Annotated in this window: 51 protein-coding genes, 1 tRNA gene, 2 pseudogenes and 1 CRISPR repeat array (1 of these 55 only partly in view); of the genes and pseudogenes, 31 read left to right on the top strand and 23 right to left on the bottom strand. The window is 65.2% G+C overall.

The genetic code is table 11. The annotated features are described in order from the left end of the window. Positions 1–537 carry the 5' portion of a 3'-5' exonuclease gene (locus C664_RS05270; RefSeq protein ID WP_038011023.1) on the bottom strand. It extends 75 nt beyond the left edge of the window, so the window shows 537 of its 612 coding nt (coding positions 1–537); its start codon is at positions 535–537; its stop codon lies beyond the left edge, outside the window. Between the two features lie 266 nt (positions 538–803). Here C664_RS05270 and cas3 point away from each other — a divergent pair, with 266 nt between their 5' ends. Next, positions 804–3,401: a CRISPR-associated helicase Cas3' gene (gene cas3 / locus C664_RS05265; protein WP_198291478.1), complete on the top strand. Its 2,598-nt coding sequence runs from the start codon at positions 804–806 to the stop codon at positions 3,399–3,401. Here the strand turns inward: cas3 and istB (C664_RS05260) are convergent. Further along, complete coding sequence (gene istB, locus C664_RS05260) at positions 3,384–4,181, bottom strand: IS21-like element ISAZo16 family helper ATPase IstB (protein ID WP_004254443.1); 798 nt, start codon at positions 4,179–4,181, stop codon at positions 3,384–3,386. The genes cas3 and istB (C664_RS05260) overlap by 18 nt on opposite strands. Continuing rightward, positions 4,178–5,674, bottom strand: coding sequence for an IS21 family transposase (gene istA / locus C664_RS05255; RefSeq protein ID WP_038011022.1), 1,497 nt, complete (start codon positions 5,672–5,674; stop codon positions 4,178–4,180). The genes istB (C664_RS05260) and istA (C664_RS05255) overlap by 4 nt, the downstream gene beginning before the upstream one ends. Before the next feature lie 111 nt (positions 5,675–5,785). Here istA (C664_RS05255) and C664_RS20600 point away from each other — a divergent pair, with 111 nt between their 5' ends. From C664_RS20600 to C664_RS05190, 14 genes are all read left to right on the top strand, one after another. Continuing rightward, positions 5,786–5,932, top strand: coding sequence for a hypothetical protein (locus C664_RS20600; RefSeq protein WP_004254435.1), 147 nt, complete (start codon positions 5,786–5,788; stop codon positions 5,930–5,932). Positions 5,933–5,945: 13 nt separating this feature from the next. Next, entirely contained in the window at positions 5,946–7,502 is a 1,557-nt protein-coding gene (gene casA / locus C664_RS05250; protein WP_004254431.1) for a type I-E CRISPR-associated protein Cse1/CasA, read from the top strand. Continuing rightward, entirely contained in the window at positions 7,499–8,044 is a 546-nt protein-coding gene (casB, locus tag C664_RS05245; RefSeq protein WP_004254426.1) for a type I-E CRISPR-associated protein Cse2/CasB, read from the top strand. The genes casA and casB overlap by 4 nt, the downstream gene beginning before the upstream one ends. Then, positions 8,041–9,198: a type I-E CRISPR-associated protein Cas7/Cse4/CasC gene (cas7e, locus tag C664_RS05240; RefSeq protein WP_004254422.1), complete on the top strand. Its 1,158-nt coding sequence runs from the start codon at positions 8,041–8,043 to the stop codon at positions 9,196–9,198. The genes casB and cas7e overlap by 4 nt, the downstream gene beginning before the upstream one ends. Before the next feature lie 3 nt (positions 9,199–9,201). Further along, on the top strand, positions 9,202–9,870 hold the full coding sequence (gene cas5e / locus C664_RS05235) for a type I-E CRISPR-associated protein Cas5/CasD (protein WP_004254419.1): 669 nt from the start codon (positions 9,202–9,204) through the stop codon (positions 9,868–9,870). Further along, complete coding sequence (cas6e, locus tag C664_RS05230) at positions 9,845–10,477, top strand: type I-E CRISPR-associated protein Cas6/Cse3/CasE (protein WP_004254415.1); 633 nt, start codon at positions 9,845–9,847, stop codon at positions 10,475–10,477. Before cas5e ends, cas6e begins: the two co-directional genes overlap by 26 nt. 2 nt (positions 10,478–10,479) lie before the next feature. After that, complete coding sequence (cas1e, locus tag C664_RS05225; protein WP_004254411.1) at positions 10,480–11,406, top strand: type I-E CRISPR-associated endonuclease Cas1e; 927 nt, start codon at positions 10,480–10,482, stop codon at positions 11,404–11,406. Beyond that, positions 11,387–11,683: a type I-E CRISPR-associated endoribonuclease Cas2e gene (cas2e, locus tag C664_RS05220; protein ID WP_002924816.1), complete on the top strand. Its 297-nt coding sequence runs from the start codon at positions 11,387–11,389 to the stop codon at positions 11,681–11,683. Before cas1e ends, cas2e begins: the two co-directional genes overlap by 20 nt. A gap of 90 nt (positions 11,684–11,773) precedes the next feature. Continuing rightward, positions 11,774–14,550: a CRISPR direct-repeat array (repeat unit 29 nt; unit sequence GTGTTCCCCACGCCCGTGGGGATGAACCG). Between the two features lie 136 nt (positions 14,551–14,686). Further along, complete coding sequence (gene istA / locus C664_RS05215) at positions 14,687–15,907, top strand: IS21 family transposase (RefSeq protein ID WP_038011020.1); 1,221 nt, start codon at positions 14,687–14,689, stop codon at positions 15,905–15,907. Continuing rightward, positions 15,907–16,695, top strand: coding sequence for an IS21-like element helper ATPase IstB (gene istB / locus C664_RS05210; RefSeq protein ID WP_004254403.1), 789 nt, complete (start codon positions 15,907–15,909; stop codon positions 16,693–16,695). The genes istA (C664_RS05215) and istB (C664_RS05210) overlap by 1 nt, the downstream gene beginning before the upstream one ends. Positions 16,696–16,923: 228 nt before the next feature. Then, positions 16,924–18,030 (top strand): phage integrase N-terminal domain-containing protein, encoded by a 1,107-nt coding sequence (locus tag C664_RS05205; RefSeq protein ID WP_004254400.1) that lies wholly within the window; start codon positions 16,924–16,926, stop codon positions 18,028–18,030. 188 nt (positions 18,031–18,218) lie between these two features. Then, positions 18,219–18,686 carry a hypothetical protein gene (locus tag C664_RS05200; RefSeq protein ID WP_004254396.1) on the top strand — a complete coding sequence of 156 codons (468 nt, stop codon included), beginning with the start codon at positions 18,219–18,221 and terminating at the stop codon, positions 18,684–18,686. A gap of 170 nt (positions 18,687–18,856) precedes the next feature. Then, complete coding sequence (locus C664_RS05195; protein WP_004254391.1) at positions 18,857–19,804, top strand: recombination-associated protein RdgC; 948 nt, start codon at positions 18,857–18,859, stop codon at positions 19,802–19,804. Between the two features lie 252 nt (positions 19,805–20,056). After that, positions 20,057–20,524, top strand: a complete 468-nt coding sequence (locus C664_RS05190; RefSeq protein WP_157353976.1) for a zinc-finger-containing protein — start codon at positions 20,057–20,059, stop codon at positions 20,522–20,524. Positions 20,525–20,621: 97 nt separating this feature from the next. On the opposite strand, the gene C664_RS05185 is transcribed toward C664_RS05190, so the two are convergent. Beyond that, positions 20,622–21,827: a Fic family protein gene (locus C664_RS05185; RefSeq protein ID WP_004254386.1), complete on the bottom strand. Its 1,206-nt coding sequence runs from the start codon at positions 21,825–21,827 to the stop codon at positions 20,622–20,624. A 263-nt stretch (positions 21,828–22,090) separates the two neighbouring features. Between C664_RS05185 and C664_RS05180 the strand changes: the two genes are divergently transcribed. The 6 genes and pseudogenes from C664_RS05180 to C664_RS05155 all read left to right on the top strand — a co-directional run. After that, complete coding sequence (locus C664_RS05180) at positions 22,091–22,690, top strand: hypothetical protein (protein WP_004254384.1); 600 nt, start codon at positions 22,091–22,093, stop codon at positions 22,688–22,690. 54 nt (positions 22,691–22,744) lie between these two features. Continuing rightward, on the top strand, positions 22,745–23,053 hold the full coding sequence (locus C664_RS05175; protein ID WP_004254369.1) for a hypothetical protein: 309 nt from the start codon (positions 22,745–22,747) through the stop codon (positions 23,051–23,053). 194 nt (positions 23,054–23,247) lie between these two features. Next, entirely contained in the window at positions 23,248–23,910 is a 663-nt protein-coding gene (locus C664_RS05170) for a hypothetical protein (RefSeq protein WP_004254366.1), read from the top strand. A 13-nt stretch (positions 23,911–23,923) separates the two neighbouring features. Next, complete coding sequence (locus C664_RS05165) at positions 23,924–24,604, top strand: hypothetical protein (RefSeq protein ID WP_004254362.1); 681 nt, start codon at positions 23,924–23,926, stop codon at positions 24,602–24,604. Positions 24,605–24,876: 272 nt separating this feature from the next. After that, entirely contained in the window at positions 24,877–25,263 is a 387-nt protein-coding gene (locus C664_RS05160) for an ArsR/SmtB family transcription factor (protein ID WP_004254360.1), read from the top strand. Positions 25,264–25,657: 394 nt separating this feature from the next. After that, positions 25,658–25,972 (top strand): annotated as a pseudogene (locus C664_RS05155) (IS3 family transposase); the annotation flags it as partial. Here the strand turns inward: C664_RS05155 and C664_RS05150 are convergent. Together C664_RS05150 and C664_RS21235 are read right to left on the bottom strand one after the other, a co-directional pair. Then, positions 25,969–26,913 (bottom strand): ParB/RepB/Spo0J family partition protein, encoded by a 945-nt coding sequence (locus tag C664_RS05150; RefSeq protein ID WP_232435070.1) that lies wholly within the window; start codon positions 26,911–26,913, stop codon positions 25,969–25,971. The pseudogene C664_RS05155 and the gene C664_RS05150 overlap by 4 nt on opposite strands. A 290-nt stretch (positions 26,914–27,203) precedes the next feature. Further along, positions 27,204–27,521: a helix-turn-helix domain-containing protein gene (locus C664_RS21235; protein ID WP_083483051.1), complete on the bottom strand. Its 318-nt coding sequence runs from the start codon at positions 27,519–27,521 to the stop codon at positions 27,204–27,206. A gap of 388 nt (positions 27,522–27,909) precedes the next feature. Here C664_RS21235 and C664_RS05145 point away from each other — a divergent pair, with 388 nt between their 5' ends. The 3 genes and pseudogenes from C664_RS05145 (at position 27,910) to C664_RS05130 (ending at position 31,462) form a co-directional block, all read left to right on the top strand. Further along, complete coding sequence (locus tag C664_RS05145) at positions 27,910–29,232, top strand: IS1182 family transposase (protein WP_004251208.1); 1,323 nt, start codon at positions 27,910–27,912, stop codon at positions 29,230–29,232. 434 nt (positions 29,233–29,666) lie between these two features. Beyond that, positions 29,667–30,848: pseudogene (locus C664_RS05135) on the top strand (IS3 family transposase). Positions 30,849–31,111: 263 nt separating this feature from the next. Further along, positions 31,112–31,462, top strand: coding sequence for a hypothetical protein (locus C664_RS05130; RefSeq protein WP_004254339.1), 351 nt, complete (start codon positions 31,112–31,114; stop codon positions 31,460–31,462). A gap of 426 nt (positions 31,463–31,888) precedes the next feature. Here C664_RS05130 and C664_RS05125 read toward each other — a convergent pair. Beyond that, positions 31,889–31,981 (bottom strand) — tRNA-Ser (locus tag C664_RS05125). Between the two features lie 537 nt (positions 31,982–32,518). On the opposite strand from C664_RS05125, the gene C664_RS05120 reads away from it, so the two are divergent. After that, positions 32,519–32,812 carry a helix-turn-helix domain-containing protein gene (locus C664_RS05120; protein ID WP_004254336.1) on the top strand — a complete coding sequence of 98 codons (294 nt, stop codon included), beginning with the start codon at positions 32,519–32,521 and terminating at the stop codon, positions 32,810–32,812. A 19-nt stretch (positions 32,813–32,831) separates the two neighbouring features. Here C664_RS05120 and C664_RS05115 read toward each other — a convergent pair whose 3' ends face one another. Then, positions 32,832–33,704, bottom strand: a complete 873-nt coding sequence (locus tag C664_RS05115; protein ID WP_004254332.1) for a radical SAM protein — start codon at positions 33,702–33,704, stop codon at positions 32,832–32,834. A gap of 86 nt (positions 33,705–33,790) precedes the next feature. Between C664_RS05115 and queD the strand changes: the two genes are divergently transcribed. Then, a complete protein-coding gene (queD, locus tag C664_RS05110) occupies positions 33,791–34,234 on the top strand; it encodes a 6-carboxytetrahydropterin synthase QueD (RefSeq protein WP_004254318.1) in 444 nt (147 codons plus the stop codon). Between the two features lie 40 nt (positions 34,235–34,274). Here queD and C664_RS05105 read toward each other — a convergent pair whose 3' ends face one another. The 3 genes from C664_RS05105 to C664_RS05095 form a co-directional block, all read right to left on the bottom strand. Next, complete coding sequence (locus C664_RS05105; protein WP_004254316.1) at positions 34,275–34,907, bottom strand: trimeric intracellular cation channel family protein; 633 nt, start codon at positions 34,905–34,907, stop codon at positions 34,275–34,277. Positions 34,908–35,055: 148 nt separating this feature from the next. Further along, complete coding sequence (locus C664_RS05100; RefSeq protein ID WP_004254312.1) at positions 35,056–36,213, bottom strand: M20 aminoacylase family protein; 1,158 nt, start codon at positions 36,211–36,213, stop codon at positions 35,056–35,058. A 137-nt stretch (positions 36,214–36,350) separates the two neighbouring features. Next, positions 36,351–37,823, bottom strand: a complete 1,473-nt coding sequence (locus C664_RS05095; RefSeq protein ID WP_004254309.1) for an MFS transporter — start codon at positions 37,821–37,823, stop codon at positions 36,351–36,353. Positions 37,824–38,023: 200 nt separating this feature from the next. Between C664_RS05095 and C664_RS05090 the strand changes: the two genes are divergently transcribed. Continuing rightward, positions 38,024–38,914: a LysR substrate-binding domain-containing protein gene (locus C664_RS05090; protein WP_038011011.1), complete on the top strand. Its 891-nt coding sequence runs from the start codon at positions 38,024–38,026 to the stop codon at positions 38,912–38,914. Positions 38,915–38,948: 34 nt separating this feature from the next. Here C664_RS05090 and C664_RS05085 read toward each other — a convergent pair whose 3' ends face one another. The 6 genes from C664_RS05085 to C664_RS05060 form a co-directional block, all read right to left on the bottom strand. Next, complete coding sequence (locus tag C664_RS05085; RefSeq protein ID WP_004254304.1) at positions 38,949–40,118, bottom strand: DesA family fatty acid desaturase; 1,170 nt, start codon at positions 40,116–40,118, stop codon at positions 38,949–38,951. Positions 40,119–40,301: 183 nt separating this feature from the next. Further along, positions 40,302–40,895 carry a phospholipase D family nuclease gene (locus C664_RS05080; RefSeq protein WP_157353970.1) on the bottom strand — a complete coding sequence of 198 codons (594 nt, stop codon included), beginning with the start codon at positions 40,893–40,895 and terminating at the stop codon, positions 40,302–40,304. Next, positions 40,888–42,189, bottom strand: coding sequence for an RsmB/NOP family class I SAM-dependent RNA methyltransferase (locus C664_RS05075; protein ID WP_004254298.1), 1,302 nt, complete (start codon positions 42,187–42,189; stop codon positions 40,888–40,890). Before C664_RS05075 ends, C664_RS05080 begins: the two co-directional genes overlap by 8 nt. A gap of 7 nt (positions 42,190–42,196) precedes the next feature. Then, positions 42,197–43,399, bottom strand: a complete 1,203-nt coding sequence (locus C664_RS05070; protein ID WP_004254295.1) for a DUF3108 domain-containing protein — start codon at positions 43,397–43,399, stop codon at positions 42,197–42,199. Between the two features lie 12 nt (positions 43,400–43,411). Then, complete coding sequence (purN, locus tag C664_RS05065; RefSeq protein ID WP_004254293.1) at positions 43,412–44,053, bottom strand: phosphoribosylglycinamide formyltransferase; 642 nt, start codon at positions 44,051–44,053, stop codon at positions 43,412–43,414. Between the two features lie 32 nt (positions 44,054–44,085). Continuing rightward, positions 44,086–44,847 carry a hypothetical protein gene (locus C664_RS05060; RefSeq protein ID WP_004254289.1) on the bottom strand — a complete coding sequence of 254 codons (762 nt, stop codon included), beginning with the start codon at positions 44,845–44,847 and terminating at the stop codon, positions 44,086–44,088. Between the two features lie 102 nt (positions 44,848–44,949). On the opposite strand from C664_RS05060, the gene mutL reads away from it, so the two are divergent. Then, positions 44,950–46,797, top strand: a complete 1,848-nt coding sequence (gene mutL, locus C664_RS05055; RefSeq protein WP_004254287.1) for a DNA mismatch repair endonuclease MutL — start codon at positions 44,950–44,952, stop codon at positions 46,795–46,797. A gap of 19 nt (positions 46,798–46,816) precedes the next feature. Here mutL and C664_RS05050 read toward each other — a convergent pair whose 3' ends face one another. Then, positions 46,817–47,395 carry a YqaA family protein gene (locus C664_RS05050; protein WP_004254283.1) on the bottom strand — a complete coding sequence of 193 codons (579 nt, stop codon included), beginning with the start codon at positions 47,393–47,395 and terminating at the stop codon, positions 46,817–46,819. A gap of 190 nt (positions 47,396–47,585) precedes the next feature. Between C664_RS05050 and C664_RS05045 the strand changes: the two genes are divergently transcribed. Then, positions 47,586–49,322 (top strand): sensor domain-containing diguanylate cyclase, encoded by a 1,737-nt coding sequence (locus C664_RS05045; protein WP_004254278.1) that lies wholly within the window; start codon positions 47,586–47,588, stop codon positions 49,320–49,322. Between the two features lie 60 nt (positions 49,323–49,382). Here the strand turns inward: C664_RS05045 and C664_RS05040 are convergent, their stop codons facing one another. Then, positions 49,383–50,219 carry a DNA ligase gene (locus C664_RS05040; protein WP_004254273.1) on the bottom strand — a complete coding sequence of 279 codons (837 nt, stop codon included), beginning with the start codon at positions 50,217–50,219 and terminating at the stop codon, positions 49,383–49,385. Between the two features lie 170 nt (positions 50,220–50,389). Here C664_RS05040 and miaA point away from each other — a divergent pair, with 170 nt between their 5' ends. Beyond that, positions 50,390–51,367 (top strand): tRNA (adenosine(37)-N6)-dimethylallyltransferase MiaA, encoded by a 978-nt coding sequence (gene miaA, locus C664_RS05035; protein WP_004254269.1) that lies wholly within the window; start codon positions 50,390–50,392, stop codon positions 51,365–51,367. Between the two features lie 41 nt (positions 51,368–51,408). Then, entirely contained in the window at positions 51,409–51,954 is a 546-nt protein-coding gene (locus tag C664_RS05030; protein ID WP_004254267.1) for a DUF1415 domain-containing protein, read from the top strand. A 17-nt stretch (positions 51,955–51,971) separates the two neighbouring features. On the opposite strand, the gene C664_RS05025 is transcribed toward C664_RS05030, so the two are convergent. From C664_RS05025 to C664_RS05010, 4 genes are all read right to left on the bottom strand, one after another. Further along, positions 51,972–55,049, bottom strand: a complete 3,078-nt coding sequence (locus C664_RS05025; protein WP_004254265.1) for an efflux RND transporter permease subunit — start codon at positions 55,047–55,049, stop codon at positions 51,972–51,974. 46 nt (positions 55,050–55,095) lie between these two features. Further along, the gene (locus tag C664_RS05020; protein WP_038011005.1) at positions 55,096–56,220 is read right to left on the bottom strand and encodes an efflux RND transporter periplasmic adaptor subunit; all 1,125 of its coding nucleotides are present in this window, start codon (positions 56,218–56,220) and stop codon (positions 55,096–55,098) included. A 148-nt stretch (positions 56,221–56,368) separates the two neighbouring features. Continuing rightward, entirely contained in the window at positions 56,369–56,878 is a 510-nt protein-coding gene (locus C664_RS05015) for a GDYXXLXY domain-containing protein (RefSeq protein ID WP_004254260.1), read from the bottom strand. Continuing rightward, a partial coding sequence (locus tag C664_RS05010; protein ID WP_004254256.1) for a DUF4401 domain-containing protein occupies positions 56,875–57,369 on the bottom strand: 495 nt, incomplete at its 5' end. The genes C664_RS05010 and C664_RS05015, both read right to left, overlap by 4 nt.

Raw genomic sequence — 57,369 nt, 5'->3', positions numbered from 1 at the left:
AACCGACACCCTCGGCACCTGATGCCGAAGTCGCAGCTCATCCTCGAGCCGAAGCAGCAGGCTCGCGGCCATCTCGGCATCGGCCAGGGCACGGTGGTAGCGCCCGGCGACCGGCAGATTGGCGTACTCGACCAGGACGCCCAGCTTGTGGCTTGGTGCGAGCGGCAGGAGGCGTCGGGACAGCAGTAGCGAGCACACGAAGTCCTGCTTCCTGCTGCGCTGGATCCGTGCGAGCTCCGCGTCCCAGAACTTGGCATCGAACGAGGCGTTGTGGGCGACGATCGGCATGTCGCCGACGAAATCGGAGACGTCGCGCATGACCTCGCCCGCCGAGGGCGCGCTGCGGACCATGGCGTTCGTGATCCCGGTCAGCGCCTCGATGTAAGCAGGAATCCGCACGCCCGCGTTCATCAGGCTCTGGTAGCGGTCGACCACACGACCGTCCTCCACGATGACCGCTGCGATCTCCGTGGCGCGGTCACCCTGTGCGGGTGACAACCCCGTGGTCTCGAAATCTATGACTGCCACCGCTTCCATACTCAGCACCGTCCCATCGCACGTGGCGCATGGGGACATGCGCACCTTGGCGACCGGGCAGGATTATAGGCAGGGTGGCCCGCACCCGACGACCGCCGATTGCTCCCCGCGCCTGTGGCCTGCGCCTGCAGAGTTTGCTTCTTGCATAGCACATACTGGCATGGAAGAATCTAAAGTCATTATTTTGTGACATTGCCATGGTCGCAAGTGTGCCGTGCCTGCAAGCAGCACAACGCTCCCCCTCGGCTTTGACGATCCCTCGGCGCATGTGGGCCAAGACGGACTCTGAAAGCAATTGGCACCCACTTCTGCTGCACATGCTGGATGTTGCAGCAACTGCATCAGCCCTCGTTGAGCGCGAACCTGCAGCCACTCGTAACCGACTCGCCGACATGCTCGGTCTGTCATGGGACCTTGCTCGTCCTTGGCTGTTATTGCTTATTGCTGCCCACGATCTCGGCAAGGCCTGCCCAGGGTTCCAGTGCAAATGGCAAAACCTGTCAGGACTGAATCCGGGCCGCAGTCCGAATCTCAGAATCAACCACGCCTTCGTCAGCCAGATCGCGCTAGCGGCGTGGCTTGTCGAGCTTGGCTGGCCCGATGAACTCGCTCGGCTGGCCGCCGACGCGGTGGGCTGTCACCACGGTAGCCGGGCTTCGCCAAAGACGCTTGAAGCACTTGAAGGGGATCGCAGTGCCATCGGGCGGGACGAATGGACTGATGCCCGCCATGCCCTGCTCGATACGCTGTTCGAGGTCTTCCAGCCAACAGCCCTTCCGGAGAAGGCCGGCCTTTCAGGCCCGGAGTTCATGCTGCTGGCCGGTCTCACCAGCTTTGCTGACTGGATCGGCTCCAATACCGAATGGTTCACCTTTGGCACTGAGGCCGACGCCGATGATCCAGCAGTGTGGTTTGAAGCGCGTCGTGCCAGCGCAGATCGGGCTTTGGACGTGCTGGGTTGGCAGCCCCGCACGCCGCTGCTGACCAGCCCGCTCAGCTTTCGCGAAGTGTTCGGCTTCTCGCCACGCCCCTTGCAGGAGGCCGTGGCCACCGTGCTAGCGGACCTCGACGAACCAGCCATCCTGCTGATCGAAGCTCCCATGGGCGAAGGCAAGACCGAAGCCGCCTGGTTTGCCCATCTGGAACTGCAACGCCGTTTCGAGCACCGGGGCCTGTACATCGCCCTGCCCACCCAGGCCACCGGCAATGCCATGTTTGCGCGCACCCTGGCCTTCCTGCGGGCACGGGACGCCGGCCGCGTGCTGGATCTGCAACTGCTGCATGGAGGAACCCCGCTAAACGACCATTTCCAGCAGCTTCGTCTGGCTACTGTTCATGACGACGTCGATCCCGAGGCCGCCCAAGTCAAAGCGGGCGAGTGGTTTACCCACAAGAAGCGGGCACTGCTCTCCGAATATGGCGTGGGCACGGTAGATCAGGCCCTGCTGCCGGTGCTGCCGGTGCGTCATCACTTTGTTCGCCTGTGGGGACTCGCCAACCGGGTGGTGGTGTTCGACGAGATCCATGCCTACGACGCTTATACCGGCACCCTGCTGATCCATCTGGTGCGCTGGCTGCATGCTTTGGGTTCTTCAGTGCTGCTGCTCTCGGCCACCCTGCCGCCGGCCATCCGGCGCGAACTGGCCCAGGTGGTGGGGGGGAAACTGCCCGCCACGGAAGCCGCTTACCCCCGGCTGAGTGTGTTCGCCACGGGGAACGTCCGGCAAACCCATTTCGAGGCCGATCCCACGCGGCGCGTGACTATCGACATCCTGCCCATCGGTTCGGAGCTGGAGGACATGCAGACGGAACTGCAGCTGCGACTGATCGAAGGCGGCATGGGCCTCACGCTGGTCAACACGGTGCAGCGGGCGCAGGCGCTCTATGGCCTGTTTCCCGAAGGCCGCTCCCTGCTGTGGGAGGGCGAGCAGGTCGGCAAGCTACTGGACGATGGCACCGAGATCTACCTGTTCCACGCCCGCTTCCCGGCCAGCCAGCGGCAGTTGCGCGAACAGCGTGTGCTCGACATCTTCGGCAAGGCGGGCGGCGAGAACGGCGAGCTGCGCCGCGGGCGCAAGATCCTGATCGCCACCCAAGTGGCCGAGCAGAGCCTCGACCTGGATTTCGACCTCATGGCAACTGACCTGGCCCCCATCGACCTGCTGTTGCAGCGGGCTGGTCGGCTTTGGCGGCACCCCCGGCCCCATCGCCCCGTCGCGGCTCCGATACTGCTGGTCGCAGGGCTAGCCGGGGATGCGCCTGACGACTTCGGCCGCCCCCTGTGGTGGGGCGCGGTCTATGCGGAATCCGTCCTGCTGCGCACCTGGTGTCTGCTACGCCAGCCGGAACGCCGGCAGATCATCCTGCCCGACCACATCGATACGCTGGTGCAGGCCGTTTACGAGGAAGACGTCTCCATCCCGGATGCATTGCAGGCGCGGCTGGACAAAGCACTGATGGCGTCGGACGGCGACGATATCGCCAAGACCCAGCAGGCACATGGCGCTATCATCGGTCTGCCCGACGATGCGTCCTGGGACGAGCCGGCGCGTTTCGTCCTGTATGACGAAGACGATCCCTACGTGCATCGCACCCTGGCTGCGCAAACCCGTCTGGGGGACGAGTCCCTGACCGTGATTCCCCTCGGGCCTGCCGACGGCTTTGACGTCGGGACCGCACCCCGCCTCGAGCAGGCCAGGGTGTGGTCCCGGCGCACCCTGCGCGTCGGGCGCAAGGGTGTGGTGAAGCAGCTCAAGGCGCTGGGCATCCCCGAGTCTGCCTGGCGTCAATTACTTTGGCCGGTCGACGTCAATTATCCTGGCCGGTGGAAGCGAGGCATGAGGGGTTCAGCCTTTCGGCTTTGAGGTGTTGGGGTTGCGTTGCTCAGAAGGGGCGAGCCCCTTCTGAGCAACGCGGCGGCGGAAGCTCTCCACGTTCATCTCGAAGATCGTGGCGTGATGCACGAGTCGGTCGACGGTGGCCAGCGTCATCGCTGGTTCGGCAAAGACGTGGCCCCACTCCGAGAACGGCTGATTTGCGGTGATGGCCAGGCTCTTGCGCTCGTAGCGCTCGGCGATGAGCTCGAAGAGCACCGAGGTCTCGCCCTGGTCGCGGCGAACGTAGCTGAAGTCGTCGCAGATCAGCAGGTCGAAGCGGTCGAGCTTGGCCAGTTCGGCCGGCAAGCGCAGATCGCGCCGGGCGGCCTGCAGGCGCTGCACTAGGTCGCTCGTGCGGGTGAAGAGCACGCGGTAGCCGCGTTCGATGAGGGCGTGGCCGATGCTGGCGATCAGGTGCGTCTTGCCGACACCCGGCGGCCCGAAGAGCAGGATGTTCGCGCCTTGTTCGAGCCAGCTGTCGCCCTCGGCCAGCGCGGTGACGTGCGCCTTGGAGACCGTCGGCACGGCCGCGAAGTCGAAGGCCGACAGGCGCTTGTCCGGTGGCAAGGCGGACTCGGCGCGGTGGCGGTCGATGCGGCGGGTCTCGCGCTCATGCATTTCATGCTCGCACAGGGCGGCCAGAAACCGCTCGGCCGGCCAGCCCTCGCGGTTCGACTGCTCGGCCAGCGCTGGCCACAGCCGCTTGATAGTGGGCAGTCGCAGCTCGGTGAGCATCATGGGCAGCGTTGCCGTCTCGATGGCGCTCATACCGCCACCTCGTACAGTCCGTCGTAGACCGACAGCGCGGGCAAGGCGACGGTGACCGCCGGCAGGGGTGTCTGGCGGGGCGCGAAACGCGCCTCCAGCCCCTCGAGATCGGGCAAGGTGCCCGCCTGCAGTAAGCCCCCGAGGATCTGTGCGAGCTGGACCTCGCACGCGCCGCGTGCGGCCAGATCGAGCAGTCCCACCATGAGCTTGCAGGCCTGACGCTCGGGCACGGTCTCGATCAGGCGCTCCCAGGTCTGCCGGTACTCGGCGCGGGGGAACATGTCATCGCGCAGCGCCCAACGGGCAAAGGCGCCGGGTTTGCGCTTGAGCGCGGGTAGCAGGTGCCGGTAATCGACCTGCTTGCCGCGCTGCTTGCCCGCCGGCACCGTCCCGCGCACGCTCTCGAACACGCACACCCCGCCCAGCCAGCCTTCGAGGCGCTCGGGGTAGAGGCGAAACTGGAGCCGATGGCCGATCAGGCGCGAGGGCACGCTATAGAGCACGCGACGGATGCTGACGGTGCTGAACTTGGTCACGCGTGCTTCGATCTCCTCGTACTCGCTGGTCCGGCGCACCGGTAGCGCGGCGAGCTGGCTGCGCTCTTCGGCCAGGCGCGTCTGGATGCGTCGGTTCAGCCGTGCGACGACCTCTGCGACGAAACGTCGATAGTCGGCAGGGGTGGCGAACTCGCGGTGTCCGCGCAGCAGCAACGCCTGTTCGAGCGCCCCCTTCAAGCTGCCCTGACGCGACTCGATGGCGCCGTTCTCGTGCGACTGCCCGAGATTGTTCCGGCTCGGACGCATGCCATAGTGCCGACACAGATCTTCGTAACGGCGGGTGAGCGTTTCCGCTTCGGCCAGATTGTTGAACGCGGCCGACAGGCTGTCGGTGCGGTGCTCTTCGGGCACCCCACCCAGGGCCCACAGGGCATTCTGCAGACCCTGCGCCAGGGCGGCGAAGCTCTCGCCGCCGCACACGAGCTCGGCATGGCGCCAGCCCGAGTAGGCCAACGCGAACTGGTACAGGCGATGCGCGAAGTGTTCGCCGCCCACCGTGATCCTGAGTTCGTCACACACGGTGAAGTCCGACAGCGCCAAACGGCCCGGTGGATTGGCTTGCGAGAAGAACACCTCCTTCTCGTGTCCGTGCTCGGCGCGCCACATGCGGATCCGCCGCTGCAGGGTGCGCAGCACCCCATCGCCGAACACCTCACCGTGACGGCGCTGCAACTCCTCGAGCAGCGTGCGGCCCTGCAGCCCAGGTTCGCGCTCGAGCAAGGGCACCAGCTCCTGCTCCCAGACGTCCGCCAGCGGATCGGCGCGCGTCCGCCATGTCCTCGGTCCGCGCTGCGACGGCAACCCGTCGGCCTGCTCGATACGCCGTGCCGAGCGCACGCTGATGCCCATCCGGGCCGCCGCGATCTGCTGCGTCCCCTGCCTTCTTGCTTCCTTGTATTTGCGCACTTGTTGGTCCGTGATCTTCTTGCCGGGCACCGAGCGCCTCCCAACGCCTGTCGTCAGAAGAGCACTCTATCCCTCGCTTCCGGACCTTCCCGGCTGCAGATCCAACCGGCCAAGATAGTTGTCGTCGACCGGTCAGGTTAATTGTCGCCGGCCACCGAGTCCTGGCAGCAGTGCCCGCTGCTGCGCAACCACTTTCCCCTGTGTCTGGACGACGAAGGCCGCTGGCTGGCGGATAGCTCCGTTCGTCTCGATCGCGCGCTGGGGCTGACCTATGGCAACGAAACCTGAAAGCGGAGGCGCAATGACCGACAGCATGGATGACGTCGCACAGGCGGTGACGCCACGTTTCAACCTGATTGATGAACCCTGGATACCGGTGCGCTGGCTGGACGGCCACCACGGCGAACTGGGTATCCGCGACACCCTGCTGCAAGCGGAGCGCATCGCCGAGATCCAGGACGCTTCACCGCTGGTGGTCGCAGCCTTGCACCGCTTCCTGCTGGCAGTGCTGTATCGGGCCTTGGAGGGGCCGACGGATGGGCAACAGGCCAAAAACTGGTTCAACCTGGGCTGGCCAAGCGGGAAGATCGAGGCGTATCTGGAGAGGTGGCGCGAGCGCTTCTGGCTGTTCGATCCGCGTTATCCATTTGGACAGATTTCCAGCTTCGAACCGCGAATCTGGCGGGCGTGGACAGTACTGGCCGCCGAGCACAATGCCGACAACGCCAAGGTCCTGTTCGACCATGTGGATGTCAATCGTGCTGGTGCGATTGCCCCGGCCCAGGCAATCCGCTGGCTGCTGGCGACCCAGACCTTCTCGGTGAGCTGCGGCAAGAGCGAGTTGTCCCACACCGGTACCGCACCTTCGGCGACGGCGGTAATGGCTTTTCCGCTGGGGCGCAATCTCTTCGATACATTGTCCTACGCGCTGGTGCCGCAGAACAGGCTGGTGCTGGCCGGCGACCTCCCGTTATGGGAGCGGGAACCTGAAACGCTAGATGCGCTGAAAGGCGGTTGCGAGCGCACGCCCAGCGGCTTCGCGGACCGCTACACCTGGCGCATTCGTGCCATTTGTCTGCAGGCCGACGCAGAGGGCATGGTTTCCCGACTTGCGTTTGCCTCCGGTGTGGGGCCGCAGGCCGAACAGCAGAGCGATCCGATGCTGGGTTACCGGGTTGACGAGAAGAAAGGTCGGTTGCCGGTGGTCTTTCGCGAACGGGGGTTCTGGCGCGACTTCGATTCCCTGCTGCCCGATGCGGCTGGTTGCGCTCCCCAGGTTATCGAGCATGCCATCGATCTGGGTCGTACAGTGCCGCAACGCTTTCCTTCCTCGGTGATGGTGGCAGGGCAGTCCAATGACAAGGCCAAGATCGAATACTGGCGTATGGAGCGTTTCAGTCTGCCGCCCGCGCTGGCCAGCGACCGCATGGTGCGAGCGGAGATTCGTATCTTGCTTGCCGCAGCTGAAGAGGCACAAACCGCGCTCTGGCAAGCGTGCAAGGCCTTTGCCCGCAATCTGCTCAGCCGTGGTGAGCGGGAGCCAGCAGGCAAGGATGTGAGCAACTTCCTGCGCCAGATGCCCGTCACCGACACCTACTCGTCCAGCTTGGAGCCCCGTTTTCACCAAATCCTCGCCGAGTACACCGAGGAACGCGATCCCGACGACATCCGCCTCTCGTGGCTCCGGCACGTGCGCTCCGCGATGCGTAGCGCATGGCGTGCCCATGCCTCTAGCGTGGCGGCCGGCGACGCCTGGGCGATCCGTGCGCTGGTTCAGGCCGAAGCACCGGTCCTGCGCCACCTCGGCAGGCTCAATGAAGAAATTTCCAAGCTCGAACCTCAAGAGGAGTCCGCATGAGTGCCTACCTGAACTGGTTGGAAGATTTGAACAAACGGGATAGCCGCGTGCGGGCCGTGCTGCGCCGCAGCCTTGCCTTTGATCCCGGCGCTTTTCCCGCGGCCTATCCCTATGTCGAGCCCTTCCTCAAGGATGAAAACAGCCACTGGCGCCGGCAGGTGCATTACGTGGTGGCCGCCTTGTGGGCGGCACATTGGAAGATGGGGCGCACCGATCCTGCCCAAGCAATTGGTGAGGCGATTGCCCGTTACGCGATGCTTCACCACACCTCAGAACAACTAAGGAAGGGAGCGTTCAGCACCGAGCGCCGCTTCATCGCCCTGCTCGATGCGGACGCCGACGAACTGCCCTACCGGCTGCGCCAGATGGTCGCCCTGCTGAAGGAGCAAGCCATCGACTTCGATGCACTGCTCACTGACCTGTTGCGCTGGCACGCCCCGGACAAGCGCACTCAGAACCTGTGGGCGCGCCAGTTCTATCGCATGCTGCAAGAAGACACCGATCTGTCTGAAGAATCCGAAACCGAAGAGGAGTCCGCATGAGAACCATCGTCGAAATCCACGTGCTGCAGAACTTCGCGCCTTCCAACCTTAACCGTGACGACACCGGCGCCCCCAAGGACGCCCTGTTCGGCGGCACGCGGCGAGCGCGTATCTCCAGCCAGTGCTCCAAGCGGGCGGTGCGGCATTTTTTTGGCGAGCAGGTCGCGCAGGGGCTCCTGAGTGCCGATGATCTGGCTCGCCGAAGCAAGCGTGTGCTGGAAGCCCTGATCGGGATTCTGGTTGAGAAGGGCCGCGATGCCGAAGCAGCGAAACAAAAAGCGACCTTGGCACTAGGAGCCATGGAACTCGCGGTCAAGGACGAAGGCAAGACCGAATACCTGCTGTTCCTTGGGCAGCGGGAAATTGCCGGCATCGCCGATGTGGTGCATGAAAAGTGGGACGCTCTGGTTGCGCCTGAAACGCCTGCCGCCGAGGGCAAGAAAGCCGGCAAAGCCAAGAAGCAGGCGGCCCAAGGCATCGACCCAGAAATCCGTAAGGCGCTGGACAAGGTGTTTAACGGCGGCAAGGCGTTGGATGTGGCGCTGTTTGGCCGCATGCTGGCCGACATGCCCGAGAAGAACCAGAACGCCGCCTGCCAGGTCGCCCATGCCCTGTCCACCCACGCAGTGGAACGGGAGTTCGACTTCTACACCGCTGTGGACGACTTGAAACCCGAGGACACCGCCGGGGCGGACATGATGGGAACGGTGGAATTCAATTCCGCCTGCTTCTACCGCTACGCCGTGGTGGACTGGGAGAAGCTGGGCCAGAACCTGCAGGACGACACCGAACTGGCCGCCAAGGGCCTGCGTGCCTTTCTCGAAGGCTTCGTGGTGGCTGAGCCCACCGGCAAGCAGAACACCTTTGCCGCCCACAACCCACCGGAATTCGTATTGGTCACGGTGCGCCGCAATACGGCACCGCGCAATCTGGCCAATGCGTTCGAGACCGCCATCCGCGCCCGGGACAGCCTGACGCGCAGTTCCGCCAACGCGCTGCTGGGCAAGGCCAGGGGACTGCAGGCGGCCTATGGTGGCGAAGCCGCAGCCTTCGCGTTGGACCTGACTGGTGCGGAGGTCGGCGACGTGGCGAAGCCGGTAGCTTCCCTCGCCGCGCTGCTCGACGCGGCGATGGCCGAAGTGCAGCGGGGCTGAGCCATGGCGACCGTACTGCTGCGCCTGATGGGGCCGATGCAGTCCTGGGGCACCACCAGCCGCTTCGATGAGCGGGACACCGGCAAGGAGCCCAGCAAATCGGGCGTGCTTGGGCTGGTGGCGGCCGCCCTTGGCATCGACCGGGAGAACTGGCGCGACCTGAAACCCCTGTGCCGGCTGCGCATGGGTGTGCGCCACGACCGTCCTGGCGTGCCAAAACGCGATTACCAAACTGCCCAGCGGGTGATTTCCGCGGACGGTTCGAAGATCCACGACACCGCCGTCACCACCCGCCACTACCTCGCCGATGCTGCCTTCTTGGTCGGCCTGTGTGGCGAGGACCGCGCCTTGCTCGAACGCATCCATGGCGCCCTCGCCGATCCTGTGTGGCCGCTTGCCCTGGGACGCAAGTCCTATGTGCCCTCGGAGCCCATCTGGATGCCCGATGCGGTGGTGGATGCAGATCTGCGCGCCACACTTGTCCAGTGGCCCGCCGTCGCGTCACCCCGCCCGGACTCGCCACGTACCCCGCGGATTCTGTCCCTCGAATCCCCCGACCGCTCCGGCCTGATGAAGATGGATCAGCCCCTGTCATCCTTTGCCGAGCGTCGCTTCGGCCCTCGTTTTGTCATTTCGGAGGTGCTGGATGTTCCTCTCCAAACTACTGCTTGACCCCGCCCACCCGCAGGCGCGGCGCGATCTAGCCAATGCCTATGAGATGCACCGCACCCTGAGCCGGGTCTATGCCACGGGCCCAGATGACCCGCCGGCACGCTTCCTATGGCGGTTGGAACACAGCGGCGACCGCTTGCCGGAGGAGGGAGCCACCGTACTGCTGCAGTCCGCCGCGCCCGGTCGCTGGCAGTGCCTGCAGGAATTGCCTGGCTACGCCCGGGATCTGCATCCCGACAAGACCGTGCCTGTGGAGCAACTCCTGCAGGCCAGCCGCTGCCATGTGTTCCGGCTCTACTGTAATCCGACCGTAACCCGCGACCGCAAGCGTTACGGTCTGCTGCGTGAAGAAGAGCAACTCGCCTGGCTGGCCCGCCAGGGACGTCAGCACGGATTTTCACCGCTGCATGTTCGCATTGGCCGCAGCGAGCGCATCAGCCATCGGCATGGGCGGACCGGTCAGCGCATTACGCTGCAGACGGTGCAGTTCGATGGCTTTCTGAGCGTCGAGGATCCCGCGCAGTTGGGGCAGGCCCTGGTAAACGGTATTGGTCACGGCAAGGCGCTAGGCTTGGGAATGCTGTCGCTTGCGCCGGCCCACGGCTGACCATGCTGCCACCCCTCAAACCCATCCCCATCAAGGAGCGCATGTCCATCGTCTTCGTCGAGAAGGGCGAGATCGACGTGGTGGATGGAGCCTTCGTGGTGGTGGATCAGCAGGGTTTCCGGGTGCGGCCGGTGCTTACCCACATCCCGGTGGGCGGGGTCGCCTGCATCATGCTGGAGCCAGGTACTAGGGTGTCCCACATGGCGGCTGCGTTGGCAGCGCGGGTGGGAACGCTGCTTGTGTGGGTGGGAGAGGCCGGTGTGCGCCTGTACTCATCCGGCCAGCCCGGCGGCGCGCGTGCCGACCGCCTTCTCTACCAGGCCCGCCTGGCGCTGGACGACACCCTGCGGTTGAAGGTGGTGCGCAAGATGTATGCGCTGCGCTTCGGTGAGGAGCCGCCAGCCAGGCGCAGCGTGGAGCAGTTGCGTGGCATCGAGGGGGCGCGGGTCAAGCGGACCTACCAGCTGCTGGCGCAGAAGTTTGGCGTGAAGTGGACCGGCCGCGCCTACAACCCGGAGGACTGGGACGTGTCCGACCTGCCCAACCGCTGTCTGTCGTCCGCCACAGCGGCGCTGTACGGCGTGACTGAAGCTGCGGTGCTGGCTGCGGGATACGCCCCGGCGGTAGGCTTCATCCACACCGGCAAGCCGCTCTCTTTCGTGTACGACGTGGCCGACATCTACAAATTCGATACTGTGGTGCCCACCGCCTTCCAGGTGGCTGCCAGCAACCCGCCCAAGCCGGAACAGGCTGTGCGCCTTGCCTGCCGCGATATCTTCCGCAAAACCAAACTGCTGGAACGCATCATCCCGGACATCGAAGAGATCCTTGCCGCCGGCGAAATTCCCCGCCCCGAGGCGCCGGAAGAGTCCGTCGCCCCTGCCATCACCAATCCAGAGAGTCTGGGTGATGCTGGTCATCGTGCTTGAGAATGCTCCGCCCCGGCTACGGGGCCGGCTGGCCCTATGGCTGCTGGAGGTGCGCGCCGGAGTGTATGTGGGCACATATTCGCGCAAGGTGCGGGAGCACATCTGGAACCAGGTGGAAGCTGGAATTGAAGATGGTAATGCGGTGATGATGTGGCACACGAACAACGAAGCTGGTTTCGAGTTCCAGACCCTCGGCCCCAACCGTCGGCTGCCCGCCGACTGGGACGGCGTGCGGCTTGTAAGTTTCCATCCAGACGCACAGAAGAACGATCTTTAAAAACTCGAAAACATGCCAATGGCAATAAAATGAGTCGGTGAAATTCACGCTTCAAATATTTCCATTAAAATTCATGGAGATGGAGGCAGTGTGTTCCCCACGCCCGTGGGGATGAACCGTATTTCTGGGCCGGGTACATGAGGACTGTCGGGTGTTCCCCACGCCCGTGGGGATGAACCTCCATCAGCGTCGGAGAACCCACTCTCGGATTGGTGTTCCCCACGCCCGTGGGGATGAACCGTACGGACGTCCGTACTCGGCTGGGAGTCCGCGGTGTTCCCCACGCCCGTGGGGATGAACCGTCGGCCATGGGGCCGCCGCCGGTTTCGAGGAAGTGTTCCCCACGCCCGTGGGGATGAACCGCCGACGCGGTGTCGCTTGCGCAGTCGCTGCTGGTGTTCCCCACGCCCGTGGGGATGAACCGCCATTATCGACGCGCTCCTGCTGCTGGATTCAGTGTTCCCCACGCCCGTGGGGATGAACCGCGCACCGCATATCGCGCGGCGGCTGAACAGTTGTGTTCCCCACGCCCGTGGGGATGAACCGCCGACGCGTTCGCCGCCTGGCTTCTTGGCACGGTGTTCCCCACGCCCGTGGGGATGAACCGGATTGCGGCGCTTGCTCTGCCCTCTTCCACCGCGTGTTCCCCACGCCCGTGGGGATGAACCGGTTGAGCCAGGGCCGTCGTACTCGAATGACGTGTGTTCCCCACGCCCGTGGGGATGAACCGCACGCAGAGTCGCTGCTTCCGATGCTGGGACTGTGTTCCCCACGCCCGTGGGGATGAACCGTCTTCGCCGTAGATCCACTGCATCTCGTTGCGGTGTTCCCCACGCCCGTGGGGATGAACCGTCACTTTCATGAATTTCCCCTTTCGGCAGTGCGTGTTCCCCACGCCCGTGGGGATGAACCGAGTTCCGGGGCGGCGGCCTTTGGCTCTCTGTTCGTGTTCCCCACGCCCGTGGGGATGAACCGGCTGCGCTTCGGGTGCTCGTTGGGCTTCACGTGTGTTCCCCACGCCCGTGGGGATGAACCGGGCGTCTTCACCCTGGCGGGTGCGGCCCTTGTGTGTTCCCCACGCCCGTGGGGATGAACCGGCAAGCGTTAGCGTGAGCAAAGCGCAACTGTGGTGTTCCCCACGCCCGTGGGGATGAACCGCCGTACCTGCCGGAATCGGCCCGCAACCTGCTGTGTTCCCCACGCCCGTGGGGATGAACCGGCCATCATGACAGAGCGAACTTTCAATCTGGTGTGTTCCCCACGCCCGTGGGGATGAACCGTCGACGACCTGAACGGGCGTATAGACGATGCCGTGTTCCCCACGCCCGTGGGGATGAACCGTGATGCCGCACTGGAACGAAGCACGGCTGCAGGTGTTCCCCACGCCCGTGGGGATGAACCGCAAGCAGCTAGTGCAATGTACGGCGGGTTTGTGTGTTCCCCACGCCCGTGGGGATGAACCGGAATTGAACGCGCCCGGTCGGACTTCTTCCAGGTGTTCCCCACGCCCGTGGGGATGAACCGGGGTCGACTAGGTCGATTACAGCGCAGTGACGGTGTTCCCCACGCCCGTGGGGATGAACCGCTCACGGCCTTGCGCCGCCCTGCTGCCGTCTCGTGTTCCCCACGCCCGTGGGGATGAACCGGCGTGCGTGATCCCGACCTTTTGCATCGCGGCGTGTTCCCCACGCCCGTGGGGATGAACCGTGACGTCGAGGAAATCGTCGAGCTCATCGAGCGTGTTCCCCACGCCCGTGGGGATGAACCGCGTGGCGGCGGAGATCGGAAATGCGATTATCCGTGTTCCCCACGCCCGTGGGGATGAACCGAGAAAAAAATATCCTTCTTCGCATTGATGCTGGTGTTCCCCACGCCCGTGGGGATGAACCGGTTATTGGCGGCCCGATTTGGGCGGCGCTACTGTGTTCCCCACGCCCGTGGGGATGAACCGACATCGCATACCCTTCGTTCATGACAATCGGCGTGTTCCCCACGCCCGTGGGGATGAACCGTGGAACCCGGACCTGCGCCACATCGGCTACCAGTGTTCCCCACGCCCGTGGGGATGAACCGGAGTAGCTGATGGCGCAGTACTGGGAAGACTGGTGTTCCCCACGCCCGTGGGGATGAACCGGAGATCCTGACGGAGTACCTCGTCTATCCGTAGTGTTCCCCACGCCCGTGGGGATGAACCGCTCGTCATGGGCACGCATATTCATGGCGCGGGCGTGTTCCCCACGCCCGTGGGGATGATCCGTTGTCGAGGCGCCTGGCGCACCCGAGAGTGCCGTGTTCCCCACGCCCGTGGGGATGAACCGCTGGCCGGCATCCTCACGCGCACGGCAAACGTGTGTTCCCCACGCCCGTGGGGATGAACCTTTACCGGCGTGCCCGGCACTGTCGCCTGATAGGTGTTCCCCACGCCCGTGGGGATGAACCGTCGCATAGCCGTCCGGCAGGGTGCGGAAGGGAGTGTTCCCCACGCCCGTGGGGATGAACCGAACTCGCGCATGATCTGCGACCATTGCACCGCGTGTTCCCCACGCCCGTGGGGATGAACCGTGCAGCGAGACAGTCGGCGCGGAGGTGACAATGTGTTCCCCACGCCCGTGGGGATGAACCGGCGCCCCGAGCAGATCGAGCGGGAGCCCTTCTGTGTTCCCCACGCCCGTGGGGATGAACCGTGCCCGCCCTGCGCATGGTCGAGACGATGACGGTGTTCCCCACGCCCGTGGGGATGAACCGGCAGCGTGAGTGCGCCGCAGGGGTCAGCAGAGGTGTTCCCCACGCCCGTGGGGATGAACCGCACTTTGTCACGGCGGGTACGCTCTATCGCGTGTGTTCCCCACGCCCGTGGGGATGAACCGGGCTGTCAGGCGACACCGTAAATTGACCCCCTAGCGACACGAGGAACTGACCCCCTCGTTCGCAAGGAGGCCACTGTTGGAAACGAAGCGCAGCGAGGTGAATCCTGTACGCCGTCTGGTTTGCGGAGTGCAGGAGATGTTGGAGCCGGAGGCGGTCACGACGATCGTTCGGTTGGGGCAGTCGGGGTGGGGCGCGAAGCGGATCGCCAGGACGTTGGGCATCGCGCGCAACACGGTGCGGCGGTATCTGAACGCGGGCGGGCCGGTGCCCTACCGGCAGCCGCAGCGCGACAGCGTGCTGGGCGGTCATGAGGCGTGGCTGCGGGAGCGTTTCCTGCAGCACCGGGGCAACTGCGACGTGGTGCGCCAGCAGTTGAGCAAGGAGCTCGGGATCGACACGAGCCTGCGCACGGTCGAGCGCGCGTGCCGAGGGTTCCGTCAGGAGCTTGAAGCGAGCCGCCGTGCGACGATCCGCTTCGAGACCGCGCAGGGCGAGCAGATGCAGATCGACTTCGGCCAGACCCGGGTGCTGATCGGTGGCGAGCCGGTGCGGGTGTTCCTGTTCGTGGCGACGCTGGGCTACTCGCGCCGGGGATTTGCGTGCGCGTTCCGGCACGAGCGCCAGAGCGCATGGTTCGCCGGGATCGAGGCGGCGTTTGCGCATTTCGGCGGACGGCCGCAGACGCTGCTCATCGACAACGCCAAGGCGCTGGTCGACAAGCACGACACACAGACGCGCCAGGTTCGGCTCAACAGCCGCTTCGAGGCGTTCTGCCGGCACTGGGACATCGCTGCCCGGGCATGCGCGCCGTTTCGCGCCCGCACCAAGGGCAAGACCGAGAACGGCGTGGGCTACGTGAAGAAGAACGCCATCGCCGGTCACGCCTTCGAGAGCTGGGCCGCGATGGAGGCGCACCTGGCGCGCTGGCAGCGCGAGGTGGCCGATCTGCGCATCCACGGCACGACAGGTGTCACGCCCGCTGAGCGCTTCGAGTTGGAGCGAGCGCACCTGCGCCCGATTGCCGGAGTCGCCCCCTTCCTGCAGGTGCGTGAGCTCGTGCGCCGGGTCAATGCCGAGGGCTGCATCGAGCTCGACACCAACGCCTACAGCGTGCCGTGGCGCTTGATCGGCGAGACGGTGACAGTCATCGTCAGCGCCGACACCGTCGTAGTCGAGTACGCCGGCGAGGAAGTGGCTCGCCATGCGGAGCTCTCGGGCAGTCGGGGGCGCAGCATCGAGCGCAGCCATCTGCTGGGTGGATCGCCGCCGCCGGCCGAGATCGAGGCGCCGCCGCCCACCGATGCGTTGCTGCGCCCGTTGGCCGAGTACGAAGCGCTCGTCGGAGGAGGCTGGTGATGCTCGAACCCGAACGACTCGACGAATTGCTCACCCGGTTGCGGCTCACGGCGATCCGCGACCAGCTCGATAGCCTGCTCGACGAAGCCAGCCGGGCGCAGATGACGCTGCGCGAAGCGCTGCTGTTCCTGGCCGAGCGCGAGGTCGCCCGGCGCGACACGCGGCGCATCCAGATGGGCATGAAGCTCGCCCGCTTCCCGTGCATACGCACGCTCGAAGGCTTCGACTTCGACGCACAGCCCTCGATCGATCCGGGGCAGATCCGGGATCTGTCCACCGGGCGCTGGATCGGCCACGGTCAGGCCTTGTTGCTGCTCGGCCCGCCGGGCGTGGGTAAGACGCACCTGGCGGTCGCACTGGGGCGCGAAGCGGTGGATCGCGGCTATACGGTGCTCTTCACCTCGGCGGCGGCGCTGATGGCCGGGCTGACGAAGGCGCACGCCGATGGCCGGCTCGAGGAGAAGCTGTTGCAGCTCTCGAAGCCCAAGCTGTTGATCATCGATGAACTGGGCTACCTGCCGCTCGAACCGGCGGCCGCGCACCTGTTCTTCCAACTCGTGTCGCGGCGCTACGAGCGGGCCAGCATGTTGATCACCAGCAACCGGCCGGTTGGCGAGTGGGGGCAGGTGTTCGGCGACGCCGTTGCCGCAACCGCTATCCTCGATCGGCTGCTGCACCACAGCCAGGTCATCACGATCCGGGGTGACAGTTACCGGCTGCGCGACAAGCGCCGCAGCGGCCTTCTGCAGAAGGCCGCTGCCCCCACCCCGATCACGTCGGAGAGTTGATTAACCCAGGGGGTCAATTCCAGATGTCGTCAGGGGGTCAAATCTTCGTGTCGCTTGACAGTGGATTGTGCAATCCAGAACTGACAGGGTGCGTTGGTTGTGGATTGCGCAATCCAGGACTCCACTGTTTGTTGCAGGTAAGCCATGAGACGACATACCGCTGACCCTCTTGATGACACGATCGGGGGGGCCTCCCCCAGAAGACCACAGCCGCAACCCTGGAAGCGGATGGGCTGGAAAGACGGGCTGATCTACCTGCTTGAGACCAAAGGCCGGGCGACGAGTCCGCGTAAGGGTCGCCACAAGCCGGTGAGCATGAAGACGATCGAGAAGCGGGAGATTGATCTCTTCGCTGCATTCGGTCAGTTGCAGCAGATGGGCTTTCACCTGAGAACCCTGGATAACTTCAAGAAGAAGCACGTGGAGGCCTTGGCCCGGAAGTGGGAGGCGGATGGCTTGTCCGCTTCGACCATCCAGAACCGGATTTCAGTGCTGCGAACGCTGGCCGAGTGGCTGGGCAAGACCGGAATGATCGGACGATCGACGGAGTTCGTTGCGGACCCCAAGAGCGTCACCCGCACGGCTGCGGCGACCTATGACCACTCGTGGACGGCTGCGGGGGTGGATGTCGAGGCGGTGATGCGGATGGTGTCCGCAACTGACAAGTACGTGGGTATGCAGCTTCGCCTTTGCTTGGCGTTCGCGCTGCGCCGTGAAGAAGCGGTGATGTTCAAGCCGTATCGGGCGGACAAGGGGGCGTACATCGAAGTCGTCGACGGCACAAAAGGTGGCCGGCCCCGTGTTGTCATGATCAGAACTGAGGCGCAACGCCGATTGTTGGAAGAGGCCAAGGCGTTCGTGAAAGGGGTGAATGGACACGTAGGGAGTCCCAGTCGCGACTTGAAATCGTCGATCCGGCGATTCGTGTATGTGCTTTCAAAGTGCGGTGTGACAAAGGCCGGACTGGGCGTTACGGCGCACGGGCTGCGGCACGAGACCTTGTGCAATCTCTTCGAGGAGCTGGCAGGAGTTCCGGCCCCGATTCGTGTCGCCAATCCCCGTGAGGTGCTTGCGCAGGCCGATCCGGACAAGGTTGAGCTTGCGCGTGCGGCGGTGGCGGAGATGGCTGGCCATGCACGGGTCTCGATCAGTTCGTCCTATCTGGGTGGGCTACTTGGTCGTGAGCGCGAGCCGAGCCCGGCCGAGAAGCGGCACATGGCGAAGTGGACAAGGTTCATTGAGCTGCATAGCCGAACCCTGCTGACCGAATCGGAGAAGCTGGAAAAGGCGCGCTTGAGGAAGATCCTGCGACTTGAGGAAGATCCTGCGACTTGAGGACCTCAAGGGCGATGCTCCGGATGTCGAGGCGGCAGCTACGTCGGCAGAGTCGGACGAGGCGCATCTGGCGGCGGGAGGTGCGTGATGGGTGTCATCGACGGACGGCAAGTGCGTTTCCGGAAACGCCCCATGAACGCCTTCCCTCCCCTCTGTCTGGCTAGGCCTACCTGTGATGGGGTGCGGCGATGAGCGCGTTCCTGTTCGAGGCGGATCTGCGTGCCCACCTGGAGGCGTTACCGGAGATCGACGGGTTCGTGATCGGGGAGTGGCTATGCACCTTGTCCCATGAGGCGCTTGGAGAGCTGATCGATCGGCTGGAAGTGATGCTGTCCGACGAGGACGCGGAGCTTGAGAACGAGCTGGTGCTCGATCTGCTGCTGGCGACGAACCTTGGGTATGCGGCCGAGTGCGGTGGGCGCACCTTGTTGGGTCTGGATGAGATCGAGGCGGCGATGTTGGGTCTGGAGCATGCGGCGCACCTTGTCGCAGTCGAACGGGCTGGTCTCATCGAGGTGGTGGGGATGGCGTCCATGACCGACGAGGAGCATCCGTGTCTATCGCTGACACAGCGCGGTGTGGAGCACCTGGTGGTGCGGCGCTGGATGTCGGGCGAGGACATCGGCGGCACGGATACGGATCGCGTCCTGAATTGACGCAGGGCGTTGAGGGGCGACCGGGACCAGGCAAGCGGCCCCGGTTGGCACCAAGCCCTGTCACCCCTCTGTCTGGCTAGGAAATCACAACGGTAGGACTTGAAGGAACGCGACTTGCCGGTACGGTGGGTCGAGCACGAATCGGTTTTTCACACAGGAGAGCGAACGAGATGTTTTTCAAGAATGCGCAGGTGTACCGGCTGGCGAAGGACTGGGGCATGACGGCAGAGGACTTGGAGGCGCAGTTGGCCAAGAAAGCCTTTCAGCCGTGCGGCAGCCAGGACATGGAAAGCCGCGGCTGGGTGTCGCCCAACAAGACGGAGTCGCTGGTGGCGGCGGTGGGCGGTCAGTGGCTGGTCGCGCTGGGGTTCGAGAGCCGGATCCTGCCCGGTGCGGTGGTCAAGCAGGAGGCCGAGGAGCGTGCTCAGCTGATCGCCGAGCAGCAGGGGTTCAAGCCGGGCAAGAAGCAGATGAAGGAGATAAAGGAGGCCGTGCTCCAGGAGTTGCTGCCGCGCGCCTTCACCAAACGCTCGACGATGTATGCGTGGATCGACCCGGTGGGCGGCTGGCTGGTCGTGGATGCGTCGTCGCAGTCCCGTGCGGAAGATGTACTGGAGACGCTGCGTCACACGCTCGACAGCTTCCCGCTGACGCTACTGCGCACTGAGCGCTCCCCGGTGTCGGCGATGGCCGACTGGCTGGCGGCCGGCGAAGCGCCCGAGGGCTTCACGCTCGATTCGGACTTCTCCCTGAAGTCCGTTTCGGAGGACAAGGCCGAGGCGAGCTTCAAGCGTCACGGGCTGGAGTCGGCGCACGTGAAGGATCACCTGGAGGCGGGCAAGTTGCCCACGCGGCTTGCGATGACCTTCGACGACCGTGTGTCGTTCGTACTCACGGACAAGGGCGAGGTGAAGCGCATCGATCTGCTCGACGTCGCCAAGGAATCGCTCGAGGGCAAGGACGAGGATGCCGAGGCCCTGTTCCAGGCCGAGTTCGCGCTGATGGCGGGCGAGCTGAGCCGCCTGTTCGAGGCGCTGGTGAGTGCCATGGGTGGTGAGCTCGACCAGCAGGCGAAGCCGAGCGGCGAGATCATCATCGAGATCAAAGAGGCGGCCTGACGCACACGGGCGCCGGCCTACCAGTCCGTCGGCGCCACCGAAGCAGGTTGAGACGAAGCGCGGCGCGTCCGCGCTTTGTTGTTTCTGGGCCCGGCGCACGAATTATCCAGATCAGGATAAAAGGCCATAAATCGGGATCGACACGCTCGTGCCTTGAAGTCGCGGCCTCTTCCGGTAGGTTGAATCGCATCGGTGGGCCGATGGTGCCTGCCCCTGAGATCGTCAGCCTTCAACCCGGATCCGTACAGAATCGTGAGCACTCCAACCCAGCACAACACCCGGCGCGGGCGTGGCGCCGAGGTCGCTTCTCACCGCCCCGCCGTGTCCTGTCCGTACTGCAACGCGCCGGCTGAGTTGGTTCGCGGTGACGTGATCTACCGTGATCGTCCGGAACTGCACGCCAAGCGCTTCTGGCGTTGCGCCCCGTGCGGTGCCCATGTCGGTTGCCACGCGCCGAACCGTCGGTTCGGGTACGACGGCACCCAGCCGCTCGGTCGCCTGGCCAACGCCTCGCTGCGAAAGGCCAAGGCGCGGGCGCATGCCATGTTCGATCCGTTCTGGCAGTCCGGGCGGATGAGCCGGGCGAGCGCCTACGCCTGGCTGGCAGGGCAGCTTGGGATCGATGTCGAGGCCTGCCACATCGGCGAGTTCGATGAAGCGATGTGCAGCCGGGTCGAGGAGATCTGCAAGCGCTGGATGTTCGGCGCCGGTCCGGGCTGAACGGCAGGCTGAAGCCCGGATTGGTGCTGCATCACGGTGCGCCCACGCGTTTCCGGAAACACGGCATCGAAGTCAGGCGCGACACGAGACAGCCGGCCTATCCGCCCGCCTGACGCAACTGCGTTCCGCTTTCGAGGATCTTGAGGAACTCAGCGTAGGCGAACACGCGCCCGCGCCGCTTCCCTGTGATTTCTCCCACGACTCCGAGGGCCTCGAGCGCATCGAAGGCTTTGTTGACCGTGGGGGCGCTGAGTCCAGTCCTTTCCTGTGCCTGCGCGGCATTGAGGAACGGGTGTGTCTGGAGCAGCTCGTGGATGCGGAGCATTGAGTTGGTCTGCTCACCGCATGCGGCGATTCGCTCCCGGTCGGCGCGAAACAGCGCGACGATGCGCATCGCGCTTTCGTACGCGTTGTTGGCCGTCTCGGCGACCCCGGTGAGGAAGAACTCCGTCCAGGTTTCCCAGTCCCCGCGGAGCCGGACCTCCTGCAGGAGGCGGTAATAGTCCTCCCGGTGGGTCTTCAGGTAGAGGCTGAGGTACAGGAGCGGCTCATGGAGAACCTTCTTCTCCACCAGGAACAGGGCGATCAGCAGGCGGCCGAGGCGCCCGTTTCCGTCCAGGAACGGGTGGATCGACTCGAACTGGACGTGCAGATAACCGGCCTTGATGAGCGGCGGGATTGCCGCAGAATCGTCGTGCAGGAAGCGCTCGAGGTCACTGAGACACGCTTCCATCTCGGTGACCGGCGGAGGCACGTAATGGGCGTTTCCCGGTCGGGTGCCGCCGATCCAGTTCTGCGAGCGGCGGAACTCGCCGGGATTCTTGGCTTCCCCTCGGCCACGCTGCAACAGGCGGGCGTGCATGTCCCGAAGCAGGCGCAGGCAGAGCGGAAGACCAGTCGGATCCCGAATGACCTGGAGCCCATACATCATCGCGTCCACGTAGTTCGAGACCTCGGTGACGTCGTCGAGCGGCTTCCCGGCGAGCGCGGCGTTCTCGAACTGCAGGAGATCGTCGAGCGTCGACTGCGTCCCTTCGATCTGGGATGACAGGACCGCTTCCTTGCGGACGTACATGTACAGGAATAGCGCCTTGTCCGGGAGCAGCATCGCCACCCCATCGAGGCGACCGATGGCCCTGTCAGCCTCGCTCAGGCGCTGAAGAAGGATCGGTGACAGCACGAGGGGCGGATTGGGGGGCAACGGCGGTGGCACGTAGGCGTTCACGGCCTCATCGAAGGCCACGGTCGTCACGTAGCGCCCGATCCTTGAGGTCACGTCCTGTTGCGTTGGGCTGTCGGTCATGGGAGTCCTTAGTTAAGCCCGCTTTACTTAACCGGGCCGCTAATTAAGTTTAAGCCTATTTTTTTAATTAGCGATGAAGCTCCCACTTCCAGCCGGGCCGAACCGATCTTCAGGCGCCGGATGTTCGATGCGGGCCCGCGTTGATTTCGCAGGTCACAAAACCCCCGTTTTGAGCTGTTTTACGGGGCAAGGCCGACTGGCGCATCCCGGTATAACGGTCTGATCTCAAACGCCGCCCCAGATTGGGGGTTCCGGAGCGCCCTATGTCTGAGCTATCGCCGGCCATGCTTTCGCGCCTTGCGCTGAAGATGCCCGCCGAGTTCGATGCGCGTCAGCGCACGATCTGGATCTACATCGAGCGAACCACGGGCCGCTTCGTGAAGGTGGTCCTACCGCAGATGCGGGTCGTCAACGCCGGGACGCTGCAGCGCATCCACCGGCGGGCGGGCGGACAGGCACGCTACCTGTGGCTTGAGAAGTACGGCACCCCGTTTCCGGAAACGGGTGTCGACGGCGACTGGTCCGAGTTCGTGCTTGCCGACGAGATTCCGCACGAGGGGCCGACGCGGCTCACCGAGGCCGAGTGGGCGCATGTTCAGCGCGCCTCCCGCCAGGCCGCCCTCACCGTGGACATCCTGTGGTTGTTGGTCGAAGGCCTCGGTTGGCGTCCTGGTCAGCCGGTGTCCGACGACGATCGCGGCTGGTTGTCCGTGTGGGCCGAGGAGGAAGAGTCCCCGGGCGTAATGGAGAGCGTGCGCGAGCTGCTGTGCCTGCCGCGCCGCTATGACTGGACCCCGATAGCCGTCATCCGTGCCTATACCACTCGACCCCGCTCGACCTGGCGCGCGATTGCTGCAGCTTGAGCGAGACACAAACCCTTGTAGCAGTTTCCCAACCACATCGAAGGAGTTGAGCACATGAAGATACAGAACATCATCCCGGCAACGGACTGGTTCTACGTCACCGAGGCGGTGCGTGCTGGCACGAAGGAAATCATCGTCTGGCGGATCGCCGTCTGGGCCCAGACTAGCGACGATCGTACGAAAAGTTCTCGTGTTACCGGCTTGGTATCGTTCTCAAGCCCAACCGACGACAAGAACCCGGGTAGCGAGTCAGCTTTGAAGCCACTCCCGCCGCTACCCGGAACGTACAAGCACCTTAGCGAGCTCAATAAGGCGGAGCTTGAAGCCTTGGCCGCCAACGGCGTCAAGAACATCCCACTTTAGCCGCCCCCGCCGCAGGCGCCAGGGTCCTTGAGTTGTCAGAGGATCTCTGGCGCCGGCCCCTCTCAACACTAGCATTCAAGCGAAAACACGCTCATTCATTTATCATTATCGGACGCGTTCAAGCACATCGCCAGCTCGCCCCGTCGCTGCATGTCCGATCCTGACATCCTTCCTCAATCTGAGAACCAAACATCATGCTCGACGCGCTCAACGTTATCTTCATTGCAGCCAACATCGCCGCCCAGACCTTGAATGTCGTGGCCAACGCCGATGAGGACATCCTCATCCAGAAGGACGTGAAGGTCTATGCGGTCTCCATGACCGAGCAGGCCCCGATGTGGTCGAAGAAGTGCAAGTACGAAGGGGTGATGGTCGAGTACGCCCGTGACTGGGAGGAGGAGCAGCTCTCGACCGGCACCATCCTGCCGGCCGAGCCGGACAAGCCCATCGGCTTCGCGCTGATCCTCACCAAGGAGCGCTGCCCCGAGAAGGAGGAGCGAGCGATATTCAACATCGGCAGCTCGCCCTCGTCGCCGTTCTTTGGCCGAAAGTATGTGATTCGTGAAGGCAACGCGGTGGATACGCGGGATTTCCTGAGTCAAAAGGAAGAAGACCGGCCGAAGTGGACGCCCCAGGTGTTGCGCACGATCGAGGCCGAGGCACCAAAGAACCCTGCAGCGCAGCACTTCCTCGACGAGATTCGATCACGCACTGCGGCCGCCGATGCGATCACGCCGCAGCAAATCGAGATCAAGGCGGAAGAGGCCCAACCCGCAGACACTATGCCGACGCAAGAACCACAGCCAGACCCGACGCAGGCTGGCAACGAGCAGGCTGATCCCGGCTCGATAAACTGAACGAGACACCCCAGTGACCAGACACCACGCCCCCTTTGATGCGGCGCTCATCCAGGCCGTCAATGAGCATCAGTTCGGCTTTGGTGACGAACAGGCCTTACGGGCCCGTTGTCCGAACTGCACGATGGGCGTGGAGCGACCTCTGTTCGATGACCCGGGCTTGCTTGTGGCCCACACTGACGGGCTGCGTTGTCTTGGGTGCGATCACCACGACTCGGCGCCCAAGCTTCCACCGTCCGTGACGGACGTCGACGGTCGCGCCCGTTGGGCGAAGATTCTTTTTCCCAACCGGAAGGCGTTGATCGACCCCCTGATTGGGGCGCTCCTGAAGCATCCTGCCCTTGAGAGCCAGCCTTACGGCCAAGCGCTCGAATCCGATGATCCGAGAATCGGTGCGCTGAGTTCTGCGCTGCGCAGTCTGCGCCGCTACGCGCTGCTGTGCGAAGGCGTCGAGACGCGACCAGGGCGCACGTTCGAGATCACGAGCGACTGGGCGTCCGTGCGGGACTGCTGCCCGCCCCCTGGCTGGCTCTACGATAAGCTGTACCACCTTCATGGGGTCAAAGATCCGCGCCATCCTGCGTACGGCGTGGACTGGCACATCGTGCGTATGAGCACAGAGCAGCAGATGGCGGGTGCGGGCCAGTGCCAGGACGGGTTCGGGCGGGCGCACTACTGGCGATACGTGTTCTGAACTGAACCGTGTTGGCGATCTGTTGCAGTCCTTGGTATGCACACCAGTTGAACCTTCGCGGTCCTGTGCAAGACTCAGTGACACCTGCCCCAACTGGAATACCCCCTATGCTTTGCGATTTAGTGACCGCCAGCCCGCAGACGAACGTCGTGCGCCTGGTGGCTGAGAACAGATCCAAGTCCGATGCCAACGCGGTCGTCTCGGTGAGTGCTTGTGCTGCTCTCGATACTCATAGCGATTGCTCGACGGCTGCAACCTTGCCAAGGAGGCAGGTGAAGGGGTCGCAGCGCGAGGTCGCACCGAGCCGCAAGCCGGCCGGGCGGCGTCAGACTGGCAATCCGCTGCTGGCGATGGCGCTTGGGATGGCCGCGCCGCACCCGCGTTCGCCGCTCGCCCCGGTGCGCCAGATCCGGCAGCTGCACGATCAAGACGAACCCGAGGATGCGCCCATCCTGCGGCCGAGCCCGCGGCGTGACCAGATCCTCAAGCTGCTCCAGGGTCGGTCCTACAGCGTCAATGAGATCGCGGAGCACCTGCAGATCAGCGTCAAGTCCGCCAACGAGCATCTGCGCATCCTGCTCACCGCCGAGAAGGTGGAACGGACAAAGGAGCGCGATCGCAGCGGACGGGTGTGCATGGTGTATCGGGCAACGGCGTAAGGCGCAAACGTCACCTCGGGAACGCGCGGCACCCACTATCAGCAGGAACATGGCGTCTCACACACCATGTCCAATTCAGCGCCCATACCTGCATCCGCAGGCCCATGATGCTTTCACGCACACGCCTTTGAGCCAGGCACCCTCTCTGACGCTTCTGTTTGGTGTGAGAATCGAACCCGAGTGGGCGCCTGATCCGCGTGCCGCCCCCGTCGCGTGATTGCACCTCTTAGCACCTTTGACAAATTTCGTGTCGGCGAACGCCCTTATGGGTGAGGCGACGACCACACCAAACCAGCCTTGGATCACCCCCTATGACGCTCTCGCGAACAAAGAAAAACCTTCTCGACACACTCAAGGACAAGGAGAACAAGGTCATCGCCCTCTCCGGGAAATGGTGCTGGTGCATTCGGATCAGGGTAGCCAGTTCAGCAGCCACCACTGGCAAGACTTCCTGAAGTCGCACCGACTGGTGCCGAGCATGAGCCGGCGTGGAAACTGCCACGATAACGCGGTAGCGGAAAGCTTCTTCCAACTGCTCAAGCGCGAGCGGATCAAGCGAAAGATCTACACGAATCGGGCGCAGGCTCGCTCCGATGTGTTCGATTACATCGAGCTCTTCTACAACCCACGGCGACGCCACGGTTTCACCAACCAGCTCTCGCCGGTAGAGTTCGAGCGGCAGTATTTTTTGAAGAACGGGACCGTCTAGGAAACCCGGGGCGATTCAGCATAGGTTGCAAGTAACTCCTCCAGCTTTTCAAGAAAACTGGCCCGCACGGCAGGATCCTCGATGGTGATTCTCACTTTAACGCTGCTGCCTCGCACCTCATAAAAGCCGTTTCTGAATTTAACTTTCTTAGAAGGGCTTTTCCGCTTGTCTTCCTTGGCCTCAATCAAGGCTTGAACCTGCCCAACAAGCCACGAGAACCTACGCTCTTTCTCGCAGTACCTAGCTGCAAGCTTTACCGCCTGCTTTACCCCAACACAACGCACAACCTTGCTAATCTGATGCACTGCAATCGCATCAAACCTCCGCGGGTCGCGCCGAACAACCTCCATCACATCTGCCGGAAGCTGCGCAAACGATCTGTAGTAGATCATCTGCGAACTCGAAAGATACGCATATTTTTTGATTTGAGTTTCTGTAGCCCCTCGTTGAGTCAGCTTCTCGTAGAACATTGCCCGGTCAAGCTCACAATATTGATTAGCCACTTCGTTCTGCTCGTAGCCAAACCAGGCAGCTTCTTTCATGGACATGCCTTCGTGGACCTCAGCCAACAACTTGTTCATCACCCTATAGTCCCGGCACGCCTGAACTCGAATCCAACCATCCACAATGATGAAGCGGTCAGGCTTGTTTGGGTTCGGGATGACGTGGATAGGATCTCGCTGCCCTTGGATAAGTAGCGCTGTAGCCCGATCCCGGATCATTCTCGGCGTATAAATCTCCCGAGACGAGAATGGGTTTGCGTCTATCAAGTCAATGGAAAGCATACACGTGCGTCGAGACTTCCCTGGCACGATTGCCGCCAGCGATTTAGTTTCGTGGCCTTGGTGCATTGACTCTTGTGCGCCCTCCGGTCGCTTCTCAGAACTCCCGAAATCGTCACTGTTGGAAAAGACGGGCACTTTTGGGGCTAGTTTGCGCATCTTCACGCGGCTACTCTCCGGCTGATTGCATTCCGCTTCATGAGCTCGGCGAGCACACGTTACACGGTACACGTTGGGGACATGAATAGGTGGCAAACCCAAGAAGCGGCATCGAAGATGGTTGATACACAAAAAAACTTAGAATCTCGACCTCTCGCAGGACCGCTTACACAGAAAAAAGCTGATTTCCTGCTTCACCAACTCTGCAACTACTATCGCTCGCTTTGCGCCTATCGCCCCCCCCTCTCGACTATGGCCCGAGCGATCACAAACAAAGAACGAGAGCTCCATCATGATGATTCACCCCTTCGGCTGCGGCGGCGCAGTTGCTGTACAGTGAGCCCAGCCCGACGTGCCTCCTCCCTCTCCGCTACGGTCGGACGCCCTCGCCTCTTGGGCACCGACAGTTCGACTGGGGTCCGGCGACACTGAGCCAGCCAAGCCCTAAGCTCGGCCGGGTCATACCTAATTGCCCTACCAAGCTGTACATATGGGACGCCTACGAGCCGCCTAGATCGGTCGTTCCGCAGCGTATGAACAGAAAGATTTAACCACTGTGCAGCCTCCGATTCAGTTAGAAGAGGCTCAAATTCCACCGAAAGATCCATCACCGTGTTTCCACAGTGGCAGCGACCTTGTAAAAGAAGCGCGACCTCATAGCGCTAAGTTTGTCATCAGAGGATCTTGCAGATATGCAAAAGCCGCGCCGGCTGCCCGACGGTCCTAGCCGTCGCGGTGCGCAGTTGTGACGCAGTGTAGAGACACGTCGCCATTGCAAATTTTGAGCAGCCCAAGAGGCTCATTTGGAGGCTCGCCAGCCTTACCCGCTCCGGGTACGGCACTACCCCAAAGGGTTGGGGCGCAGCCAGCTGCCCTTGATTTTACTCCGAAAGACTCGCCTGTCCAGTGAAACCTAGGCTAGGAGTCTGCGCGGCAGAAGCCAAGCGTCGGTGAGTTAAGTCCTCCCGGGCGTTTCGGGGCCGGTAGACTGTCGAGATGACGAGCTATCTGCCCTATTGCCCGCAGCAGCAGATGCTGCTGCCCCAGGCGCTGCAGGAGTGGCTACCCGAAGGCCACTTGGCGTACTTCATCAGCGACGCGGTCGACGGGTTGGACCTGAGCGCGTTCCACGCCCGGTATGCCGGTGGCGGACCGCGCAACCAGCCGTTTCATCCGGCCATGATGGTCAAGGTGCTGCTGTATGCGTACGCCACGGGCGTGTTCAGTTCGCGCAAGATCGCGCGCAAGCTGCACGAGGATGTGGCGTTCCGGGTCCTGGCGGCAGACAACTTCCCGGCCCACCGCACGCTGAGCGACTTTCGCGCTGTCCATTTGAAGGAGCTGAGCGAGTTGTTCGTGCAGGTGGTACGACTGGCCCGCGAGATGGGGCTGGTCAAGCTCGGGACGGTGGCCATCGACGGCACCAAGGTCAAGGCAAACGCCAGCCGCCACAAGGCGATGAGTTACGGCCATATGGTGAAGGCGGAGGCCGAGTTGAAACGGCAGATCGAGGCGCTGCTCAATCGGGCCAAGGCCGCCGACGACGCCGAGCGGAACGAGCCCGAGCTGGATGTGCCGGCCGAGATCGCGCGGCGCGAGGCGCGGCTGACGGCGATTGCTGAAGCCCGGGCGCGGCTCGAGCAGCGCCAGCGCGAGGCCGATCAGGCGCGCGGGCGCAGCGACGATGACGACCGTCGCCCGCGCGGCGGTGACGGCAAACCGAAGGGCGGGCGCTACAAGCGCGACTTTGGAGTGCCCGAGGACAAGGCGCAGGAGAACTTCACGGATCCGGACAGCCGCATCATGAAGCGCGCCGGCGGCGGGTTCGATCCGAGCTACAACGCCCAGACGGCGGTCGACGAGACCGCCCACATCATCGTGGCGGCCGAACTGACCAACAACGCCAGCGACGCCGGGCAACTGGCGGGGGTACTGCAGGCCGTGCGCGACAACGTCGAACAACGACCGCGCCAGGCGCTGGCCGACACCGGCTACCGCTCGGAGCAAACGTTCCGGGAACTCGACGGGTGCGGGACCGAACTGGTGGTGGCGCTGGGCCGGGAAGGCAAGCGCCGACTCGGTTTCGACCGCGAACGCAATCCGCACACCGCACAGATGGCCGACAAGCTCGAGAGCGAGGCGGGCAAGAGCGCCTACCGAAAACGGAAATGGATCGCCGAACCGCCCAACGGCTGGATCAAGAACGTGTTGGGATTCCGGCAGTTCAGCCTGCGGGGCCTGGAGCGCGTCAAAGCGGAGTGGAAGCTCGTCTGTATGGCGCTGAACCTGCGCAGGATGAGCACATTGAGGACGGCATGACGGGAAAAGGGGGCAAACCTGTCCCCGTTGCCGTCCGGCATGCGCGCCGCGACGTCGCAAAGCAACTTAACCACGGCCTCAGTCTCTTGCCGCACCTCTCGGTTCGCCAATCGTTCTGCTAAAAAACACGCTCTGGAGTTCTGCCGCGCAGACTCCTAGATCTCGAAGAGGGCACAACCAACCCTGCAACTCGATCAACCCGTTCATTTGCTTCCCGACACCTTTTCTCAGCCCCCCTCGGCTGCTGCCGAAACGGCCTCGCCTGGCCGAGCACCGTGCCCATGATCCGCAATCAGATCGCTGTAGCGCTCCATGATGTTCTCCAATTTCACGCGACCAATAGCAATTTCGGGCTCGCTTGCAGTGAGCTGCCCCACGAATTTCGTCTTCCAACGTAGCCGTCGTACGATCGACGTAACGACAGGAAGAACGACGTGAAGCGCATCCCGAAACAGGAATACACAGCTGAGTTCAAGGAGCAGGCCGTCAAGCGAGCTGACGAGGTCGGCAGCATCGGCCGTGTTGCCGAGGAGCTGGGATTGGTTGAGCAGACGCTGCGCAACTGGGTCAAGGCGGCGAAGGCGGGCAAGCTCAACCCAGCCGGCGCCAAGCAGATCACTGCCGAGCAGATGGAGCCGTCCCGGTTGCGCGCTCAGGTGGCGCGCCTCGAGATGGAAAATGAGACCCTAAAAGAAGCGACGGCATATTTCGCGAAGGAGCTGCTGTGAGATATGCCTGGATCGAGACGCAGCGCAGATCCTTTCCGTTGCCTGTGCTATGCGACGCCTTATCGGTGAGCCCGAGTGGCTTTCGAGCTTGGCGGGGGCAGCGGAACGCCGGACCGCAAGCGCCTCACGGATGCGCAGGCCCTGGTGCTGATCCGGACGGTTCATCAGGAGGACCGGCAGGCATACGGGGCACGACGCATCCGCGCAGAGTTGCGTGGGCGTGGCTACCGGATCGGCTTGCCGCCCATCGAGCGATTGATGCGCAAGAACGGCATCCGGGCACGGCACAAGCGGCGCTACAAGGCGACGACCGACTCCAGGCATCACCTACCGGTGGCAGAGAATGTGCTCGAGCGCCAGTTCGCGCCTGAGGTCCCCAATCGCGTCTGGACGGGCGACATCACCTACATCGCCACCGCCGAGGGCTGGCTGTATCTGGCGGTCGTGATCGACCTGTTCAACCGTGAAGTGATTGGCTGGTCGATCAAATAACGAATGACGACCGACCTGGCGCTCGATGCGCTGTCGATGGCATGATTTCGCCGGCGGCCGGGACCTGGCGTGCTAATTCACTCCGATAGAGGTAGTCAGTACGCCAGCCAGGCTTACCAGGCCCGCCTGGCTGCCTACGGCATGCGCGGTTCGATGTCGCGCAAGGGTAACTGCTGGGACAATGCACCGACTGAGAGCTAATTCAACAGCCTCAAGAATGAGCGAGTGCATGGCATGAGCTACGCAACCCGACACGAGGCCACGAGCGATCTGTTCCAATACATCGCCGTGTTCTACAACCGGAGCCGCCGCCACTCCAGCTTGGGATATCTGTCGCCGACCACGTTCTTGCAGAACTGGATCGAACGGCAGGATCAGCAAGAAATGGCAGCATGAGGACGGCAAGTTGGAAGGCGGAAAATGTAGCGCACCTCAGTGCGTGATGGTTGTCATCGACGGACGGCAAGTGCGTTTCCGGAAACACCTCATGAACGTCTTCCCTCCCCTCTGTCTGGCTAGGCCTGCCTGTGATGGGGTGCGGCGATGAGCGCGGTCCTGTTCGAGGCGCATCTGCGCGCTCATCTGGAGGCGTTACCGGAAATTGACGGGTTCGTAATTGGGGGTGGCTTCACGCCTTGTCCCATGGGGAGCTTGAAGAGTTGATCGAGCGGTTGGAGGTGATGCTGTCCGACGAGGACGCGGAGCTTGAGAACGATCTGGTGCTCGATCTGCTGCTGGCGACGAACCTTGGGCATGCAGCCGAGTGGGGCGGGCACACCCTGTCTGGTCTGGATGAGATCGAGGGGGCAATGCTGGGCCTAGAGCATGCGGCGCACCTTGTCGCGGTCGAACGGGCTGGGCTGCTCGAGGTAGAGGGGCCGGTGTCCATGAGCGAAGAGGAGCGTCCGAGTCTTTCGCTGACACAGCGCGGCGTGGAGCGTCTGGTGGTGCGGCGGCGGATGTCAGACGCGGACATCGGCGGATCGGGTACGGAGCGCGTCCTGAATTGACGCGGGGCGCTGAGGGGCGACCGGGGCCAGGAAGGCGACTCAGGTTAGCGCCTCGCACCTTCACCCCTCTGTCTGACTAGGAAATCTCAAGGGCAGGACTAAGCTCGGCAGGGTCGTACCTAATTGCCCTACCAAGCTGTACATGTGGGACGCCTACGAGCCGCCCAGATCGGTCGTTCCGCAGGGTATGAACAGGAAGATTTAACCACTGTGCAGCCTCCGATTCAGTTAGAAGAGGCTCAAACTCCACACCTAGGCTAGATGACTATACCCCTGCTCACCTCGTTGCCAGTGTCCCTTGGGACACTGGTGGGACAGCAAAAAACTAGACGACGAGGTATAGCAAGATGCAAGCAGGGAAGGCACTACGAAGCGCAGACGAAAAAAAACCGCCTAAGCAGCGGTTTTTTAACGCTTTTCCCTTGTTGGCGGAGACGGAGGGATTCGAACCCTCGATACCGTTTTTGACGGTATGCTCCCTTAGCAGGGGAGTGCCTTCGACCTCTCGGCCACGTCTCCATCAGGAAGGCGCGATAATAGCGAGTTCGCGCAGTCCGGTCAAACAGTATTCACTGGCTTTATCAGACTCTGGTGATCGAACCCGGAGCGACCATTTCCACTTATTCGTCGAAGGCGTGGCCGCCGCGCTCAGGCAAGCCTGGGGCGCCACCGGCGACCACGACTTCGCAGTCGCGGCCCCTCCTTTGCAGGCAGCTCGACTGCCTTCTTGCCAGACGCTCCTGGCCCTGCGATCGCCCCCTTCCGCCCCGCCGCCACGGTACTGAACTATCAGTGCCATTGTCGTATCCAACGACGTGTGGATAAGGCTCGAGATTCTGACGAAGGCGGAGTGTTAGCCCCGCCTTTCACGCCGAACCCAACAAATGCGTCTCATACAACTTCTAACGCAAAAATGCGAAATTTGCCATTGTATGTGGAGCGAATAGTGATTTATACTTTTCGTAGGCTATAACTTTAGTCGTAGAAGCCCGCATATAAAATCGATTCGGAGTCATGCAAAATTCATGCGCTCCACACTCAACCGAGGAACAACAGATGAAAGCCACTGACAGCTTTGACGTTCGCGAAATCCGCCGCAAGCTTGGCCTGAACCAGTCCCAGTTCTGGTCGAAGATCGGCGTCACCCAGAGCGGCGGCTCCCGCTACGAGAGCGGTCGCAACATCCCCCGCCCGGTCCAGGCCCTGCTGCGTCTGGTACACATCGAGCAGATCGACATCAACAAGGTCAAGCGTGATGACGTCGACGTCGCCGAGTACCTGAAGACGACCAACCCGGAGCTCTACAAGACCCTCAAGAAGGAAGCGCGCGCAAAGAAGAAGGACCGCTGAGCGCGATGCCGTCCGGCAATCAGGGGCTGACGCGAACCGTCAGCCCTTTTTTTTCGATCTGGCTGGCAATGGCCTGCAGTTCGTCCGCTGTCAGTGGCGACAGATGCGCGGCCTCGGGCTGCATCGACTGCCGCGCGATGCCGTAGAGCAGCACCCCCTGCAGCTTCGACACGCCGGCCTGCTCCAGCAGCCCCAAGTAGGCGCCGATCTCTGCCTCCGACGGCACGGCCCCGTCCCAGCGGAACATGCAGGTCTGCACCCAGGTGGCACAGAGCGCCGCACAGCGCGCCAGATTGCGCGCCACCGAATCGGGCTCGAGTTGCACGCCGTTGATGCGCGCCATCGCCTCCGGCGTTCCCGCGTCCACCTTGAACCACACTTCCCCGCCCGCCTCGCCGAGCCGCCTTATGCCCGCCTGCACCCGCGCCTGTGCCAACAGGCTGCCGTTGGTGATCAAGCGCACGGGAACGGTCTCGGCCAGCCCGAACTCGGTGCACAGGCGCACCACCAGCTCGACCGCCTCCGGGAAGACCGCGGCGCTGGTCGGTTCGCCGTTCCCGGAGAACGCGACGTCCCTGATCACGCGCGCTTCTTCCGGCACGAAACGCTGCATCCAGTCTCCATGGACCAGATCGGCCAGGAAGCCGCGCAACTCGTCCTCCAGACGAACGAGGTCGATTTCGGGCGCCTTGCCCCGAACGAGCCCGGGCACCTGGCAGTAGGCGCAATGCCAGTTGCAGGCATTGTTCGGATTGAGGTTGATGCCGACCGACACGCCGCCTGCACGCCGCGACAGCACCGGATAGACATAGGTCAGCCCGGCAAGGTCACGGTCGTGGTTGCGGACGCTCAGGCTGCGCGGAGGGGTCTTGGAGGAAGAAGGGGAAATCATCGTCTGCTCAATCACTTGCGGAATATACGGAAAGGCCGGAGCACACGTGCGATGCTATAATCCGCGCCCTTTTCCAGAGGTCAGCCATGCGCATCACCCGCCGTCTCGAATTCGATGCCGGACACCGGATCCCCGATCACGCCAGCCAGTGCCGCCACCTGCACGGCCACCGCTACGCCATCGAGGTGACGCTGTCGGGCGAGATCATCAAGGCCGACGGCCTGCCGGTCAATGGCATGGTGATGGACTTTGCCGACGTCAAGCGCATCGCCAACGAATGCGTGGTCGAGCGCTGGGATCATGCCTTTCTCGTGTATCGCGGCGACACTCAGATCATGAGCCTGCTGTCGGCGATCCCCGATCACAAGACGGTGGTCCTCGACGTCGTGCCCACCGCCGAGAACCTCGCCGCCGAGGCCTTCCGCATCCTTGACCCGGCCTATCGCGACACCTACGGCAATCATCTGCGCCTGGAGCGCGTGCGTCTCTACGAGACGCCGAACTGCTGGGCCGACGCCGTTCGGGCCTGAACACCGTCGCGGGGCGCGATCAGGCGCCCGTATCGCGGCCTCAATCCCGCAGCGAAGGCCATGCCGGCAGCTTCCAGCCGAACACGACCGCCAGCAGGCGCGAACCCGTGGCAGTGCAGATGCCGGCGATCATCGACACATGCGGCGCCGCACCCAGTGCGTGCAGCCCGAGCAGCACGACGCAGCCGACGACGGCGCACAGGGTGTAGGGCCGATGGTCCTGATAGACCTTGGGAATCTCGTTGCACAGCACGTCGCGCGAGACCCCACCAAACACCGCGGTGATCGCGCCCATGAGCACGGACACGAGCGGGGGCATCCCCGCCGCCGATGCAATCGTGGCGCCCGAAATGGCGAACAGACCGAGACCGCAGGCGTCAGCGAACTCCATCGCATTCTCGGTGATGCGATGGCGAACGGTCCTCAGCCACAGGGGTGCGGTCAGCGCCAGCGCCAGCACGATCCACACGTACTCCTGATTCTGGATCCAGAACAAGGGCCGGCGATCGAGCAGGACGTCGCGCACCGTACCGCCGCCGAACGCGCTGACAAAGGCGACCGAAAACACGCCGACGATGTCCATCCGCTTCCTGATCGCCTCGAGGAGCCCGGACATGGCGAACGCGATCGTGCCGCCGACTTCGATCACCAACAGAATCGTTTCGAACTTCATCTATTCAGAACCGGAAAACCAAGCATGCCGCCGCACCTGAGGGCCGCGCGGCAACCGAAAAGCAAATGGCGGCCCCCAGGGCCGCCGCCAGAAAAAACAAAAAACACGCTCCGCACCGCGAAGCGTGCCAATCCTGTCCCCGCCGAGCTTACTTAAGGTAGTGCTGCACCAGCGCCACCCAGTATGCCGCCCCGACAGGCAGGTTGCGATCATCGAAATCGTACATCGGGTGGTGCACCATCGGCGTGTCGCCGTTGCCGATGAAGCAGTAGCTACCCGGCTTGTGCTGCGCATAGTACGCGAAGTCCTCGCTGCCCATGAACGTGGGGCCGGGCATCACCACCTGGTCGTCGCCCAGCAGGGCGCGCGCGACATCGGCACATTCGGCGGTCTGCACGGGATCATTGACAAGCACCGCGCCCGGAGGGCCTTCGACGATTTCGTGACCGACGCCGAACGATGCGGCCTGCGCAGCGGTAATCGCCCGCACCTTGTCGAGCACCAGCTTTCGCGTTTCCGGCGCGCTGCTGCGGATGCTCAGACGCAAGGTGGCGGTCTGGGGAATCACGTTGCCCGCGTCGCCCGCCAGGAAGGCGCCGACCGTCACCACCGCGGAGTCCTTGGCGCCAACGTTGCGCGACACGATCGTCTGCAGCGCCATGACCAGGGAAGCCCCCGCCACCACCGGGTCGATGCTCTTCTCCGGCATCGAGCCGTGACTCCCCTTGCCGGCGAGGACGATCTCCCAGTTGTCTACCGCGGCCATCACCGGCCCGGCGGTGAAATAGAGCTTGCCGCGCTCCAGCGTTGGCATGTTGTGCATGCCGAACACCGCGTCCATCGGGAAACGCTCGAACAGACCGTCCTTGATCATAGCCACGGCGCCGCCCATGATCTCCTCGGCCGGCTGGAAGATCAGATTGACCGTGCCACTGAAGGCACGCGTGCGTGCGAGGTAGTGCGCCGCGCCGAGCAGCATCGCGCTGTGGCCGTCGTGACCGCAGGTGTGGGACTTGCTTGGGATGATGCTCTTGTGGCCGCCTTCGATCATTTCCTGCACGGCCAGCGCGTCGGTGTCGGCCCGCAGACCGATGGACTTCTTGCCGTCGCCGCAGCTCATCCGCGCAACCAGCCCGGTCTTGCCGATGTTCTCGGTCACTTCATAGCCCCAGCCGCGCAGCAGGTCGGCAATGTAGCGGGCGGTGTTGTGTTCCTCGAACGCCACTTCGGGGTGTTGGTGCATGTGGTGCCGCCAGGCCTTCATCTGTTCCTGCTCGGCGGTCAGTGCATTCAAAAGCGTGCTCATGATGACTCCTGATCGAAATCTGAAATCCTGCAAGGTGATACCCGGGCGTCACTGGCTTGGGCGATCGGCCCGGGTAGGCTCTGCGCGCGGCACCGTCGCGAACACGGGGCGCACAGAACGGTGTGTCGTGTGCCGCGTCAGGCTTTCTTGGCGCGGGCCTTCGGCACGGTGAGCATGATCGACAGGATCGCCACCACCACCATGAAGACGTTGAACATCAGGGCGATGATCGCGGCCTCGCGCACCGCCAGGTTGTCCTGACGGCCCTGGAAGGTGGTCACGCCTTCGAGCCAGGCAACACTCTCGGGGTTGGCGCTGAGCGCGGTGAAGATCGCGGCAGAGATCGCCACGCCGAAGGCCGCACCGAGCGACGAGGCCATCTTGTAGATCCCGGAACCCGAGCCCGACTGATCGGCCGGAAGGCTCGACAAGGCGGCGTCGGTGGAAGGGGTGGCGTAGAAGGCCAGGCCCACACCGAACAGGGCGTAGCCGATCATGGCCATGATCTTGTAGTCGCCGACCAGCAGATTGGCCGGGGACAGCAGCACGATCGCGAGACCGGTGATGAGGCAGCCCCAGATCATCGGACGGCGGGCACCGAAGCGCTGCAGCAGCTTCTCGCCGACGCGGATGAAGGCGATGATCGCAATCGCATAGCCGAGCGTGAGCGTGCCGGCTTGCTGGGCGCTCATGTCGCCGCCGAGCTGTACCAGTTGCAGCGAAACCAGCAGGGTGCCGGCGACGCCGTTGAGCAAGAAGTTGGAAATCGTGGCGCCGGTGTAGGTCGGGTTGCGGAACAGCTTGAAATCGACGAAGGGCTGGCCGATCGAGCTCTCGATGCGGAAGAACATCGCACCAAAGACGATCACGGCGGCGATCAGGCCCAGGCTCATCGGGCTGGTCCAGCCCATCTTGTTACCCTGGGTGACGAGGATCTGCAGGGCCACCATGGCGATCATGAAGGTCAGCACGCCCGCCAGGTCGAACTTGTAGCTGCCCCGGGTTTCGGCCTTGCTCTCCGGCGTACCCTTGAGCATCAGCAGACCGATCACGGACACGACGATCGAGGCGAAGAAGATGTAGCGCCAGCCGAAATTCTGCGTGACCAAGCCGCCGAACAGCGAACAGACGCCCGAACCACCCCACGAGCCGATCGACCAGAGACTTACCGCGCGCTGGCGTGCCGGGCCATCCCAGTACGCCTTCACCAGGGCGAGACTGGCAGGCATGATGCATGCGGCGGAGACGCCCTGCAGCGCACGCCCGACTAGCAGGAAGGCGGTCGCCAGACTGCCCTCGGGCGCAATGGCGATCAGCAGCGAGCCGACGATATTGAGGTAGAAGCCGATGCGGACGATCTTCAGCCGGCCGACGCGGTCGGCCAGGCCGCCCATGACCACGATGAAGATGCCGGAGAACAGGGCGGTGATAGCGACCGCAATGTTCATCATGCTGGCATCCAGACCCAGGTCGCGCTGCATGTCCGGCGCAATGTTGAGGGTGGTCTGGGCAAAGAGCCAGAAGGCGATGACGCCCAGAATGATGCCGTAAAGTAATTTGTCAGTACCCTGGTAGGTGGTACTGGAGGCCGTACCCGCAATAGCTGTCATGGCAATCTCCTGAAGGAAGCGGGTTGAACAATGTCTACGCCCTCATCCTAGAGATTCCCCTACAGAAAATAAGGCATTGCGTTTTCCGTGGTGACGACCATCCGGAATCACCCCAGACGGACGTGCGAATCAGTTGAAACCGCGCCCGGAAGGCGATACGTTGCGCCAGCAAGACGCCAACACGGACACGGGGCGGCCCCATGAAAGACCATCAACTTCGAGCACTGGTACATGTGGCGGAATCCAGCTCGATCCGTGCTGCCGCGCGGGAGATGAACCTGAGCCAGAGCGCCCTCACCAAGGCCTTGCGCGAGCTTGAGGAAGATGTCGGCGCACCGCTCCTGACCCGCAGCTACAAGGGCATCGAATTCACCGCCGCCGGTTCGGTGCTGCTCAGCCGCGCCCGGCTGGCCCTGTCGATCCTGGACAAGGCGGTGGAGGAAGTGCGCCAGCTGCATGGCGGCCCCGGGTCACGGGTGGTCATTGCCGTCACGCCCATGGTCGGGGCACTGGTGCTGCCACGGGTACTGCGCGAATACGAGCGCTTGCGGCCCGACACCGAGGTGCATCTCACCGAAGGGCTGCTGACCCAGGTGTTGCCCGATCTGATCGAGGGCAGACTCGACTTTGCGATTGCCGTCGCCGACCCTGCGGACCTGCCCTACGAGATCGCCTTTGAACCGCTGGGCCCCGCCGAAGCCGTGCTCGCCGGGCGCGTCGGCCACCCGCTGGCTGCTGCAAGGACCTGGGCCGAGCTGAGCGACGCGAAATGGGTGATCAACCTGAGTCCGGGCAGTCTCGGGCATGCCCTGCTCGCCTGGGTGAAGCTGCAGGGACTCGCCCCACCCCGGAACATGATCCGCTGCGCCTCGACAATGCTGATGCTCGAACTGATGCAGCGCACCGACTGCATCGGCATCGGTCCAGCCAAGCTGTTCGAGGACCGCCTCGTCGGTCACGGCATCGAGCGCATCAACGTCACACCCCTGCCGCCGCCGATGAGCTTCGGCCTGCTGCGGCTGCGTGGCGTGCCGCTGTCGAGTGCAGCGAAGCCCATGGCGACACTGTTCTCGCGCTACCTCGCGCCGTGACCCGGAACAGGCCCTGACGCCTGCGACGGCCGCGTCAGACGGCGTAGCGGCGCAGGCGCTGAGAAAACTCCTGCAACTGCTGGATGCCGCTCTGCTCTGCACGTGCGATCCAGTCGTGCAACTGGGCCAGCAATTGCTCGCGCGTCGCGTTCGAACGCGCCCAGATCGCCGCCAGCTCCTCGCGCATGGTCATCACGGTGCTCAGCGCTGCGCTCTCCTTGAGCACCACCTGCAACTGCTGCCGCTGCTCCTCGGCCAGACCACGGTCCTCGCCAGAGAGCACCCAGCGCTTCAGCGCACGGGCATCGAAGCGTACGCCGTGCGTGGATTTCAGGCGCTCGATCTCGTCGGCGCAGACGCGCTTCAGCGAGCGCATGTAGCGCGTCATCACGTCGTAGCGGTGGGTTACGATCGCCTGCAGGGTGTCGAAATCGGGCACGTGCTTGGCCTCGCCGAAGCGCGGCGTCGGAATCACCTTCTTCGCCTTCGCCAGCCCCAGCAGCTCGAGGATGCGGATGTACATCCAGCCGATGTCGAACTCGTACCACTTGGACGACAGCTTGGCCGAGGTGGCGAAGCTGTGATGATTGTTGTGCAGTTCCTCGCCGCCGATGAGGATGCCCCACGGCGAGACGTTGCGCGACGCGTCCACGCAGTCGTAGTTGCGATAACCCCAGTAGTGCCCGATGCCATTGATGACGCCGGCTGCCCAGAACGGGATCCACACCATCTGCACCGCCCAGATCGTCAGGCCCACCGCACCGAAGGCGATCAGGTCGATGATGAGCATGATCGACACACCCAGCACCGAGCGTCGATAGACATTGCGCTCCAGCCAGTCGTCCGGCGTGCCATGGCCGTAGCGCTGCAGCGTCTCCTGGTTCTTCGCCTCGGCGCGGTAGAGCTCGGCGCCTTCCCACAGCACCTTGCGGATGCCGCGCGTCTGCGGGCTGTGCGGATCCTCGGGCGTTTCGCACTTGGCGTGGTGCTTGCGGTGGATGGCCGCCCACTCCTTGGTGACCATGCCGGTGGTCAGCCACAGCCAGAAGCGGAAGAAGTGACTCGGGATGGGATGCAGTTCCAGTGCCCGATGTGCCTGATGTCGATGCAGGAAGATCGTCACCGAGGCGATGGTGATGTGGGTCAGGACCAGGGCCACGACGACGTAGCCCCACCAGGGAAGATCGAACAACCCGGTATACATGCGGATGAATATCCTTGAAAAACAGTGAGCTCGGCGATTCTACGTGAAGCGCGGAACGCCAGGCCGAGGGATTTCCCTTGTGCCGGCTGGCGATACCGCAAGGTCCAGTCGTCGCCTGGCGAGACGGTTTGCGGCAGTCGAACTCAGACCTGCCCGGGCGCCGCGCGTTCCGCAGCGGCCGATTCACGGCCTGAGCGGCAATGCGCTCACCGCGACTGCATCGCGACGGTGCTGCAGCCAGTTCTCGCGATACGCGCGTGCGACCTCGCAATGGTCGCGCAGGATCAGCACGTTCTCCGAGTTCCGGTTCTGTGCCGACCAGGTGAAGTTGAACGAACCCGTGACCACGGCGCAGCCCGGTCCGTCCGCATCGACGATCAGCACCTTGTTGTGGGCCGCGTTGTACTTGGTCTCCAGCGCCACCGGCACGCCCGCCGCCAGCAGGCGCGGCAGGGCATTGCCCTTCTCGCGCCGGTTCATGCGCTCGTCCGCCAGCACCTGCACGTCGACGCCGCGCCGATGCGCCTTGACCATCGCATCGGCGATGCGGCGGTTGGTGAAGGCATAGGCCTGCACGTGCAGGCTGCGCCGTGCCTGGCCGATCACGCCGACGAGCAGCGACTCGACATCGTCGCGCGGCGTGAAGGCAACCTCGACCTGCCCCCGGCCGGCGAAGCGTTGCGAGGCCTCGAGCGGCCAGGCCGCCGGCAGGGCCGCACACAGCGCGGCAATCAATGCAATCCGCCGCAGCCTGCCCCGGCTGCAGCGATCAGGCACCGGCAACCCGCTCCATCACCGCTGCGAAGAAGCCGTCCGTATCGTGGACATGAGGCAGCAGGCGCAGGCGCTCACCAGTCGCGAGCGTCACGCCCTGCTTGTCCAGCACCTCTTGCGCCGACACCGGGCGGAACGCCGGATGGGCGGCGAGGAAGGCATCGACCACCGCATCGTTTTCCTCCGCGAGCAGGCTGCAGGTCGCATACACGAGGCGACCGCCGGGACGCACGAGGCGCGCCGCGGCAGCGAGGATCGCACCCTGCTTGGCGACCATTTCATCGACCGCGGCGGGCGACTGGCGCCACTTCAGGTCCGGGTTGCGGCGCAGCGTGCCGAGGCCGGTGCACGGCGCATCGACCAGCACGCGGTCGGCCTTGCCGGCGAGGCGCTTCACCTTCGCGTCGTTCTCGTGCGCGATCAGCACCGGATGCACGTTCGACAGGCCGGCGCGTGCCATGCGCGGCTTGAGCTTGGCCAGGCGCTTCTCCGACACGTCGAAGGCGTACAGGCGGCCCGTCGAGCGCATCATCGCGCCCAGCTGCAGCGTCTTGCCGCCAGCGCCGGCGCAGAAATCCACCACCAGTTCGCCGCGCTTGGGCTGCACCAGCAGGCCGAGCAGCTGGCTACCCTCGTCCTGCACTTCGAAACTGCCGTCGAGGAAGAGCGGATGCTTCTGCAGCGCCGGCTTGCCCGCCAGGCGCACCGCCTGCGGTGACAGCGCGCCCGGCTCGGCCCCGATGAGATCCTCGCGCAGGCGCGCAAGCAGCGTGTCGCGGTCGATCTTGAGCACGTTGGCGCGCAGGTCGAGCGGCGCAGGCCGGTTGAGCCCCTGCGCCAGCGCCAGCACGCCCTCCTCGTCGAAACTGCGCAGCAGGCGCTCGGCCAGCCAGTCGGGCAGGTCGGCGCGCTCAGCCAGCGTCGCCTCGCCCAGGCTCACGGCCTTGAGCTTCTCGATCCACTCGCGCTCGGTCGCCGAGGCCAGCCCTTCGAAGTTGCGCATCGGCCAGCCTTCGCCGCGGGCGAACCAGGCCAGCAGCAGCTCGCGCGGCGTCGCCTTGTCGCCCGCGAGACGGCGCAGCCAGCGCAGCCGGCGCAGCACCGCGTAGACCGTTTCGGCGATGAAGCCGCGGTCACGATGGCCCAGTTCGCGGTTGTCGCGGAAATGCCGCGACAGCACTGCATCGGCTGGAAACTCGAAGGCGAGCACGGTGCCGAGGGCCTGGGTGGCCTGGATGAACAGGGCGCGCGAGACAGCGCCTTCGGGGGTCTTCTCGGTCTTCTCGGTCTTTTTCATATCGGTGTCAGTTCCTGTAGAGATCGGCCATCGGCTCGACCTCTTCCTTCAATTCGATCTGTTCGGTGAGCGCAACGCCGCCCACCTCGTCGCCTTCGGCGTTCTTCGTCGGCTCGCCCGCTGGCGTCAGACGCAACTGGATGGCCTGCTGGTCGAGCACCTCGCCCTCATCATCCGCGATGCGGATGCGCACCGGCAGCATGCCGTAGCGGCTGGCCAGCCAGATGTCGATGGTCAGGCTGCCATCCTCGGCCTGTGCGCGCAGCCGCAGCGTATCGAGCCGGCCGATGGGCAGGCGCAGCCCTTCCGGCCCCACCACCTCGAGCAAGGCCGGCTTGGCGCTCTTGTTGGTCAGCACCGTCAGCGTCGCCGGCAGACCGCCGGCGCCGACGATGCCGACCTGATGCCACAGGCTCAGCACATCCTGGTCGCCCGGCAGGATGCGCGCCGTGCGCGGCTCCCGGTTGCCTCGGCGGATGGTCGCCTGGCCGACGGCCCAGTCGAAATCCACCACATCCGATGCACGGCCGCGTTGTTCCACGGTGAAGCGCAGGGGGCGCAGGCCGCGGTCGCCCACCTCGCCTTCGCTGCGCTGCGTGTAATGGAAGCTGCGCATCAGCGCCGCCACGCCGGTGGTCTTCAGCTCGACACGCATGTCGTAGCGCCGGGTATCGTGCGACCACTGATGGGTCGCCTGCCCGACCTCGAAGCCCTTGTCGCCCATCATCACCCGATAGACGATGCGCCCCTCGCGCGGCCAGCCGTCCGCATCCGCCACGTCGAAGGCCGCACCGGCCAAGGGATCGAGTTGCGGCACGGGCGGCACCAGCTCGGCCGGCGTGGGCAGATCGGCCCTCGTGGGCGCTGCCTCGACCGCGGGCGCGGCCAGCGCCACCTGCACGGGTTCGGACTGCACCCTGGTCGCAGGCGCCGGACGACTCGCCGGCTTCGGCGCGGGCCTGGCTGCGGGCCTGGACTCGGGCTTCGGTGCCGGCGCCACGGGCGGCGGCGCGCTGGGCGCGGGCGCCTCGGCAAGCGCCACCGGCGGCACAACCGGAGGTGGAGGGGGCACGATCAGGCGCGCCTGCATGAATGGCTCGGGCAACTCGGGCTCGACCGTCGGCGACACGCTCAGCTCGGCCCCGCCCAGCAGCGCGACATGCGCCACCAGCGAAATGCCAAGCGCGGCCAGGCCGTAACGGTCGATCACCGCGCCCGCTCCTCAATCCAGCGCAGGCACGGTAAAGCCCATGGCGTGGTCGCCTTCGCCCGCAAGGTGAACACGCCCCTGCCCGTCCACACTCAAGCGACCATCGACGAACCAGCGCACGGCCTGTGGATAGATGCGGTGCTCCTGCGCCAGCACGCGCGCCGCCAGGCGCGCCTCATCGTCGCCGGGCAACACCGGCACCACCGCCTGGACGATGATCGGGCCGCAGTCGAGCGTCGCCGTCACGAAATGCACGGTCGCGCCATGCACGCGCACGCCAGCCTCCAGCGCGCGGCGGTGGGTGTGCAGGCCGGGAAAGGACGGCAGCAGCGAGGGATGGATGTTGATCAGGCGGCCTTCGTAGCGCCGCACGAAATCGTCGGTCAGCACACGCATGAAGCCGGCGAGCACGACCAGGTCGGGCCGGTAGCCGTCGATGCATCCGGCCAGCGCCTGGTCGAAGGCGGCACGATCGGCATAGGCCTTGTGATCGACCACGGCGGTCTCGATGCCGCGCTCGGCGGCAAACGCCAGCCCGCTGGCGTCGGGACGGTTGCTGATCACCGCGGCGATGCGCGCACCGGGAATGGCGGCGTCGACAATGGCCTGCATGTTGCTGCCGCGGCCGGAAACGAGAATGACGATGGACTTCATCTGGAAAATTCGACTGAAACGCCCGGGCACATTCAGTACACGGGCAGAAAAACCGCGGTGGTCAGGTTCTGGACAACGCGCGTCACCGTGCGTTCGGTCTCGTCCTCGACCACGTCGGACAGCGCATCGAGCAGGCCGACGATGCGGCCGAACTCCCGCTCGAAGCTGAGGTTGGACGATTCGCCGAGCTCGTTCGACAGCAACAGCGGCTGTCCCTGCCCATCACGGGCCGACGCCAGCTTCCAGGCTGCGATCTCGACGTTGCGGGCCGCATTGTAGAGGTGCTGAGGCTCGAGATCATCCAGAAGGTAAAAAACTTCGCGATCGCCGAAGGCCGACTGGACCATGCTCCCCAGCCCGACGATCAGCGCCTGGACACGGTCGCCGCGGAATTCGGGGTGCAGGGCGACGTGCAGCGCGTCGAGATCGCGCCGGTTGCCGAGCGATTCGAAACGCCAGCGGTGCTGTTCGTCGAAGATGCGCGAGATCGCCGCTTCGGCACTCGGCGCACCGGCCTTGCGCCATTCACGCGGATTGCGCTTGTAGAGCTTGTCGGCCAGGCGGCGCAGGCTGGCGAAGATGTGCTGCTGGTGCGTCTCGGCCACACGGTTGATGTCCGTCTTGATCAGCTGCCGCGGATCGAAACCCCGCTCGCGCGTCGCATTCGGCGCCGTGCCGGGGGCGGAGCAGCCGGCCAGCGCCACGCTGGTTGCCACGACCAGCCCGGCGCACCGCCACGCCAGGGCGTGGCGATCGACCTTCGACGCGAGTGAAGTCTTGCCCATGCGCATCATCCCCGCGGGTGCTGTGCCCGCATCATACCGGAAGCCCCCCGCCGCAAACGCAACAGGCCCGCAACGTATAATCGCGCCCTTCCCGACCGCTGCCTGCCGCCCATGTCCGTCATTCATCGCCTGTCCGACCTGCTGGTCAACCAGATCGCCGCCGGCGAGGTCGTCGAGCGCCCGGCCTCGGTACTCAAGGAAGTGCTGGAGAACGCGGTCGACGCCGGCTCGCGCGCCATCGAGGTGCAACTGGAGCAAGGCGGCGTGCGCCGCATCCGCGTCGCGGACGACGGCTGCGGCATCGAGCGCGACGACCTCGCGCTGGCGCTCGAACGCCACGCGACGAGCAAGATCGCCACGCTCGACGACCTCGAGCACGTTGGCACGATGGGTTTTCGCGGCGAGGCGCTGGCCGCCATCGCGGCGGTCGCGCGCACCTCGATCACCAGCCGCGCCGCCGGCGCCAGCCACGCCTGGCGCATCGACGGCAGCGACCGCAGCCTGGCACCGGCGGCACTGGACCAGGGCACGGTGGTCGACGTCGCCGACCTGTACTACAACACCCCGGCGCGGCGCAAGTTCCTCAAGACCGAAGGCACGGAGTACGCCCACTGCGACGACATGTTCCGCCGCGTGGCGCTGGCCCGCCCCGACATCGGCCTGCAGCTCTCGCACAACGGCCGCGTCATCCACCGCCTGCCGCCAGGCAGCCCGGCGGCGCGGGTCGCGGCCCTGATGGGCGACGACTTCCTGCAGCATGCGCGCGAGGTCTCGGCCGAGGGCGGCGTGCTGCGCCTCACCGGCTTCGCCTCGCTGCCGGCCTACTCGCGCGCCAGCCGGGATGCGCAGTTCTTCTTCGTCAATGGCCGCTTCGTGCGCGACAAGCTGCTGACCCATGCGGTGCGCGAGGCCTACACCGACATCCTGCATGGCAGCCGCCATCCGGCCTACGTGCTGTTCCTCGAGCTCGATCCGGCCGGCGTGGATGTGAACGTGCATCCGGCCAAGATCGAGGTGCGCTTCCGCGAGTCGCGCGCCGTGCACCAGTTCGTCTATCACGCCCTCAAGCGCGTGCTGGCCGAATCGGGCGCCGGGCGCATCGAGGCCGAACCCGCCGCCGCCCAACCCGCGGCAGGCGCGGGCTTCGGCATCGCCGCCAACACCGCCCGCTACCCCCTTGCCGGCGGGCACCCGAACGCGATGTCGCCCACCCCTCCCGGCACGCGCACCTGGGCTGGCATGCCCCCGCAGCAGGGCCAGCTCGCCATGGACTCGGCCAGCCGCGCCTACCTGGACTTTGCCGCCGGCGCGCAGGCTCCGCTCACCGGCGCCGCCCCCCCGATGGCCGCTGCCCGGCCGCTACCCGATGGCGACGGGGCACCGCCGCTCGGCTTCGCCCTTGCGCAACTGCACGGCGTCTACATCCTGGCGCAGAACCGTGCGGGTCTCGTGCTGGTGGACATGCACGCCGCGCACGAGCGCATCCTGTACGAGAAGCTCAAGACCGTGCTCGACGGCCGGCCTGCGGTGCAGCGCCTGCTGATCCCCGCGGTGTTTTCCGTCGGCCCCAAGGACATGGCGGCCGCAGAAGAATGTGCCGACGTGCTCGCCGGCATGGGCTTCGACGTGAGCGCGGCGGGGCCGGAGGAACTGGCGGTGCGCAGCGTGCCGGCCCTGCTTGCCAGCGCGCCGGTGGCCGAGCTGATGCGCAAGCTGCTCGAGGAACTGCGCGAATTCCCGGCGTCCGACGTGGTCACCGCGCGCCGCAACGAACTGCTCGCCACCATGGCCTGCCATGGCGCCGTGCGCGCCAACCGTCAGCTGACCCTTCCCGAAATGAACGCGCTGCTGCGCGACATGGAAGCCACCGAGCGCGCCGACCAGTGCAACCACGGCCGCCCGACCTGGACGCAGCTCACGATGGCCGACCTCGACCGCTTCTTCATGCGCGGCCAGTGATCTCGCCGCGCAGCCCGGGTCAGAGCTTGTAGATCAAGGCCCCGAGCACAACCAGCCCCACCGTTGCCCAGCCGAGGCGGTCCACGTAGATGCGCAGCATGCCCTCCATGCGCGCGCCGCCCCAGGCCATCAGGCCGGCGACGAGAAAGAAGCGCGCGCCGCGCCCGACGAAGGACGCGAGGGTGAACGGCAGCAGCGCCATCGACGCCACACCGGCCGCAATCGTGAAAACCTTGTAGGGGATCGGCGAGAAGCCGGCGATGAAGATCGCCCAGAAGCCCCAGGCGTCGAACCACGCCACCGCCTGTTCGTAGGCGCCCCAGTAGTTCGAGCCACGCAGCCAGGGCTCGATCGCGTCGAAGGCGAAATAGCCGATCAGGTAGCCGAACAGGCCGCCCGCCACCGAGGTCAGCGTCGTCAACAGCGCGAACCACCACGCCCGTCGCGGATTCGCCAGGCTCATCGGCGCCAGCATCACATCGGGTGGAATCGGAAAGAACGAGGACTCGGCGAAACTCATCCCGCCCAGAAACCAGGGCGCGCGCGGATGGCGCGACCAGCGCATTGCGCGCTCGTACAGCGGAGAGAAGATCTTCACGTCAGGGGTTTCCTGCAACATTCGAAATCGCGCCCCATCGGCGCGAGGGCGCAATGATACCCGTGCAGCCCGGCCTGCGATGCATTCCCTGCCTACATGCGAAACGGGTTGCGCAATGCCTGCGTAGTGCCCAGAATCGAGCGCTCGAGCCAATCGCCCGCTTTTTCGGGGCACTGCCGCGCCAGCCGCCATGCCGATCCGCCTCTTCAAGCCCTTTTCCCTACGACTGGTCCTGATCGTTCCCTACGTGGTGCTCGTCATCGGCCTGGCGATCGCCATCGGCATGCTGTCCTACTCGGCGGGCAGCCAGGCCGTCGCGACGGTATCCTCACACCTGCTGCTGGAGACCGTCGGGCGCATCGCGCAGGCGGTCGACCGCCACATCGTCGGCTCGAGCGCCGTCCTCGAAACGGCCTTCCCGACCGGCGTGCCGGCCCCCCCGTCCCTCGAATCCGACTTCCATGAGATCCGCAGCCGGTTCTGGGTCGCCACCACGCTGCACACCGACCCGAACAACTACGTCTATTTCGGCAACGAAGCCGGCCAGGGTCTCGGACTGTTCAGGCATACCGCCGACGAGGTCGAGTTGCGCATGAAGCTACGACCGGACGAGCACCGGGCGATCTACACCTTCACCGGCATCGACGGCCCGCTGCAGTTCCAGCGTCGCGAGGCCAATCTGTTCGACCCGCGCACGCGCCCCTGGTACGCCGACGGCAAGCGCAACAACGGCCACACCTGGACCTCGGTCTACATCGACTTCGGCACCCGCCAGCTCGTGGCCACGCGCGCGCGCCAGGTCCACACGGCCGCAGGCACCTTCGATGGCGTCGTCGCCACCGACGTCTCGCTGAAGGCCCTCAACGACTTCGTCGGACGCCTGAAGGTGTCCCCGAATGGCGTCGCCTTCATCATCGAACCGGACGGCAACCTCATCGCCTCGTCGGCCAGCCGCAACGTCGTCACCCTACCCGACGGCAGCAGCGGTCGCCTCAACGCCGGCCGCAGCGACCATGCCCTGCTAAAGGCCGCCTACGACACCGTGCAGGGGCGCATCGCCGCCCGCGACGACAAGGATCTGCCGCGGGTCTTCGACTTCCATGCGGCCGACGGCAGCCTCGTGCACGCGGCGTTCGACCGCATCCGCGACGAGGCCGGGCTCGACTGGGTCATGGTGGTCGCGATGCCCGCCAGCGACTTCCTCGGCGGCGTGCGCGAGAACGTCAGCCGCACCATCGTCCTTGCGACGCTGGCCGTGCTGTTCGCGATCTTCATCGGGCTCAGCATCCTGAGCTGGGTGTCGGACGACCTGCGCCGCCTGTCCGAGGCCGCCCGGCGCGTGGGCGACGGCGAACTCGACGCACCGGTCGGCATCGAGCGTCGCGACGAGATCGGCGCACTGGCCCGCAGCTTCGAGACCATGCAGAACCGGCTGCGCACCGACCGCCTGACCGGACTCGCCAACCGCGAGGCATTCATGGACCAGTTGCGCCGCCGCCTCGAGGCCGCACGCACGGATCGCCGCAAGCACGGCCTGGGCGTGCTGTTCATCGACCTCAACGGCTTCAAGGCGATCAATGACACCTACGGCCACGACGCCGGCGACCGCGCCTTGCAGGAGATCGGCCGGCGCCTGTCGCGCCAGGTGCGCGAAAACGATCTCGTCGCCCGCTACGCCGGGGACGAGTTCGTCATCCTCCTCGACCCGGTGGACGATCGCAGCGACCTGATGACCGTACGCAGCCACATCGAGCAAAGCCTGCGCGCGCCCCTGGAATCCATCGGCAGCCCCCAAAGTCCGGTGACGAGCGGCGGCGCGGTGGGCGCAGCCCTGTTCCCCGAGGACGGCGACGAGGCCGAGGGGCTGCTGAAGAACGCCGACCGTGCCATGTATGCGGACAAACATCATGGCAGCGGACAAGCTTGACGACCATACGCACCCTGGTTTGCTGCACGCCCGACAGTGCTCATGCGTCGGATGGACGGCTCACGGCACCTTGCGGATTCGCACGAACACCGGAAAGCGTGGCAATCCGCCGCCGGTGAGTTCGCGGTAGCGATAGGTCACCTCACTGCCGAACGGGGGCGGAGCACGCCGGTCCGCATCGCTCAGGCCGGAGCCGATACGAAAGCGCCGGCCGTCCGGCGTCTCCACCTCGAGCGCGCCCACCATGCCTGCGTACTTGCCGCGCCCGGGCAGATGCCCGACGACGCGGGCTTCTGCATCGAGGAAGGGTGTCAGCTTGAGCAAGGCCTCGCTGCGACCGTTCTCCCAGGGCGCATCGGCACGGTGCAGCATCAGCCCTTCGCCACCTGCCGCAAGGACCGCGTCGAGCGTTGCCGCGAGCGCGGCGGCATCGACCACGCGGAACTGCGGCACGACCTGCAGCCACGGCAGCCCGGCGCGCTCGACGATGCCGCGCAGGCGTGTCAGGCGTTCGTCGAAGCTCCCCGCGGCGCCCGGGGTATCGAACACCATGTAGCGCACCGAACGCCAGCCCGTCTCGTCCACCGCCTCGCGCCGCACGAGCCCCGACACGGCCTCGAAGCGTCCGCGCCCCAGCCACAGCTCGCCATCGAGCGGTACGTCAGGCAGGGCCGCGATGAACCAGCCCGGCGCCGGAATCGGCCGACCGCTGCGAAAACGCAGGCGCTGCCCGTCCCAGCAGGCGCGCACGCCGTCGAGCTTCTCACTGACCCAGTAAGCGGCCGGATCGAGCCCTTCGCGCCAGCGACCGGCGAGCATCGCAGCGGGCGGAACATCCTCGCTGGCGATGCCGCGACGCAGGGACAGGAGCCCTGCGCACAGGATGGCGCGCAACATGCGGCGACGCGCGGGAGAGCGTTGAAGGCGCTTCATTCAGGGCGTGTGCGGTGGCAACAGAGCGCGCATGGTAATCCATTTTGCATATCCGCATAGACTTCTGTGGCAGATCCGTCTGCCCGCCCCCGCCCCTTTCTGCACTGGAAAGCGGATAATCCGCGGCGCCTGCAATGAACACCCGAGCCGTGACCGACACCCTGCCCTCCCTGCCTCCCGCCCTGCTGCTGATGGGCCCCACCGCCAGCGGCAAGACCGCGTGCGCGCTGGCACTTGCCCGGGCGCTGCCGATCGAGATCATCAGCGTCGACTCCGCGCTCGTGTATCGCGACATGGACATCGGCACGGCCAAACCGAGCGCCGAGGAACGGGCGAGCTGCCCGCACCACCTGATCGACATCGTGTCGCCGGAAGAGGCCTACTCGGCGGCACGCTTTCGTGCCGATGCATCACGCCTGATGGCCGAGATCACCGCCCGCGGCCACATTCCGCTGCTGGCCGGCGGCACCATGCTGTACTTCAAGGCCCTGCGCGACGGGTTGTCGGACCTGCCGCCCGCCGACGCCGAGTTGCGTCGCGCCATCGACGAGGACGCCGCCGCGCGCGGCTGGCCGGCGCTGCACGCCGAACTCGCCCGGCTCGACCCCGACGCCGCCGCACGCCTCGAGCCCGCCGACGCCCAGCGCATCCAGCGCGCGCTCGAAATCGTGCGCTTCACCGGCCGGCCCCTGGCCGAGAGCTACGCCCGCAAGGAAGACGACGCACTGCCCTGCCGCCTGCTGCCGATCGCGATTGCGCCCGCCGATCGCGGCGTACTGCACGCGCGTATCGCCGAACGCTTCGACGCCATGCTGCACGCCGGCTTCATCGACGAAGTCCGCCAGTTGCGCCGCAACTACGGCCTGACACCGGACATGCCCTCGATGCGCTGTGTCGGCTACCGTCAGGCCTGGGAATACCTCGACGGCGACATCGGCTACGACGAACTGCGCTTCAAGGGCATTGCCGCCACGCGCCAGCTCGCCAAGCGCCAGCTCACCTGGCAACGGCAGTTCCGCGAGACCTGGCCGGGCTTCGTCGAACTCGACTGCCTGCGCCCCGATCTCGCCGACGCGGTCGGTCGCGCAGCGCTCAGCGTGCTGGGCCGATAGGCGCCCGCCCCTCTACACATCACCCGCAAGGAATCACGCACATGGACCAGCAGATCATCGACGACATCAACCAGTGGCTGGACGAAGTCGTCATCGGCCTCAACCTCTGTCCCTTCGCCGCCAAGCCGCGGCGCGAGAGGCGGGTACGCATCGCCATTAGCCATGCGACCGACGAGGAAACGCTGCTCAACGACCTGCAGGCCGAACTCGAGCGGCTGTCCGACACGCCGGTCGATGAGCTGGAAACAACCCTGCTGGCGATCCCCGACATGCTCGAGAACTTCGAGGACTACAACGACTTCCTCGACGCGGTCGACCTGTGGGTGGAGCAGTTCGGCTGGGAAGGCGAGCTGCAGGTGGCCAGCTTCCATCCGCAGTACCAGTTCGCCGACACCGAAGCCGATGAGCCGGGCAACCTGACCAACCGCTCACCGTGGCCGCTGCTGCACATCATCCGCGAGGAGAGCCTCGAACAGGCGATCGAACACTACCCGGACGTCGAGGGCATCCCCGAGCGCAACATCAAGCGCATGGAGGCGCTGACCGGGGATGAGAAGCGCAAGCTCTTCCCCTACCTGTTCGGCTGAATCGGGGGCCGGCGCGTTCAGGCGCCCGCGCCCTCCACCTTCACCGCCGGCTCGACCGCCTCGCGCTCCCGGCGGGCCAGCAGCGAATACACCGTCGGCACCACGAACAGCGTGAAGAAGGTCCCGAGCAGCAGGCCGCCCACGATCACCCAGCCGATCTGCTGCCGGCTCTCGGCGCCCGCGCCGGTGGCCAGCGCCAGCGGCACCGAGCCCAGCACCATGGCGCCGGTCGTCATCAGAATCGGCCGCAGGCGCAGCACCGAAGCCTCGATCACCGCCTCCAGCAGCTCGCGCCCCTGCTCGCGCAGCTGGTTGGCAAACTCCACGATCAGGATGCCGTGCTTGGTGATCAGGCCGACCAGTGTCACCAGGCCGATCTGGCTGTAGACGTTGAGGGTGCCGCCGGTCAGCCACAGGGCACCGAGCGCGCCGGTCATCGACAGCGGCACCGTCAGCATGATGATGAAGGGGTCGCGGAAGCTCTCGAACTGCGCCGCCAGCACCAGGTAGATGAAGGCCAGCGCCAGCACGAACACCAGCACCAGGCTTGCCGAGCTGGTACGGAACTCGCGCGACTGGCCGTCGTAGTCGGTCGCGTAGCCTGGGGGCAGGATGCGCGCCGCGGTCTGGTCCATCCACTGCAGGGCTTCGCCCAGCGCGTAGTTGGGCGCAAGGTTGGCCGAGATCGTCACGGAGCGGCGCTGGCCGAAGTGGTTCAGCTCGCGCGGCGCCACCGCCTCGCTCACCTTCACCACGTTGGCCAGCGGCACCATCTCGCCGTTGCGGGCGCGCACGAAGATGTCGCGGATGTCGCGCGGATCGGCCCGGCTGGCGGCGGCGACCTGCACGATCACGTCGTACTGCTCGGCGTCCTGCTTGTAGCGCGTGACCTGGCGGCCGCCGAGCATGGTCTCGAGCGTGCGGCCGATGACGTCGACCGGCACACCGAGGTCGGCCGCGCGGTCGCGATCGACCTCGACGGAGAGTTCCGGCAGGGTCAGCTTGAGGTCGGTGTCGGGCGAGATGAAGCCCGGGTTGTTGCGCATTTCCTCGAGGATCATCTCGGTGTAGCGCGCCAGTTCGTCGTAGGACTCCGAGGTCGACACCACGAAGCTCAATGGCCGCGAGCGCGGGCTCTGACCGAAGGCCGCCGGCATCACCGGGAAGGCGTTGACGCCCGGAATCGCCCTCAGCTTCGGCCCGAGCTCGCCCGCGATCTGCGCCGCGCCGCGCTCGCGCTCTGCCCAATCGGTGAAGCCGACGAAGGAGATCCCCTGCGACACCGTCGGGTTGCCGGCGATGACCAGATACCGGTCCACCTCGGGCAGGCTGGCATAGACTTCCTCGATCTCGCGCGCATAGCGCCCCATGTAGTCGATGGTTGCCCCTTCCGGGCCGCTGAAGATGCCGATCACGCGGCCGCGGTCCTCCTGCGGCGCAAGTTCGGTCTTCAACTGCCCCATCAGCAGCACCGACGACCCGGCCACGAGCGCGAACACCAGCATCACCAGCCAGCGTGCCTTGAGCGATGCGGCCAGCACGCCGCGGTAGCCCTCGGTCATCCAGTCCAGGAAGCGCTCGATGCCGTTGTAGATCGGGCCGTGCTTGGGCTCGTGGCGCAGCAGCTTCGAGCACATCATCGGCGACAGCGTCAGCGCCACGAAGCCGGACACGATCACCGCACCGGCCAGCGTCAGCGCGAACTCGGTGAACAGCTTGCCGGTGCGTCCAGTCATGAAGGCCACCGGCGCATACACTGCCGCCAGCGTGATCGTCATCGCCACCACCGCAAAGCCGATCTCCTTGGCCCCCTTGAAGGCCGCGGCCACCGGCTCCATGCCCTCCTCGATGTGGCGGTAGATGTTCTCCAGCACCACGATCGCGTCATCGACCACCAGGCCGATCGCCAGCACCAGGGCCAGCAGCGTCAGCGTGTTGATCGAGAAGCCGAACGCGAACATCAGCGTGAACGCGCCCACCAGCGACACCGGGATCGTCACCAGCGGCACCAGCATCGCCCGCCAGTTGCGCAGGAAGAACAGGCACACGCCCGCCACCAGCAGCACCGCTTCCCAGATCGTGGCGAACACCGCGTCGATGGAGCGCTCGATGAACACCGTGGAGTCGTTGGCGATGGTCATCGACATGCCCTCGGGCAACTCGCTCTCGAGCCGCGGCAACATCTCGTCGAGCCCGCGCTTGAGGTCCAGCGGGTTCGCGGTTGCCTGCTTGATGAGACCGATCGAGATGGAGGGCCTGCCCATGAAGCGCACCGACGTGCGCTCGTTCTCGGGCGCCACCTCGACGCGGCCGATGTCGCGGATGCGCACCGGATAGTCGGCGGCGTTGGCCGGCTGACGCACCACCACGGCCTCGAATTCGTCCACCTGGGCCAGATCGGTGCGTGCCACCACCGCGAATTCGCGCTGACTGCTTTCGATGCGGCCAGCGGGCAGCTCGACGTTCTGGCCGCGGATCGCGTTCTCGATCTCCTGCACGGTAAGGCCGAAAGCCGCCAAGCGGTCGCGGTCGAGCCAGATCCGCATCGAATAGCGACGCTCGCCGAACACCCGCGCATCGGCCGCGCCCGGCAGGGTCTGCAGCCTGGGCTTGATGATGCGGCTGGCGAAATCGCTCATCTCCAGTGGCGAATGGCGGTCGGACGAGAAGGCGACCCAGATGATCGGGTTGGCGTCGGCCTCGACCTTGGCGATCACCGGTTCGTCCACGTCATCCGGCAGCCGGCGCCGCACGCGCGACACCCGGTCGCGCACGTCGGCCGCAGCACTGTCGGCGTCGCGCTCGACCCGGAAGCGGATGGTGATCTGGCTGCGCTCGGAGCGGCTGATCGAGGACAGCACGTCCACGCCCTCGATGCCGGCCAGCGAATCCTCCAGCGGCTTCGTCACCTGCGACTCGATGATCTCGGCGCTGGCGCCGGTATAGGTGGTATCGACGGTCACCACCGGCTCGTCGATGTTGGGATACTCGCGCACCGTCAGCCGCGAGTAGGACATCAGCCCCACCAGCAGCACGAGCAGTGACAGCACGGTGGCGAACACCGGGCGCTTGATGCAGATTTCGGAGATGACCATCTTCGCGGTTTCCTGTGGCCCGTGACTGTGACCCGTGACCCGGCGCTCAGCGCGCCGCCGCGGTGTTCTGCAGTGCCTGCAGCACCTTCACCGGCGCACCGTCGCGCAGCTTGAGCTGGCCGGCCGTCACCACCTGTTCGCCCGCGGCAAGCCCGCTGGCGATCTCGACCACCGCCTCGCGCCGCACGCCGGTCGTCACGTTCACCCGCTCCGCCCTGCCGTCCGCCACGCGGTAAACAAACTGCACGTTGCCCGGCGCAGGCACCAGCGCCGCCTCGGGCACCACCAACACATCGGACCGCTCGGCGAGGATCAGGCGTACGCGGGCGAACACGCCCGGCCGCAAGCGGCCGTCGGGATTGGGCAGGCTGGCGCGCAGGCGTACCGCACGGCCCTGTGCATCCACCAGCGGGTCGATCGCATCGACGCGCGCGGCGAAGGTCTCCCCCGGCAGCACGTCGCTGGCCAGTTCGAGCGACTGCCCCGGCTTCACACGGTCGAGGTACAGCTCGGGCAGGCGGAAATCGACCTTCAGCGTGGCGATGTCCTCCAGGTTGATCAGCGCATCGCCGTCCTTCACGTAGTCGCCCGGACTCACGCTGCGGATGCCGACCACACCGGCAAAGGGCGCGCGGATCTGCGTGCGCTCCAGCCGCGCCTGCGCCAGCGCCACGCCGGCCCGCGCCAGCTCCAGTTCGGCGCGGGCGTTGTCGCGACTGCTCTGGCTGACGAACTTGCGCGCGAACAGGTCTTCCGTGCGGCGGAAATTGGCTTCGGCCAGCGTCAGGTTGGCACGCGCCTGCTGCAGCTCGGCGCGCTGTACGGCGGCATCCAGCTCCACCAGGACTTCGCCGCGCTTCACCGCGTCGCCGTCGCGAAATGCGATGCGCGAGATTCGCCCCGCCACCTCGGGTCGCAGCACCACCGACTCGTTGGACACCAAGGAGCCCACCGCCGTCACATCGTCCGCCATCGCGCGCGCGGCCACGAGCGCCACCTCCACCGGAACCGGGGCATTCTGGCCACCGCCCGCGCCCGCCTGCTGCGGCGCACCTGCCGACTGGGACACCCCATTGCGGCTACCAGGCTGGTTGGCATACCAGGCAAACGCCGCCAGACCGGCAAGGCCAACGACACACAGGGCGACAACAAGGGGACGACGAGAGGACATGGCGATCCGTTTGGGCTACGAAAGGGAAACCCCGCGATTGTCACACAGGGTGGCGGGACGGCGCTGAGGGCTGACAGCGCATGCGGGCCGCGAGTTCATCAAGCGGCGATAATCGGATTCGGTGCGAGGGATTTCAGCGCCCTTCCTCTCAGCGCAGCTGCTCGCCCAGCCGGTTCAATTCGGCGTCGCGCAGATGCGTCAGCAGCGCACTGCCATCGGGCGCGACACGGAACTCGCCCCAGCGCGCCGCCTCGTAGCGGTCTGCCGTGCCCTCCTGGAAGAAGAAGGCATTCGGTCCGATCGTCGGGCGCCCGTCCCGCTGCCGGATGCGCATCGCCACGACCTCTCCGGCGGGCGGCGTGTCGGACACGCCCGTCAGTCGTGCACGATCCTGCGCGTCGAGCGCCAGCACCGCATAGCGCGCCGGCGGCGACGGTCGTGTCCCGTCCCGCGCAGGCAACTCATTGTCGATCGCAAAGCGCAGCGCCATGTAGTCGCCCTGCATCAGCGAGCGCGGATCGACCGGCGCGAGCTGCAGCAGCACGACCTGCCCGTGCGTCAGCGTCTGTTCCCTGTCGTGGATTGCCTTCAACGCCACCCCCAGCACCAGCGCGAGCGCCGCGAGGATGGCCGCACGAACGTAGCTCGCCGACTTCATGACTCGTCTCCCGGATTCAAGCGACGCAATCCGCCGCGCACGGCCAGCAGGACCGCACCGCCCAGCGCCAGCAGGCCCGACTTGTGCAGCAGGCTGACATCCAGCAGGTAGTAGAACTCGCCCACGTACAGCACCGCCGCCAGCAGCGCGAACGCGGCAAGCGTGCGCTGGCTGGCCTGGAATGCGGCAAGGAAGACGGTCGCGGCCACGATCAGCCCCGGCGCGGCATGGAACACCAGCCCCCACAACAGCGCCACCACCACGCCCGTCACGCGCGCGCGTTGTGACGCGCCCCGCAACAGATACGCGCCCAGGGCGACCAGCACCAGCCCGGCACCCGGCGCCAGCCAGGCCATGCCGCCGGCAAAGCCCGCATGGCCGACGAAGGCCGCCGCCCAGGCATCGCCCCGCGCCAGCCTCAGGATGGCCGGCAGGGCCAGCGCCGCCACGCCGGCCGCCAGCGTCAGCGCACCCAGCAGCCCGCCGCGCGG

It is taken from the genome of Thauera sp. 63 (assembly GCF_000310165.2).
Classification (GTDB): Bacteria; Pseudomonadota; Gammaproteobacteria; order Burkholderiales; family Rhodocyclaceae; genus Thauera; species Thauera humireducens.
The sequence above is the reverse complement of the archived record's forward strand: the minus strand, read 5'-3'. Positions and strand labels throughout refer to the sequence as shown.

Coding starts and splice junctions, on each gene's coding strand:
- cas3 (WP_198291478.1), top strand. CDS start 804: ATGTGGGCCAAGACGGACTCTGAAAGCAATTGGCACCCACTTCTGCTG.
- istB (WP_004254443.1), bottom strand. CDS start 4,181: ATGAGCGCCATCGAGACGGCAACGCTGCCCATGATGCTCACCGAGCTG.
- casA (WP_004254431.1), top strand. CDS start 5,946: ATGACCGACAGCATGGATGACGTCGCACAGGCGGTGACGCCACGTTTC.
- casB (WP_004254426.1), top strand. CDS start 7,499: ATGAGTGCCTACCTGAACTGGTTGGAAGATTTGAACAAACGGGATAGC.
- cas7e (WP_004254422.1), top strand. CDS start 8,041: ATGAGAACCATCGTCGAAATCCACGTGCTGCAGAACTTCGCGCCTTCC.
- cas5e (WP_004254419.1), top strand. CDS start 9,202: ATGGCGACCGTACTGCTGCGCCTGATGGGGCCGATGCAGTCCTGGGGC.
- cas6e (WP_004254415.1), top strand. CDS start 9,845: ATGTTCCTCTCCAAACTACTGCTTGACCCCGCCCACCCGCAGGCGCGG.
- cas1e (WP_004254411.1), top strand. CDS start 10,480: ATGCTGCCACCCCTCAAACCCATCCCCATCAAGGAGCGCATGTCCATC.
- cas2e (WP_002924816.1), top strand. CDS start 11,387: ATGCTGGTCATCGTGCTTGAGAATGCTCCGCCCCGGCTACGGGGCCGG.
- istA (WP_038011020.1), top strand. CDS start 14,687: ATGTTGGAGCCGGAGGCGGTCACGACGATCGTTCGGTTGGGGCAGTCG.
- istB (WP_004254403.1), top strand. CDS start 15,907: ATGCTCGAACCCGAACGACTCGACGAATTGCTCACCCGGTTGCGGCTC.
- C664_RS05205 (WP_004254400.1), top strand. CDS start 16,924: ATGGGCTGGAAAGACGGGCTGATCTACCTGCTTGAGACCAAAGGCCGG.
- C664_RS05200 (WP_004254396.1), top strand. CDS start 18,219: ATGAGCGCGTTCCTGTTCGAGGCGGATCTGCGTGCCCACCTGGAGGCG.
- C664_RS05195 (WP_004254391.1), top strand. CDS start 18,857: ATGTTTTTCAAGAATGCGCAGGTGTACCGGCTGGCGAAGGACTGGGGC.
- C664_RS05185 (WP_004254386.1), bottom strand. CDS start 21,827: ATGACCGACAGCCCAACGCAACAGGACGTGACCTCAAGGATCGGGCGC.
- C664_RS05180 (WP_004254384.1), top strand. CDS start 22,091: ATGTCTGAGCTATCGCCGGCCATGCTTTCGCGCCTTGCGCTGAAGATG.
- C664_RS05175 (WP_004254369.1), top strand. CDS start 22,745: ATGAAGATACAGAACATCATCCCGGCAACGGACTGGTTCTACGTCACC.
- C664_RS05170 (WP_004254366.1), top strand. CDS start 23,248: ATGCTCGACGCGCTCAACGTTATCTTCATTGCAGCCAACATCGCCGCC.
- C664_RS05150 (WP_232435070.1), bottom strand. CDS start 26,913: ATGCGCAAACTAGCCCCAAAAGTGCCCGTCTTTTCCAACAGTGACGAT.
- C664_RS21235 (WP_083483051.1), bottom strand. CDS start 27,521: ATGGATCTTTCGGTGGAATTTGAGCCTCTTCTAACTGAATCGGAGGCT.
- C664_RS05145 (WP_004251208.1), top strand. CDS start 27,910: ATGACGAGCTATCTGCCCTATTGCCCGCAGCAGCAGATGCTGCTGCCC.
- C664_RS05120 (WP_004254336.1), top strand. CDS start 32,519: ATGAAAGCCACTGACAGCTTTGACGTTCGCGAAATCCGCCGCAAGCTT.
- C664_RS05115 (WP_004254332.1), bottom strand. CDS start 33,704: ATGATTTCCCCTTCTTCCTCCAAGACCCCTCCGCGCAGCCTGAGCGTC.
- queD (WP_004254318.1), top strand. CDS start 33,791: ATGCGCATCACCCGCCGTCTCGAATTCGATGCCGGACACCGGATCCCC.
- C664_RS05105 (WP_004254316.1), bottom strand. CDS start 34,907: ATGAAGTTCGAAACGATTCTGTTGGTGATCGAAGTCGGCGGCACGATC.
- C664_RS05100 (WP_004254312.1), bottom strand. CDS start 36,213: ATGAGCACGCTTTTGAATGCACTGACCGCCGAGCAGGAACAGATGAAG.
- C664_RS05095 (WP_004254309.1), bottom strand. CDS start 37,823: ATGACAGCTATTGCGGGTACGGCCTCCAGTACCACCTACCAGGGTACT.
- C664_RS05090 (WP_038011011.1), top strand. CDS start 38,024: ATGAAAGACCATCAACTTCGAGCACTGGTACATGTGGCGGAATCCAGC.
- C664_RS05085 (WP_004254304.1), bottom strand. CDS start 40,118: ATGTATACCGGGTTGTTCGATCTTCCCTGGTGGGGCTACGTCGTCGTG.
- C664_RS05075 (WP_004254298.1), bottom strand. CDS start 42,189: ATGAAAAAGACCGAGAAGACCGAGAAGACCCCCGAAGGCGCTGTCTCG.
- purN (WP_004254293.1), bottom strand. CDS start 44,053: ATGAAGTCCATCGTCATTCTCGTTTCCGGCCGCGGCAGCAACATGCAG.
- C664_RS05060 (WP_004254289.1), bottom strand. CDS start 44,847: ATGATGCGCATGGGCAAGACTTCACTCGCGTCGAAGGTCGATCGCCAC.
- mutL (WP_004254287.1), top strand. CDS start 44,950: ATGTCCGTCATTCATCGCCTGTCCGACCTGCTGGTCAACCAGATCGCC.
- C664_RS05045 (WP_004254278.1), top strand. CDS start 47,586: ATGCCGATCCGCCTCTTCAAGCCCTTTTCCCTACGACTGGTCCTGATC.
- C664_RS05040 (WP_004254273.1), bottom strand. CDS start 50,219: ATGTTGCGCGCCATCCTGTGCGCAGGGCTCCTGTCCCTGCGTCGCGGC.
- miaA (WP_004254269.1), top strand. CDS start 50,390: ATGAACACCCGAGCCGTGACCGACACCCTGCCCTCCCTGCCTCCCGCC.
- C664_RS05030 (WP_004254267.1), top strand. CDS start 51,409: ATGGACCAGCAGATCATCGACGACATCAACCAGTGGCTGGACGAAGTC.
- C664_RS05025 (WP_004254265.1), bottom strand. CDS start 55,049: ATGGTCATCTCCGAAATCTGCATCAAGCGCCCGGTGTTCGCCACCGTG.
- C664_RS05020 (WP_038011005.1), bottom strand. CDS start 56,220: ATGTCCTCTCGTCGTCCCCTTGTTGTCGCCCTGTGTGTCGTTGGCCTT.
- C664_RS05015 (WP_004254260.1), bottom strand. CDS start 56,878: ATGAAGTCGGCGAGCTACGTTCGTGCGGCCATCCTCGCGGCGCTCGCG.